48 protein-coding genes (2 of these 48 only partly in view) are annotated in these 57,117 nt (G+C 69.5%); 28 read left to right on the top strand and 20 right to left on the bottom strand.

All coding sequences use genetic code 11. The features are described 5' to 3' along the window. The 6 genes from ACZ5LB_RS06980 to ACZ5LB_RS06955 all read right to left on the bottom strand — a co-directional run. Positions 1-720: the 5' end (the start) of a TonB-dependent receptor gene (locus ACZ5LB_RS06980; protein ID WP_464605462.1), read on the bottom strand. It extends 2,310 nt beyond the left edge of the window; only the first 720 of its 3,030 coding nucleotides appear in the window; its start codon is at positions 718-720; its stop codon lies beyond the left edge, outside the window. A gap of 30 nt (positions 721-750) precedes the next feature. After that, a complete protein-coding gene (locus tag ACZ5LB_RS06975) occupies positions 751-1,398 on the bottom strand; it encodes a hypothetical protein (protein ID WP_464605461.1) in 648 nt (215 codons plus the stop codon). A gap of 472 nt (positions 1,399-1,870) precedes the next feature. Continuing rightward, on the bottom strand, positions 1,871-2,617 hold the full coding sequence (locus tag ACZ5LB_RS06970; RefSeq protein ID WP_464605460.1) for a LytR/AlgR family response regulator transcription factor: 747 nt from the start codon (positions 2,615-2,617) through the stop codon (positions 1,871-1,873). Further along, positions 2,614-3,675, bottom strand: coding sequence for a sensor histidine kinase (locus tag ACZ5LB_RS06965; RefSeq protein WP_464605459.1), 1,062 nt, complete (start codon positions 3,673-3,675; stop codon positions 2,614-2,616). Before ACZ5LB_RS06965 ends, ACZ5LB_RS06970 begins: the two co-directional genes overlap by 4 nt. Next, positions 3,672-4,319: a sensor histidine kinase gene (locus ACZ5LB_RS06960; protein WP_464605458.1), complete on the bottom strand. Its 648-nt coding sequence runs from the start codon at positions 4,317-4,319 to the stop codon at positions 3,672-3,674. Before ACZ5LB_RS06960 ends, ACZ5LB_RS06965 begins: the two co-directional genes overlap by 4 nt. Positions 4,320-4,364: 45 nt before the next feature. Next, the gene (locus tag ACZ5LB_RS06955) at positions 4,365-4,742 is read right to left on the bottom strand and encodes a hypothetical protein (RefSeq protein WP_464605457.1); all 378 of its coding nucleotides are present in this window, start codon (positions 4,740-4,742) and stop codon (positions 4,365-4,367) included. A 213-nt stretch (positions 4,743-4,955) separates the two neighbouring features. Here ACZ5LB_RS06955 and ACZ5LB_RS06950 point away from each other — a divergent pair, with 213 nt between their 5' ends. The 10 genes from ACZ5LB_RS06950 to ltrA all read left to right on the top strand — a co-directional run bounded on the left by ACZ5LB_RS06950 (position 4,956) and on the right by ltrA (position 17,586). Further along, the gene (locus ACZ5LB_RS06950) at positions 4,956-5,888 is read left to right on the top strand and encodes a class I SAM-dependent methyltransferase (RefSeq protein WP_464605456.1); all 933 of its coding nucleotides are present in this window, start codon (positions 4,956-4,958) and stop codon (positions 5,886-5,888) included. A gap of 4 nt (positions 5,889-5,892) precedes the next feature. Beyond that, on the top strand, positions 5,893-7,236 hold the full coding sequence (locus ACZ5LB_RS06945; protein WP_464605455.1) for an APC family permease: 1,344 nt from the start codon (positions 5,893-5,895) through the stop codon (positions 7,234-7,236). A 400-nt stretch (positions 7,237-7,636) separates the two neighbouring features. Continuing rightward, complete coding sequence (locus tag ACZ5LB_RS06940; protein ID WP_464605454.1) at positions 7,637-8,101, top strand: division/cell wall cluster transcriptional repressor MraZ; 465 nt, start codon at positions 7,637-7,639, stop codon at positions 8,099-8,101. A 2-nt stretch (positions 8,102-8,103) separates the two neighbouring features. Then, the gene (gene rsmH, locus ACZ5LB_RS06935; RefSeq protein ID WP_464605453.1) at positions 8,104-9,087 is read left to right on the top strand and encodes a 16S rRNA (cytosine(1402)-N(4))-methyltransferase RsmH; all 984 of its coding nucleotides are present in this window, start codon (positions 8,104-8,106) and stop codon (positions 9,085-9,087) included. Beyond that, positions 9,084-9,461: a hypothetical protein gene (locus ACZ5LB_RS06930; RefSeq protein WP_464605452.1), complete on the top strand. Its 378-nt coding sequence runs from the start codon at positions 9,084-9,086 to the stop codon at positions 9,459-9,461. The genes rsmH and ACZ5LB_RS06930 overlap by 4 nt, the downstream gene beginning before the upstream one ends. Before the next feature lie 41 nt (positions 9,462-9,502). Next, complete coding sequence (locus ACZ5LB_RS06925) at positions 9,503-11,650, top strand: penicillin-binding transpeptidase domain-containing protein (RefSeq protein ID WP_464605451.1); 2,148 nt, start codon at positions 9,503-9,505, stop codon at positions 11,648-11,650. Further along, positions 11,647-13,125 carry a UDP-N-acetylmuramoyl-L-alanyl-D-glutamate--2,6-diaminopimelate ligase gene (locus ACZ5LB_RS06920; protein ID WP_464605450.1) on the top strand — a complete coding sequence of 493 codons (1,479 nt, stop codon included), beginning with the start codon at positions 11,647-11,649 and terminating at the stop codon, positions 13,123-13,125. Before ACZ5LB_RS06925 ends, ACZ5LB_RS06920 begins: the two co-directional genes overlap by 4 nt. Next, a complete protein-coding gene (locus ACZ5LB_RS06915; protein WP_464605449.1) occupies positions 13,122-14,489 on the top strand; it encodes a UDP-N-acetylmuramoyl-tripeptide--D-alanyl-D-alanine ligase in 1,368 nt (455 codons plus the stop codon). Before ACZ5LB_RS06920 ends, ACZ5LB_RS06915 begins: the two co-directional genes overlap by 4 nt. Further along, positions 14,486-15,574, top strand: coding sequence for a phospho-N-acetylmuramoyl-pentapeptide-transferase (gene mraY, locus ACZ5LB_RS06910; RefSeq protein WP_464605448.1), 1,089 nt, complete (start codon positions 14,486-14,488; stop codon positions 15,572-15,574). Before ACZ5LB_RS06915 ends, mraY begins: the two co-directional genes overlap by 4 nt. Positions 15,575-16,335: 761 nt before the next feature. Beyond that, positions 16,336-17,586, top strand: a complete 1,251-nt coding sequence (gene ltrA / locus ACZ5LB_RS06905; RefSeq protein WP_464602178.1) for a group II intron reverse transcriptase/maturase — start codon at positions 16,336-16,338, stop codon at positions 17,584-17,586. Positions 17,587-18,318: 732 nt separating this feature from the next. Here the strand turns inward: ltrA and ACZ5LB_RS06900 are convergent. Further along, entirely contained in the window at positions 18,319-19,050 is a 732-nt protein-coding gene (locus ACZ5LB_RS06900) for an EAL domain-containing protein (protein WP_464605447.1), read from the bottom strand. A 73-nt stretch (positions 19,051-19,123) separates the two neighbouring features. On the opposite strand from ACZ5LB_RS06900, the gene murD reads away from it, so the two are divergent. Both murD and ACZ5LB_RS06890 read left to right on the top strand, forming a co-directional pair. After that, a complete protein-coding gene (gene murD / locus ACZ5LB_RS06895) occupies positions 19,124-20,476 on the top strand; it encodes a UDP-N-acetylmuramoyl-L-alanine--D-glutamate ligase (protein WP_464605446.1) in 1,353 nt (450 codons plus the stop codon). A 1-nt stretch (position 20,477) separates the two neighbouring features. Then, positions 20,478-22,385, top strand: coding sequence for a glutamate ligase domain-containing protein (locus tag ACZ5LB_RS06890; protein WP_464605445.1), 1,908 nt, complete (start codon positions 20,478-20,480; stop codon positions 22,383-22,385). On the opposite strand, the gene ACZ5LB_RS06885 is transcribed toward ACZ5LB_RS06890, so the two are convergent. After that, positions 22,342-24,960, bottom strand: a complete 2,619-nt coding sequence (locus tag ACZ5LB_RS06885; RefSeq protein WP_464605444.1) for a PAS domain-containing hybrid sensor histidine kinase/response regulator — start codon at positions 24,958-24,960, stop codon at positions 22,342-22,344. The genes ACZ5LB_RS06890 and ACZ5LB_RS06885 overlap by 44 nt on opposite strands. 147 nt (positions 24,961-25,107) lie before the next feature. On the opposite strand from ACZ5LB_RS06885, the gene ACZ5LB_RS06880 reads away from it, so the two are divergent. Then, entirely contained in the window at positions 25,108-25,374 is a 267-nt protein-coding gene (locus ACZ5LB_RS06880; protein ID WP_464605443.1) for a hypothetical protein, read from the top strand. Positions 25,375-25,723: 349 nt separating this feature from the next. On the opposite strand, the gene ACZ5LB_RS06875 is transcribed toward ACZ5LB_RS06880, so the two are convergent. Beyond that, positions 25,724-26,599 carry an EamA family transporter gene (locus ACZ5LB_RS06875; protein WP_464605442.1) on the bottom strand — a complete coding sequence of 292 codons (876 nt, stop codon included), beginning with the start codon at positions 26,597-26,599 and terminating at the stop codon, positions 25,724-25,726. Next, the gene (gene kdsB / locus ACZ5LB_RS06870; RefSeq protein ID WP_464605441.1) at positions 26,596-27,375 is read right to left on the bottom strand and encodes a 3-deoxy-manno-octulosonate cytidylyltransferase; all 780 of its coding nucleotides are present in this window, start codon (positions 27,373-27,375) and stop codon (positions 26,596-26,598) included. Before kdsB ends, ACZ5LB_RS06875 begins: the two co-directional genes overlap by 4 nt. A 159-nt stretch (positions 27,376-27,534) precedes the next feature. Here kdsB and ACZ5LB_RS06865 point away from each other — a divergent pair, with 159 nt between their 5' ends. Genes ACZ5LB_RS06865 through ACZ5LB_RS06850 form a run of 4 tightly spaced genes read left to right on the top strand, consistent with a single transcriptional unit; the run spans position 27,535 to position 32,558 of the window. Beyond that, the gene (locus ACZ5LB_RS06865) at positions 27,535-28,536 is read left to right on the top strand and encodes a beta-ketoacyl-ACP synthase III (protein WP_464605440.1); all 1,002 of its coding nucleotides are present in this window, start codon (positions 27,535-27,537) and stop codon (positions 28,534-28,536) included. After that, on the top strand, positions 28,533-29,063 hold the full coding sequence (locus tag ACZ5LB_RS06860) for an RsmD family RNA methyltransferase (protein ID WP_464605439.1): 531 nt from the start codon (positions 28,533-28,535) through the stop codon (positions 29,061-29,063). The genes ACZ5LB_RS06865 and ACZ5LB_RS06860 overlap by 4 nt, the downstream gene beginning before the upstream one ends. A 19-nt stretch (positions 29,064-29,082) precedes the next feature. Next, the gene (locus tag ACZ5LB_RS06855; RefSeq protein ID WP_464605438.1) at positions 29,083-30,753 is read left to right on the top strand and encodes an ATP-binding protein; all 1,671 of its coding nucleotides are present in this window, start codon (positions 29,083-29,085) and stop codon (positions 30,751-30,753) included. Further along, complete coding sequence (locus tag ACZ5LB_RS06850; RefSeq protein WP_464605437.1) at positions 30,750-32,558, top strand: response regulator; 1,809 nt, start codon at positions 30,750-30,752, stop codon at positions 32,556-32,558. Before ACZ5LB_RS06855 ends, ACZ5LB_RS06850 begins: the two co-directional genes overlap by 4 nt. A 48-nt stretch (positions 32,559-32,606) precedes the next feature. On the opposite strand, the gene ACZ5LB_RS06845 is transcribed toward ACZ5LB_RS06850, so the two are convergent. After that, complete coding sequence (locus ACZ5LB_RS06845; protein WP_464605436.1) at positions 32,607-33,626, bottom strand: carboxypeptidase regulatory-like domain-containing protein; 1,020 nt, start codon at positions 33,624-33,626, stop codon at positions 32,607-32,609. A gap of 185 nt (positions 33,627-33,811) precedes the next feature. Here ACZ5LB_RS06845 and ACZ5LB_RS06840 point away from each other — a divergent pair, with 185 nt between their 5' ends. The 3 genes from ACZ5LB_RS06840 to ACZ5LB_RS06830 all read left to right on the top strand — a co-directional run bounded on the left by ACZ5LB_RS06840 (position 33,812) and on the right by ACZ5LB_RS06830 (position 37,285). Further along, positions 33,812-35,656: a hypothetical protein gene (locus ACZ5LB_RS06840; RefSeq protein ID WP_464605435.1), complete on the top strand. Its 1,845-nt coding sequence runs from the start codon at positions 33,812-33,814 to the stop codon at positions 35,654-35,656. Between the two features lie 4 nt (positions 35,657-35,660). Then, positions 35,661-36,821, top strand: coding sequence for a DUF4388 domain-containing protein (locus tag ACZ5LB_RS06835; protein ID WP_464605434.1), 1,161 nt, complete (start codon positions 35,661-35,663; stop codon positions 36,819-36,821). A 77-nt stretch (positions 36,822-36,898) separates the two neighbouring features. Beyond that, positions 36,899-37,285, top strand: a complete 387-nt coding sequence (locus ACZ5LB_RS06830; protein WP_464605433.1) for a hypothetical protein — start codon at positions 36,899-36,901, stop codon at positions 37,283-37,285. A 90-nt stretch (positions 37,286-37,375) separates the two neighbouring features. Here ACZ5LB_RS06830 and tatC read toward each other — a convergent pair whose 3' ends face one another. The 3 genes from tatC to ACZ5LB_RS06815 form a co-directional block, all read right to left on the bottom strand. Further along, entirely contained in the window at positions 37,376-38,218 is an 843-nt protein-coding gene (tatC, locus tag ACZ5LB_RS06825) for a twin-arginine translocase subunit TatC (protein WP_464605432.1), read from the bottom strand. Positions 38,219-38,224: 6 nt separating this feature from the next. Next, entirely contained in the window at positions 38,225-38,413 is a 189-nt protein-coding gene (tatA, locus tag ACZ5LB_RS06820) for a twin-arginine translocase TatA/TatE family subunit (protein WP_306601189.1), read from the bottom strand. Between the two features lie 95 nt (positions 38,414-38,508). After that, on the bottom strand, positions 38,509-39,864 hold the full coding sequence (locus tag ACZ5LB_RS06815; RefSeq protein WP_464605431.1) for a UDP-glucose dehydrogenase family protein: 1,356 nt from the start codon (positions 39,862-39,864) through the stop codon (positions 38,509-38,511). Between the two features lie 109 nt (positions 39,865-39,973). On the opposite strand from ACZ5LB_RS06815, the gene ACZ5LB_RS06810 reads away from it, so the two are divergent. From ACZ5LB_RS06810 to ACZ5LB_RS06780, 7 genes are all read left to right on the top strand, one after another. Further along, complete coding sequence (locus ACZ5LB_RS06810; RefSeq protein ID WP_464605429.1) at positions 39,974-40,675, top strand: MotA/TolQ/ExbB proton channel family protein; 702 nt, start codon at positions 39,974-39,976, stop codon at positions 40,673-40,675. Continuing rightward, complete coding sequence (locus ACZ5LB_RS06805) at positions 40,675-41,451, top strand: DUF309 domain-containing protein (RefSeq protein WP_464605428.1); 777 nt, start codon at positions 40,675-40,677, stop codon at positions 41,449-41,451. The genes ACZ5LB_RS06810 and ACZ5LB_RS06805 overlap by 1 nt, the downstream gene beginning before the upstream one ends. Beyond that, a complete protein-coding gene (gene nadB, locus ACZ5LB_RS06800; RefSeq protein ID WP_464605427.1) occupies positions 41,448-43,016 on the top strand; it encodes an L-aspartate oxidase in 1,569 nt (522 codons plus the stop codon). Before ACZ5LB_RS06805 ends, nadB begins: the two co-directional genes overlap by 4 nt. Positions 43,017-43,091: 75 nt before the next feature. After that, the gene (gene ileS / locus ACZ5LB_RS06795; RefSeq protein ID WP_464605426.1) at positions 43,092-45,878 is read left to right on the top strand and encodes an isoleucine--tRNA ligase; all 2,787 of its coding nucleotides are present in this window, start codon (positions 43,092-43,094) and stop codon (positions 45,876-45,878) included. Next, positions 45,875-46,375 (top strand): signal peptidase II, encoded by a 501-nt coding sequence (gene lspA, locus ACZ5LB_RS06790; RefSeq protein WP_464605425.1) that lies wholly within the window; start codon positions 45,875-45,877, stop codon positions 46,373-46,375. Before ileS ends, lspA begins: the two co-directional genes overlap by 4 nt. A gap of 91 nt (positions 46,376-46,466) precedes the next feature. Continuing rightward, positions 46,467-48,545 (top strand): S46 family peptidase, encoded by a 2,079-nt coding sequence (locus ACZ5LB_RS06785; RefSeq protein ID WP_464605424.1) that lies wholly within the window; start codon positions 46,467-46,469, stop codon positions 48,543-48,545. A gap of 70 nt (positions 48,546-48,615) precedes the next feature. Next, positions 48,616-51,357, top strand: a complete 2,742-nt coding sequence (locus tag ACZ5LB_RS06780; RefSeq protein WP_464605423.1) for a M16 family metallopeptidase — start codon at positions 48,616-48,618, stop codon at positions 51,355-51,357. Positions 51,358-51,411: 54 nt separating this feature from the next. On the opposite strand, the gene ACZ5LB_RS06775 is transcribed toward ACZ5LB_RS06780, so the two are convergent. The 3 genes from ACZ5LB_RS06775 to aroF form a co-directional block, all read right to left on the bottom strand. After that, complete coding sequence (locus tag ACZ5LB_RS06775; RefSeq protein ID WP_464605422.1) at positions 51,412-51,909, bottom strand: hypothetical protein; 498 nt, start codon at positions 51,907-51,909, stop codon at positions 51,412-51,414. 59 nt (positions 51,910-51,968) lie between these two features. Further along, the gene (locus tag ACZ5LB_RS06770; protein ID WP_464605421.1) at positions 51,969-52,931 is read right to left on the bottom strand and encodes a TolB family protein; all 963 of its coding nucleotides are present in this window, start codon (positions 52,929-52,931) and stop codon (positions 51,969-51,971) included. An 80-nt stretch (positions 52,932-53,011) separates the two neighbouring features. Further along, positions 53,012-54,046, bottom strand: coding sequence for a 3-deoxy-7-phosphoheptulonate synthase (gene aroF / locus ACZ5LB_RS06765; protein WP_464605420.1), 1,035 nt, complete (start codon positions 54,044-54,046; stop codon positions 53,012-53,014). A gap of 91 nt (positions 54,047-54,137) precedes the next feature. Here aroF and ACZ5LB_RS06760 point away from each other — a divergent pair, with 91 nt between their 5' ends. Next, a complete protein-coding gene (locus tag ACZ5LB_RS06760) occupies positions 54,138-54,863 on the top strand; it encodes a TFIIB-type zinc ribbon-containing protein (protein WP_464605419.1) in 726 nt (241 codons plus the stop codon). Here ACZ5LB_RS06760 and tpiA read toward each other — a convergent pair. The 3 genes in view from tpiA to ACZ5LB_RS06745 are tightly spaced (at most 28 nt apart) and all read right to left on the bottom strand, a layout consistent with a single transcriptional unit that may run on beyond the window. Beyond that, the gene (gene tpiA / locus ACZ5LB_RS06755) at positions 54,858-55,595 is read right to left on the bottom strand and encodes a triose-phosphate isomerase (RefSeq protein WP_464605418.1); all 738 of its coding nucleotides are present in this window, start codon (positions 55,593-55,595) and stop codon (positions 54,858-54,860) included. The two genes, ACZ5LB_RS06760 and tpiA, sit on opposite strands and share 6 nt — an antisense overlap. Positions 55,596-55,608: 13 nt before the next feature. Further along, complete coding sequence (locus ACZ5LB_RS06750) at positions 55,609-56,802, bottom strand: phosphoglycerate kinase (protein WP_464605417.1); 1,194 nt, start codon at positions 56,800-56,802, stop codon at positions 55,609-55,611. Positions 56,803-56,830: 28 nt separating this feature from the next. After that, positions 56,831-57,117, bottom strand: partial view of a methyltransferase domain-containing protein gene (locus tag ACZ5LB_RS06745; protein ID WP_464605416.1) — the final stretch only. It continues 469 nt past the right edge of the window; 287 of the gene's 756 nt are visible here — the last part of the coding sequence; the start codon falls outside the window, past its right edge — the gene reads right to left on this strand; the stop codon is at positions 56,831-56,833.

The following is a 57,117-nucleotide window of genomic DNA, read 5'->3' as shown; positions in this document are numbered from 1 at the left end:
GCCCGTCTTGGTGATCGCGTTGATGATGCCGCCGGTGAAGTTCCCGTAGCGGGCGTTCACGGGGCTCTGGATCACCTGCGTCTCGGCGATGGAATCGTCCACGTAGAAGAAGCGCCCGGTGGTGTCGCCGAACATGTTGTCCGCGATGTCGGTGCCGTTGAGCAGGAACCGGTTTCCCGTGGTCTGCCCGCCCCGGATGGTGATGCGCATCCCGGCGGCGTTGTTGACCGTCACCCCGGGGGTGAGCAGGGCGATGGTATCCATGCCCCGGGTGGTCCTGGGCAGGACATCCAGCATCTCGGAGGTGAGGTTGGAGCTGGATTTCACATCCGTCTTGTCCACGGAGGCCGCGGTGGCCACGACTTCCACCGTGGTTCCCGCCTCGGCGACCCTGCCGAGGACGATGTCCTGGCGGATGACCGCGCCCAGCCCCACCTCCGTGGTCACGGTGTTGGTGTGGAAGCCGTCCTTGACGGCGTCGACGCGGTAGAGGCCCGGGGGCAGGAGGGGGGCCCGGAAGGCGCCCTTGGCTTCGGTGACCACGGTGCGGACGCCCTGCATGGCGGGTGAACTGAACCGGATCTTGACGCCGGCGATGCCTTCGCCGGTCCGGGTCCGGACGACGCCGACGACCTGGCCGGTGGACTCCTGCGAGGCCAGGGGCGAAGCGATCGTGGTGAGGGCTATGAGTGAGAGCTGGCGAATCTGGAAACGTGTCATGGCGTGCTCCAAAGGGTCCAGGACAAGGGGTCAGAAGCGGATGCCGAACCGCAGTTCGGAAGCCGCGCTCGTGGTGGTCAGGCCGCGGGGATCGCCGAGGCGGAGGGTGAAGACGTTGGCCTCCACGCTGAAGATGTCGGTGATGCGGTACCCCAGGCCCGCCACGGCGCCGATGGAGGTGGTCTTCTTGTCCAGGTCGTCCATGATCGTGACGATGGCGGAAGGCGACCCGCCGGTGTAGGTGATGCGCGAACCGGTGTCCCGGACGTTGACCTTGTAGAGGCCCAGCCGCAGGCCTCCCTGGACGAACAGCGTCCCGGTCAGGTCGTGCCGGTACAGGGCGGTGAGTTCGGGCCCCTTGGCGTCCGGCTTGCGGATGCGGGCCTCGTAGGTGCCGTCGGCCCGCGGGGTGGGGATGGAGGAGACGGTTGCGAGATCGCCGGGGATGAACCGCATGCCCAGGCCCAGCACCAGGGTCTGGCGCTTGCCGTAGCGGTAGGCGAACTCCACTTCCGCACCGAAGGAGTCGCCGGCGTCGCCCATGAGGGTCTTGGCGGGCCCCGTGGTGGGCCCCCCTCCGAGCTTCAGGGAACCTGCCCAGCCTTCCTGTGCCTTGAGTCCTGTGCACGCCGTGACTGCGATCAGGGCGAGCCTTGAAATTGAGGCGAGTGTGGACACCGGTCTGACCTCCGCGGACGCGCCGCAATGAATGGATTGGGGGTTGATGGATCCCGCAAAGGATCACCCGCCGGGCCCCCCTGGGGTTCCTCGCTCCGGCCAGCGGCGGGATCCTCCGGCGGAAAGGGCCCGCGCCCGCAGGGAGGGAACGGTTCCGGCCAGGGAAGGGCCTCCGGGCCGTTCCCTGTGTCTTACCCTCCCTCTCCGCCGCGACGGGACCGCCGTTGGCTGGAGCGCGCTCCCAGGGCCGGCCCGGGTCGTCACGCTGGACCCGGAGAACCGGGATCAGGCCCGTGGGCGTGGAGGGGAGGCCATGAGCGTCATGGAATGGAATCTGCGAAGGCTGGTGGAGGAGAACCGCAATCCGCCCACGAACCCCCGAAGGAAGCTGGAGCGATTCCGGCGCCTGCAGCGCGAAATGGCGGCCCTGGAAGCCAGTGGCGCCTTCGATCTTCTCGCCGGCCGCGGGGCGTCACATGCCCAGCAGGTCCTTCAGCCTGGGCGTGGCGGTGCGGCTCACTTCGAGGTCGATGCCCTCCGCCACGCGAACCTCGGCGCGGCCGCCGAAGACGGCGCGCAGGGCGAGCACCGCCTCCGGGCGCAGCAGGATGTGGCGCTGGATCCGGATGAAGCTTGAGCCGGGGAAGGCGTTCTCCACCTCCGCCAGGCTTCGCCAGGAGGTGCGGTAGCGCTTGCCCTGGGCCCAGGCCCAGGCCACTTCGGTGACCACCTCGAAATGGCTCACGCGCTTGAGGTCCAGGAACACGTGGCCATCGCCGGCCCTGGCGGGAAAGCGGTTGGGGATGGCCCCGGGCCCGGGCGCCTCGGCTCTCTGGGCGCGGGCGCCGCCCCGCTTCAGCCGCTGGAGGGTCCTGGCGAGCCGTTCGGGCTCCACGGGCTTGAGCAGGTAGTCCACGGCCGCCACGTCGAAGGCGCGAAGGGAGTGCTCGGGGTGGGCGGTCACGAAGACCAGGGGCGGCAGGTTCACCAGGCTGCCCAGTTCCCCGATCACTTCGAAGCTTGTGGCGCCGGGCATGTAGATGTCCAGGAAGAGCGCGTCCACGTCCGGCTCCGTACGGAGCCAGTCCAGGAGCGCGGGGCCATCGGCCAGTTCGGCCACGACCTCGCAGCCGGCTTCCTGGAGCATCCTGGCCAGGCGCTTGCGGGCCAGGGGCTCGTCTTCCGCCTGGGCGACGCGCAGGTGTCCGTGGTTTTTCATACCGCCTCCTGGAGAACGGGGAACAGCAACTCCGCGCACGTGCGGGCCTCGTCATGGCTGAGCCGGAAGGTGCCCTCGTCGCCGAAGGCCAGCCGCATGCGGGCCTCCAGGTCGTCCAGGCTGCGGCCCTGTCCGCGGGGCGGGGCGGGGGGGGCCGCCGAATTCTCGACCCGCAGCGCCACCCGTCCCTCGCCGAGCCGGCCCGTGATCCGCAGGTCGCCCCCCACGGGAGGCAGCGCAAGGGCGTGCCGGATGGCATTCTCCACCAGGGGCTGGAGGAGGAAGGGCGGCACCCATACCTCGTCCAGCCCGGGCGCCCAGTCCCAGGAGACGCGCAGCTTGTCGCCCAGGAAGACCCCCTGCAGCTCCAGGTAGCGTTCCACCAAGGAACGTTCCACGCCCAGGGGAACGAGATGGCTTCGGGCGTGGTCCATGATGCGCCGGAACAGATCGCTGAGGCGCATGGAAGCGCGCTCGGCCACTCCGGGGTCCCGGCGGATCAGGTCCACCAGATGGTCCATGGCATCCAGGAAGAACCCGGGGCTCATCTGGCCCCGGAGCAGGACCCAGCGGGCTGCCTGGGCCTGTCGCTCAGCCTCCTCCCGGGCGGCGTCCTCCTTCTGGAAGGCGACGATCCCGAAGCCCAGCAGGCAGGACATCGTGACGAAGGTGATGCCGTAGAAGCGCAGGAGGAACCAGCCATAGGCCCCGGAACCCGGGAGCAGCATCGCGTGGACGCCGATGCGGAGCAGGAGGACCGGGACGAGGCAGGCGGAACCGAAGAGGAGGGCCTGGATCAGGCCCCGGGGAAACGATGGGTAGGTCCCGTTCCGGCCCGTCCACTGCCACGGCCAGGGCCCCAGCCAGATGCCGCTGCCGTTGCCCAGGATCGTCGCCAGCAGGTAGGCGCCGTAGTACCACAGGGGCCGGGACCGCCCGGCGGGGGATGCCAGCACGTCGGAAAGAAAGTTCGTGAGCCCCAGCGCCAGCACGATGGACCACGCCCAGGGTTTCCGCCCCTGTGCGCGGCTGAAGGCGAGGATCTCCGGAAGCGTCACGGCTGCTCCCGGGTGGCGGGGTGGCGGGAAGGGAATTCCAGGAAGGCCTGGGTCCACCCCCCGGCGGTTTCAATGCGGAAGGCCGCCTGCCCCTCGAAAGCAAGCCTCAGGCGGGCTTCCAGGTTGTCCAGGCCGCTTCCGCCGCTCTGCCGGCGCGCCAGGGGCCGCCCCGTGTTCTCGACCCGCACCCGCACGCGGCCCCGGTGGAGGTCCCCGCATATGCGCAGCTCTCCGCCCGCAGGGTGGGGTGCGAGGCCGTGCTTGATGGCGTTCTCCACCAACGGCTGGATCAGGAGGGGCGGCGCGACGACGTCGTCCAGGCCGCCGGCCCACGCCCAGGAGACCCTGAGCCGCGGACCCAGGCGCAGGGCCTCGATGCCGAGGTAGTGCTCCAGGAGAAGCCGTTCCTCCCGCAGCGGAGCCCAGCGGGCCTGGCCCAACGCCGTGAGGCGCCGGAAGAGGTCCTTCAGGTCCAGGGCGGCCCGCTCCGCGGCGGCGGGGTCCTCCGCGATCAGTTCCGTGAGGTTGTTCATGGCGTTGAAGAACACGTGGGGGTTCATGTGGCCCCGCAGCAGGATGCGCTGGGCCTCGTCGGCCCGTTTCTGCGCGCTGTAGCGCGCCTCCAGCACTCGCTCGCGGGCCACGATCCCGAACCCGAGAAGCGAGAACAGGCAGACGTAGAAGAAGACTTACCGCAGGTAGGCCAGGGTCGTCATGGAGCCGCCCACCCCGTTCAGGGACTTGCCCGCCGCCAGCACCAGGGCAGCCGGGAGGAAGGCCAGGATGGCCGCTCCGAGGCTCTGGACCAGCCCCCGCGCAGGGTCCGGGAAGGTGCCCGCCCGGCCCGTCCAGAGCCACGGCCACGGGCTGAAGAGGACCACGCTCCCGTTCACCAGCAGGATGACCAGGAAATAGGCGCCCAGTCGCCCAAGCGACTGGAAGGGGCCCGGGAAGAGCAGCGAACCGGTGCCGAGGTAGTCCGAAACCCCGAGCGCGACCACGATCGCCCACACCAGCGGCTTCCGGCAGTGGGCCCGGTGGAAGGAGTGAATCTCGCCAAAGGTCACGTGAAATCCATGGGGGAGTGGGAGTTTGGGTCATTATACGTCCCGCCGTCCGTCCCCTGGGCCTCCGATCCCTGGCGCCCGGCCCGGGTGCCGCTCCCTGGAGGAGAACCTCCGTTCGCCGGCCGGATCCATCCATTCGCTGGAACCGGGACACGGCTCCCGGGAACGGGGGGATCCTTGCACCTGCGGGCGCGACCCGCCGAGCGAGGGCCCATGAGACTGCACGTTCTGAACCTCCTTCTCTGCTCCGGTCTCCTGGGCTACGCCGCCGAACCGGCGCCGCCCGCCATCGCCACGCTCCATTCGCGCATGGAGGAGGCCCGGAAGGCCGGCGACCCGGTCAAGCTGATGGCGGTGGCCGAAGCGCTCAACGAGCAGGTGGAGCCCATCCACCTGGAGGCCTTGTTCAACCTGTCGGCCGCCTACGCGAAGCTGGGCAACCGGCCCGAGGCCTACGCATGGCTGCAGCGGGCCGTGGATGCGGGGTACTGGGACGTGGACGCCATCCGCGAGGGCGAGGCCTTCAAGGACCTGCGCGGGGAGCCGCGCTTCAAGGCCCTGGCCCGGCTGGCCTGGACCAAGGGCTACCTGGCCATGCTGGAGCGCAAGGAGCGGGCCGCCTTCCAGAAGCCGGACCAGATCATGGCCTCCCTGGCCTTCAAGCCCGGGGAGCGGGTGGCGGACGTGGGCGCGGGCTCCGGCTACTTCACCATCCCCATCGCCAAGGCGGTGGGTCCGGCGGGCTCCGTGCTGGCGGTGGACATCAACCCCGACATGCTCGACTACGTGGACAAGCGCGCCCAGGCGGAGAAACTGGCCAACATCAAGCTGCTGCGCAGCCGGCCCGAGGATCCCATGCTGCCTCCGGGCGGCGCCGACACCATCCTGCTGGTGGACGTCCTGCACTACGTGAAGGCTCGGACGCCCTTCGCCGCCAAGCTCAAGGCCGGCCTGGCCCCCGGCGGCCGCATCGTGGTCATCGACTACATCCCCAAGCCCATGTCCGAACGTCCCTGGGGCCCTTCGGTGGACCAGCAGTTCTCCCGGGCCACCATGGACCAGGAGATGGCGGCGGCGGGCCTGAAGCCGGTGCGGGTCTTCGACTACCTCACCGAGCAGTGGTTCGCCGTCTACGGCGCCGAATAGCTTCATGGCGGCCTCCGGCCCGCGGCGCGAACTCGGCCTCCTGGACGCCACGTGCCTGATCGTCGGCATCATCGTGGGCACCGGCATCTACCAGGTCGCGCCAGACGTCGCCCGGGGCGCGGGCGGGCCCTTGGGCCTCCTGGGGATCTGGGCCCTGGGCGGGGCCCTCTCCCTTTGCGGCGCCCTCGGGTACGCCGAACTGGCTTCGGCCTACCCGCAGGAGGGGGGCGACTACGTGTACCTCACCCGCGCCTACGGCCCGGCTGCCGGATTCCTGTTCGGCTGGCTCCAGTTGGTGGTGGCGCGGCCCGGCGATATCGCGATCATGGCCTTCGCCTTCGCCACCTACGCCCGCGCCATCTGGAATCCCTGGCCCGCGCACCGCTTCACGCTGCAGGCCTACGCCCTGGCCGCCGTGGCCGTGCTCACGGCCATCCACATGGCCGGCGTGCGCGCCAGCCGCTGGACGCAGAACCTGCTGACGGTCGTGAAGTTCCTGGGCCTGCTGGGCATCGCCCTGGCGGCCTGTGCCACGGGCGGCGCGCCTCCTTCCGGCGTCGCCCAGGCGCCGCTCCCCTTCAGCGTGGCCCTGATCCTGGTGCTGTTCGCCTTCGGCGGCTGGAACGAGATGGCGTTCGTGGCCGCGGAGGTGCGGCACCCGGGCCGGAACCTCATCCGCGCCATGGTCCTGGGGACCGGTGCCGTGACCGGGCTGTACCTCGCCGTGACGTTCGCCTTCCTGCGCGTGCTGGGCTTCCATGGGCTGTCGGCCTCGGGGGCCGCGGCGGCCGAAGCCTTCGGCAGCGTCCTGCCGGCGCCGGCGGGCAAGGTCTTCAGCGCGCTGATCTGCGTTTCGGCCCTGGGCGCCCTGGGGGGCATCGTCTTCACCGGCGCCCGCATCTCGTACGCGGTGGGGCGGGACCATCGCGCCTTCCGCCCCCTGGCGGCCTGGAACGACCGGATCGGCGCGCCCCGCAAGGCCCTCCTGTTCCAGGGCCTGGTGGCCGCCTGCCTCATCGTTTCGCTGGGCGCCTTCGTGGACACCCTCATCTACACGGCCGCGGCCGTCTACGCCTTCTACCTGGCCACGAGCGTCGCCGTGCTCGTCCTCCGGCGGCGGGAGCCCTCGGTGCCGCGTCCGTACAAGGTCACGGCCTATCCCGTTCCCACCCTGGTCTTCTGCGCCGTCTGCCTCTTCCTGATCCAGGGCGCTGTGGCCTACCGGCCCCGGACCGCGGCAGTCGCCTTCGGGCTGATGGCGCTGGGACTGCCCGTGCATGCCTTCGAGCGCCACCTGGGCCGGAACCGCGGGCGGATGAACCGGGCCGCCCAGCCGGGCCCATACTGAGGGCGTTCATTCCCCTGCGGCCTCCGCGTTGAATCTCCTTCCGGGCGCACGCCGCCTGGGGGTTCCGGAGGCCAGGGCTGAGCCTGGGCGGTAAGCCGCTTCGCGTCGGGTGTGCCGGCCCCCCGGGGGACATGAATCCGGGCGGGGCCAGGGCGACTCGCGAAAATTTCGCCGGCGGAGCCGGCCGGTCGAGCCATAACGCACACAGAAACAAGGGAAAACGTTCGAATCCACCGGGAAGTCGCCCCGGTGGATTCGCTTTACTTCCGGCTTGTTCGATAACAAACCATTCCTAAACTTGGGAGTGGAATAAAACGGAACAAAATGGGTCGAAGTGGTAATTAGTGGCATTTCCTCCCTACCCCCTGCAATCTTTGAATGTTGTTGAAAGGCGACACCGGTGCTGCGACTTCGCGGAAATGCACCGGCCACCGTGGACGAAAAGGGCCGCCTCAAGCTGCCCACCACCTTCAAGGCCGACCTGGATGTCTTCGTCAAGGGCGAAGGCCAGCCCGGTCTGCGCGCGTACCTCACCTCCCTGGACGGCAAGGGGGCCCGGCTCTACCCCCTGCCCGTGTGGGAGGCCATCGAGGCCCGGCTGGCCTCGGTTCCCGGCACCAACCCCGCCAAGCGCCGGTTCCTGGAAGTGACGGCCTACTACGGCTCCGAGGTGGAACCCGACGCCCAGGGGCGCTTCGTCATTCCGCCCACCCTCCGCGAGGCCGCCGGCCTCGTGGGCGAGGTGGCCATCCTCGGCCAGATGGACCACCTGGCCATCTGGAACAAGGAGGCCTTCGCGGGCCGGCTCGTGGCCGACCCCCTGACCACCGAGGACCTCGCGGCCCTCGCGGACCTGGGGATCTGACCATGGAACCCGTCGTCCACGTTCCCGTCCTGCTCGCCGAAGTGCTGGAGAACCTCCCGGTGCCCCCCGGCGGCCGCGTCCTGGACCTCACGCTGGGCCTGGGCGGCCACGCCGAGGCCATCCTGGCCCGGTGCGACGCCGACACCCGCTACCTGGGCGTGGACCGCGATCCGGAAGCCCGGGAGCGGGCCAGGGCCCGCCTGGGCTCCGACGCCCGGCTCACCATCCTCGCCGACACCCACGAGGACGTGTGGGACCACCCCGCCTTCCAGGCCTGGCAGCACCTCCAGGCCCCCGGCGGCCTCGACGCCATCCTCCTGGACCTGGGCGTCTCCACCCTCCAGCTGCGTGACCCCAAGCGGGGCTTCAGCTTCATGGAAGAAGGCCCCCTGGACATGCGCATGGACACGGAATCCGGGGAGACCGCCCTCCAGTGGCTCGCGGACCAGACCGACGAATCCCTGGCGGACGCGCTCTACGCCTACGGCGAGGAACGGGCCTCCCGGCCCATCGCCCGGAACATCCTGCGGGCCTTCCACGACGGCCGGCTCCACTCGACCTTCGACCTGGCCCAGGCCATCTACAAGGTCCTGCCCCGGGACGCCGCCCGCAAGAAGAAGCAGGTCGACCCCGCCACCCGCACCTTCCAGGCCATCCGCATCGCCGTCAACGGGGAGCTGGCGCGCCTGTCGGCGACCCTGGAGAAGGCCGTCTCCTGCCTCAAGCCCGGCGGCCGCATCGGCGTCATCTCCTTCCACAGCCTCGAGGACCGCATCGCCAAGCAGACCCTGCGGCGCCTCGCCGGCGTCTACGACGGCCCCGGGCGCACCTCGCCCGTGGCGCTTCCCAGGATCATCAAGCTCGTGCATCCCGGCGGCCTCAAGCCCCAGGACGCCGAATGCGCCGCCAATCCCCCTTCCCGCTCCGCGCGCCTGCGGATCGGGGAGCGGCTTCCCGATTCCGACCTCATGAGGAACCCGCGATGAACGGAAAACGGTTCGACACCCGCCAGACCCTTTCCCATGCCCCCCGCCAGGTGGAGGGCGAAGGCGTGCTCCGCATGCTCCTCCTGGTGTTCGCCCTGGCCATGCCCCTGGCCTCCATGGCCTACCTGAAGATCCAGCACACCCGCATGAGCTACGAGATGAGCGAGATCCGGGAGAAGATCCACCACGAGGAGGAGGCCCGGCGCACCCTGCTCCTGGAGCGCTCCCGCTTCCAGCGGGACGAGGAGGTCCAGGCCTTCGCCGCGAAGACGGGCCTCGTGCCCCACAAGCAGAGCCACCTGATCCCCACGGTCTTCACCAAGGAGGACCAGAAGCTGGCCAAGCTGCTGCCACCCGGGCAGGTTGGACTCTAGTAAGATCGTTAAGGCCCTTTGGGGCGTGAAAGTGGTTCTCATTGGCGATCGGCGGCATCCTCAGCGGTTCTCCCTCGCCCCGGCGCCTCCTGGGGAGGCCCGAGGCCTCGGAACTCGTGGACGCCAGGCTGCCCTGGATCCTGGGGGGCTCCCTGTTCTGGATCCTGCTGATCACCCTGCGGCTCCTGTGGCTCCAGGGCGTCCAGCACAGCTACTACCGCCTCCGGGCCGAACGCCAGCACACCACGGTGGTGCCCATCGCCCCCATCCGGGGCGAGCTGCGGGACCGCCGGGGCGGGTCCCTGGCCATCTCCCTCAAGGTGGAGAGCCTCTTCGCCAACCCGCCCGCCTTCTACCCCGACTTCCGGGCCGGGAAGGGGGACACGGAGCGCAACTGGGGTGAGCCGGACCGCCAGAGCGCCCAGAAGGTGGCCGCCCAGCTGGCGCCCATCCTGGAAATGCCGCGCTCGGCCGTCCTGGAGCGGCTGCTGCGCAAGAAGCCCTTCGTGTGGATCGAGCGCCAGCTGCCCGCCAGCAAGGTCGCAGCCATCCGGGCCCTGAAGATCGAAGGGGTGGACTTCCTCCCCGAGAGCAAGCGCCACTACCCCCGGGGCAGCCTGGCCTGCCAGATCGTGGGGTTCATCAACATCGACGGCGTGGGCCAGCTGGGCATCGAGCGCACCTTCGACGAGCAGCTCGCGGGCAAGCCCGGCGAGCTCATCGCCCCCCGGGACGCCAAGGGCCGGCTCCTCATCATGCGGGAGAACTACGCCAAGATCCCGGTGAACGGCTCCACCCTCCAGCTCACCATCGATTCGACCATCCAGCACATCGTGGAGGAGGCCCTGGAGGAGGGCGTCAAGCGCAGCCACCCCGCCACCGCCTACGCCGTGGTGGTGGACCCCCAGACCGGCGAGATCCTGGCCATGGCCGGCACGCCCACCTTCGACCCGAACCACATCATGCCCAAGCGGTTCCTGAACCGCTCGGAATCCGAGTGGAGCGCTTCGGAGAAGGAGGAATACCGCCGCGAGATGGAGCGCCAGAAGGCCGCGCGCAAGGTGCATCCGGTGGAGGACAGCTACGAGCCCGGCTCCACCATGAAGATCTTCACGGCGGCCATGGCCCTGGAGGAGCACAAGGTGCACCTGGGCGAGATGATCGCCTGCGAGGCCGGAAGGTGGAAGTACGCCGACAAGGTGGTCACCGACACCCACAGCCACGGCACCATCCCTTTCGAGGCGGTGCTCTGGCAGAGCTCCAACATCGGCGCCGCCAAGATCGGCCTCCGCCTGGACCCCACCGTCCACTTCCAGTACCTGCGCAAGTTCGGTTTCGGCGAGACCACCGGCCTGAACTTCCCGGGAGAGACCGCAGGGCGCCTCCAGGCGCCGGACCGGTGGAGCCGCACCACCCAGCTCACCATGAGCTACGGCTACGGGCTGTCGGCCTCGCCCCTCCAGGTGCTCATGGCCGGGTGCGTGCTGGCCAACGGCGGCCGGCTCATGCAGCCCTACCTCATCCAGAAGATCTTCAACGACCAGGGCAACCTCCTCCAGGAGTTCAAGCCCAAGGTCAAAGAGCAGGTGATCAGCGAAGAGACCTCGGCGATGATGCGCGAGGCCCTCAAGGGCGTCATCACCAACGGCACCGCCAAGCTGGCCCGCCTCGACGGGAACGTCGAGGCCTTCGGCAAGACCGGCACTTCCCGCAAGCTCATCAACGGCCAGTACGACATGCGCCGGCACTTCGCCTCCTTCCTGGGGTTCTTCCCGGCCGACAAGCCGCAGTACGGCATGCTCTTCATGCTGGACGACCCCGCCGGGGACTCCACCGGTGGCGACGTGGCCGCGCCGCTCTTCAAGAAGATCGGCGACGCCGTGATGCGCTACCGCCTCTCCCTTCCGGATTCGGGGCAGGAGGCCGACCTGAAGCTGGGCCTTCGCGACTGGCCCGTGAGCGAGAACGACGAGGCCGTGGTCCACGTGGAGATCGGCAAGGTGCCCGACCTCACGGGGCTCACGCTCAAGTCCGCCATCCACCGGGTGGTCATGGCCGGCGGCGTGCCCCGGCTGGACGGCCTGGGCGACGGGGGCGGCAGGGCCCTCCGCGTCGAAAGCCAGGACCCCGCCGCGGGTTCCGCCCTGGCCCCGAACGGCACCGTCAAGATCAAGCTGAGGACCCCATGAAGTTCAGCGATTGGATCCGGGACCAGGACGTGCACGCGGGCCCTCCCCTCGACGCCGAGGTCAGGGACGTCACCTGCGACAGCCGCGAGGCGGGCCCGGGCTGGGCCTTCGTGGCCCTGAAGGGCGAAGTGCGCGACGGGGCCGGCTTCGTGCCCGCGGCGCTCGCCCGGGGCGCCTGCGCGATCCTCGCGGACCGGGACCTGGACGTCCCCGTGCCCTTCGCGCGCCTTGGCGGCGGGCGGCGCACCATGGCCCACCTGGCCCGGCGCCTCTACGGCCAGCCCGACCTGGCCCTGGCCCTCATCGGCGTCACCGGCACCAACGGCAAGACCACCACCACGACCCTCATCCGCCAGCTGCTCCGGGGCTCCGGCCTGGGCTGCGGCCTGGTGGGCACCGTGCTCAACGCCGCCGGCGACCTGGAGGAGGAGGCCACCCGCACCACCCCGGAGAGCCCGGCCTTCTACCGGTGGCTGCGGCGCTCCGTGGAGGCCGGCGACGCGGCCTCGGCCGTGGAGGTGTCGAGCCACAGCCTCGTGCTGGGCCGGGTGGAGGGCGCGCGCTTCAAGGTGGGGCTCTTCACGAACCTTACCCAGGACCACCTGGACTTCCACGGGGACATGGAGACCTACTTCGAAGCCAAGGCCCGGCTCTTCGACCAGTGCGCCGTGGGCCTCGCCAACGCCGACGACCCCTACGGCCGGCGGCTCCTGGAGCGCCCCGGTGTCCTGGCCTACGCCATCGAGGGCCCCGGCGCCTACCGCGCCGAGGACCTCGTCCTCTCCCCCACGGGAACGTCCTTCCGCCTTGTCACCCCCCGGGGCGCCTTCGAGGTGCGCAGCCCGCTCCTGGGGCGGTTCAACGCCTACAACCTCCTGGCGGCCCTGGCGGCGCTGGGGGAGGCGGGCTTCGGCCTGGAGGCCCTGCTGCCCGCGGTGGCCGGGCTCACCGGGGCCCCCGGGCGCCTGGACCGGGTGGACTGCGGCCAGCCTTTCGGGGTCATGGTGGACTACGCCCACACCCCCGACGCCCTGGAGAAGCTGCTGGCCGAAGGGCGCCGGCTCCTGCCCGCGGGGGGGCGCCTGCACGTGCTCTTCGGCTGCGGCGGGGACCGGGACCGCACCAAGCGCCCCATCATGGCCGCGGCCGTGGCGGGCCGCGCGGACGTGGTGTGGCACACCTCGGACAACACCCGCGGGGAGGACCCCGAGCGGATCCTCGACGACGCGGCCCAGGGCATCCCTCCCGCCCTGCGCGCGGATCCGGAGCGGTACCACCGCGTGGCGGACCGGGCCCTGGCGGTGGCCCAGGCCATCCGCGCCTGCGGGCCCGGCGACCTCCTGCTCCTGGCCGGCAAGGGCCACGAGCCCTACCAGGACATCCAGGGAACCAAGCATCCCTACAGCGATCGCGGTGCCGCCGAGGCCGCCCTCCAGGGCAGGCCGGTGCCCCGCCCCTGGGCGGTGGCGGAATGAGCGCCCTCTGGAGTCTTGCGCAAGCCGCCGCCCACGTGGGCGGGACGGTCGTGGGCGACGGAGAGGCCACGCCCGCGGCCCTTTCCATGGACACCCGAACCCTCGCGCCCGGCAACTGCTTCGTGGCCATCCGGGGCCAGCGGGACGGGCACGATTTCGCCCCGCAGGCCGTGGCCGCCGGGGCGGGCTCGGTGATGGCCGACCACGAGCTCGCCGTGGACGTGCCCCAGCTCCTGGTCCCGGACACCCTGGCCGCCCTGCAGCGCTGGGGCCAGGCCCGCCTCGAGGCCTTCCGGCCGCCCCACGTGTTCGGCGTCACCGGCTCCGTGGGCAAGACGGGCACCAAGGAGCTGCTGGCCGCGGCCACCGGCGCCTGGAAGACCCCCGGCAACCGCAACAACACCCTGGGCCTGCCCGAGGCCCTGGCCACGCTGCCCGCGCACACGGCGGCCGTGGTGCTGGAAATGGGCATGAGCACGCCCGGCGAGATCCGCCGCCTCACCGAGATCGCACCCCCCGACCTGGGGCTGGTCACCAACATCGGCCAGGTGCACATGGAGAACTTCGTGGACGGGCAGGAGGGCATCGCCCGCGCCAAGGGCGAGCTGGTGGCGGGGCTCAGGCCCGGCGGCCAGTGGGTGCACCTGGCTTCCGACAGCTGGTGCCGCTGGGTGGCGATGCAGCCCTGGGCCCGGGCCCGGGCCGTGCCCGTGGGCGCGGGAAGCGCCTTCGGATGGGAGGGCGAGGAATCCCTGGGGCTCCAGGGCGAGCGGTTCGAGCTGCGCTTTCCCCAGGGCTCCGTGCCGGTGCGCCTGCGCCTGCGGGGCGCCCATCACGTGCGCAACGCCGCCCTGGCGGGGTCCCTGGCGATCCTGGCCGGGTACGCGCCCGAGGTCGTGGCCAAGGCCATGGGCGAGGTGGACGCGGGCCCCGGCCGGGGACGGCTCCACGCCCTCAAGGGCGGCGGCTGGCTCCTGGACGAGAGCTACAACGCCATCCAGGAATCCATCCTGGCCTGCGGCGAGGCCCTCCTGACCCTGGAAGGGGGGGACGCCGTCGCGGTGCTGGGGTGCATGCGCGAACTGGGTCCGGCGGCGGCGGCCGTGCACCGGGACACCGGCGAGGGCCTGCGGGCCCTGGGGTTCAACCAGGTGCTCGTCTACGGGGACCACGCCGCGTCCCTGGCCGAGGGCTTCGGCCCCGGCGCCCGGGCCTTCCCCGACTTCGAATCCCTGCGCGACGCCGCCGGAGGCCTCGCCTCCATCCCGGCCGGGGCGCGCATCCTTGTCAAAGGCAGCCGGTTCTGGCGTTCGGAACGGGCCGCCGAGTGGCTTCTCCAAACCTTCTCTTCCGGAAAACCATGATCCACTGGCTCCTCTTCCCCTTCCGCGAGGCCGTTCCCGGCTTCTCCGTCTTCCGCTACATCACGTTCCGGGCCGCCATGGCCGCGGCCACGGCCATGATGCTCTCCATCATCTTCGGCCCCTACGTGATCCGCACCCTCACCCGGCTGAAGATGGGCCAGCACATCCTCCAGGACAGCCCCGAGACGCACCAGGCCAAGGCCGGCACGCCCACCATGGGCGGCCTCCTCATCGTAGGCGCCATCCTGGTCTCGACCCTCCTGTGGTGCGAGCTGCACAGCGGCGTCATCTGGGTCGCCCTGGTGTCGCTGGTGGGCTTCTGCGGGGTCGGGGCCTTCGACGACACCAAGAAGCTCCTGCGCAAGCAGAACCTGGGCCTGCGCAGCTGGCAGAAGATGCTGCTGCTGGTGGCCATCACCCTGGTCGTGTCCTGGCTGATCCTGCACTTCAACCTGCGCGGCACCTCCACCAGCCACCTCTCCGTGCCCTTCTTCAAGAAGTTCCGCCCCGACGTGGGCGTGTTCCTGGTGCCCTGGATCTGCCTGGTGGTGGTGGGCACCAGCAACGCCGTGAACCTCACGGACGGCCTGGACGGCCTGGCCATCGGCGGCACCCTCATCGTGGCCGCCACCTTCGCCATCCTGGCCTACGTGGCCGGCAACGCGAAAATGGCGCAGTACCTCTTCGTCCCCTTCGTCCCCGGAGGCGGCGAGCTGGCCGTGTTCCTGGGGGCCATGTGCGGCGCCTCCCTGGGCTTCCTGTGGTTCAACGCGCACCCGGCCGAGGTCTTCATGGGCGACACCGGCTCCCTGGCCCTGGGCGGCGCGCTGGGCACCGTGGCGATCATGATCAAGCAGGAGCTGCTCCTGGTCATCGCCGGCGGCCTCTTCGTGCTGGAGGCCATGAGCGTGATCCTCCAGGTGGGCAGCTTCAAACTGCGCGGCGGCAAGCGCATCTTCCGCATGGCCCCTTTCCACCACCACATGGAACTGGGCGGGCTGAAGGAGACCAAGGTGGTGATCCGGCTGTGGATCACCGCCATCGTCTGCTGCATGCTGGCCCTGAGTTCGCTCAAGCTCCGGTAGCTGGTGTGGGCCGAATGGATTGGTGGAATCCATTCGCGCGAATATATTGTTGAGGAATCTTCAGGTAAAGGACATGTACGGTGCGCCAGGCAAAGCTTGGGCGAGGAGGACGGATGACCTAATCACCTGAAACCTCGCAATGGGACCCGATGGGTAGCCAACCCCATCTGGCAAAGCTGGCCAGCAGCCAGAAGCGAGTCTTGCGTGGTGGTGGGGTGACCCACCCTTCGAAGCGTAGACAGCGAGCGTATAGGCCGTGTGATCGAGCCTCGAAAGTCTTATTACCGTGGGAGCCGACGTTTTCGTACGAACGGAAGGCCGCACCTGAGAGCCGCAACGGCCTGGCTCAAAGGTCCCGCCGGGGTCGCAGAGCAGGGCATGTCCGCAGGGGGTCCCCCAGGAACCTGGGAGGCCCTGTCGTTTCCGCCTGGACCCGTGGTTGGGGACGCCACGATCCAAACAACCCTGGCCTGGACGGGGGGCACCGACCCGATCAGGAGCGAACAACCGGATGCGAAGGCGGTACCGCCAGCCGGAACCAAATGACGGCGGCGGGAAGGGCGGCAGGGAGTCGGAGCAGCTCGTAGTAGCGATGAAGGTGGGGAACCGTTCCGAGGGACCCGCTGGAGCCAAGGGGCTGCCAGATCACGGAATCGTTGGAGGGAAAGACCATGGGAATATCGACTCCCAGCTCGGTCTGCACGAAACAACAACGGATAGCGGAACTGTCCCGGCAAATGCCGGAGGCGGCAATTCGCAGCTTGTCCCACCACATGGACATCGAATGGCTTCAGGAAGCCTACCGGCAAACCCGTAAGGACGGGGCAGTAGGGGTGGATGGCCAAACAGCCCAGGAATACGCGGAGAATCTGGAGGCAAATCTCCAATCCCTGCTGAACCGAGCCAAAGCCGGCGACCCCTACAAGGCCCCTCCGGTGCGAAGGGTATACATCCCCAAAGCGGATGGAACCCAGCGTCCTCTGGGCATCCCCACCTTCGAGGACAAGGTCCTCCAGAGGGCGGTGGTCATGCTCCTGGAACCCCTCTATGAGCAGGACTTTCTGGACTGCTCGTATGGATTCCGGCCCGGGAGGTCGGCGCACCAGGCACTGCAGGCGATCTGGCAGCAGACGATGAACCTGAGCGGTGGGTGGCTGCTAGACGTGGATATCCGGCAGTATTTCGACACGCTGGACCACGGCTGCCTGCGGGAAATCCTGGACAAGCGGATGCGGGACGGAGTGGTAAAGCGTCTGATCGGCAAATGGCTGAAGGCGGGGGTTCTCGACCAAGGATGCATCACGCACCCGGAAACGGGCACTCCCCAGGGGGGTGTGATCTCCCCGACCCTGGCCAACATCTACCTCCACGAAGTGCTGGACGTATGGTTCGAGCGGGAAGTGAAGCCCCGTCTGCGGGGTCAAGCCTTTCTGGTCCGCTACGCGGACGACTTCGTGATGGGCTTTGCCCTTGAGGAAGATGCCCGGCGAGTCCTGGAGGTGCTGCCGAAGCGCTTCGAAAGGTTCGGACTGAGGATCCACCCGGACAAGACCCGGCTGGTGGAGTTCCGGAAACCGAAGGAACCGCGGGACCCCGGAGGGGGACCCGGCAACTTCGACTTCCTGGGATTCACCCATTACTGGGGCAAGTCCCTCAAGGGGGCTTGGGTGGTGAAGCGGAAGACCTCGAAGAAACGGTTCAGCCGCGCCATCAAGGCCACAGGGGACTGGCTGAAGAAGAACCGGCATAACCGGCTCTCGGACCAGCACAAGACCCTGCGCCAGAAGCTAATCGGACACTACAACTACTACGGGATTACGGGGAACTTCAGATCCATCAGGAACTTCGCTCGGGAGGTGAGTCACCTCTGGAAGAAGTGGCTGGGCCGAAGATCCCAAAGGGCAGTCCTGACCTGGGAGGCCATGGAGAAGGTGTTGAAGCGGTTCCCGCTCCCGCCCCCAAGGCTGAAGCGGACAGTGACGCTCATGCCCGCAGCTACTCACGTGATCTGAGGAGCCGGATGCCTTAATCGGGCACGTCCGGATCTGAGGGGGGCCTGGGGCGGCAACGCCCCGGGCCTACCCGACCCGAGCACGCCGAGGCGCAGAGTTACGCCGAGGTGGCTTCGCAACTCCCTGCGCCGACCCATGCCGCCCAGGCCCTGCCCGCTATCGCGGGCCGCGCCGCTGCCGCGACGCGCGGCAGGGGGCGCTGGTCCTTCCGCATGCGAGCCTGTGGAAGGACCAGCGCCCCCTGCCTTGGACGGGCCTGGGCTCGACGCGTCGGATGCCGGAACCATGGATAAGGCGTTGAATGCCGCCGTCCAAGGGGCAAGACCAGAAGTTGAGACGCACCCCCACCTCCTTCCGACAAGGTGCTTCGGCCCCCAGGAAAGGTCCCCGGCCTGACTTCAGAACCGATCGCTGCGCCCAGGCCCATCCAAGGCAGGGTGCGCAGGTCCTTCCTCAGGCTTGCATGAGGAAGGACCTGCGCGCACTGCCGCGCGTCGCGGCAGCGACGCGGCCCGCGATAGCGGGCAGGGCCTGGGCGGCATGGGTCGGCGCAGGGAGTTGCGAAGCCACCTCGGCGCAACTCTGCGCCTCGGCGTGCTCGGCGTACGAGTCCTTTACCCGAAGCCACCGAATCCTAAAATCCAGCAGACCACGTTCCACTAATCCCTGGTTTTAATGGAAAGCAATGCATCGGGTTCGATAGTGGTCGTTGGAGCCGGCCAGGTATTCGGCCTAGAAGACCAGCGGCTCCGGCTCGCCGAAGATGAAGCCCTGGCCCCACGGCACGTCCGCGTCGATGACGGCCTGGAGCTCCTCGGTGGTCTCGATGCCTTCGACGATGTAGCCCACCCGCATGCGTTCGGCGAACACGGACAGGGCGTTCAGAAGCGCGGCCTGGTAGGGGCGGCGGTGGATGCCGCGCACGAGGCTCTTGTCCACCTTGAAGAAGTCCGGGGAGAGGCGGGCCATGTGGGCCAGGGAGGCGATGCCCGATCCCAGGTCGTCCACGGCGATGCGCACCCCCAGGGCCCGCAGCCGCTTGGAGAAGAATTCCAGCTGGTCGAGGCTGTGCCGGGAGTAGCTCTCGGTGATCTCGAAGACGATGCGGTGGGGCGGGATGGAGAGGTTCCAGAGCCAGGGCTCGATCTGGTACCAGAACTCGGGATGCTCCAGGGTCAGGGGATCCAGGTTCACGAACAGGAGATGGTCGGTGATGGGGTGCATCTCGAGGGTGGTGAAGATGGCCCCCAGGCAAAGCAGGTCCAGGCGCACCCGGGATTCGGCGGAGAGGGACACGTCCACCAGCAGGTCGCCCACGGTCCGCATCACGCCGGGCTGGGTTTCGAAGCGGGTGAGCACTTCCCGCGCCACCGTCGTCCCGTCCTTGAGGTTGATGATGGAATGCGTGTAGGTGACCGCCGGCCGGCGGAAATCCAGAATGCTTTCGAGAAGGTCTTGGTTCATCCGGCTCCGCCTTGCCAACCTCTTATTTTCACTTCTTTTGCCTCCGGTGCCAAACTGGAGGAAAGGAGCGGGCATGGGCAGGGTCGTGGTGGTGGGTGCGGGACGTTCGGGAATCGGTGCGGCTGAGCACCTCGCCAAAGAGGGCCGGGACGTCGTGGTGACCGAAGGGAAGCCCGGGCCCGACGCCGCAGCGGCTGCTCGCCTGTCCGAAAAGGGCATTCCGGCGGTGTGGGGCTCCCACCCCATGACCCTGCTGGAGGAATGCGAGGAACTGGTGCTGAGCCCCGGGGTGAGCCCGGCCATCCCCTTCGCGGCGGAGGCCGCCCGCCGCGGGATTCCGGTCATCGGCGAGCTGGAGCTGGCCCACCGCGCCCTGCGGGCCCGCAGGGACGACGCCATGATCCTGGCCATCACCGGCACCAACGGCAAGAGCACCACCACCGATCTCACGGCCCACCTCCTGAAGCAGGCCGGCCTTCCGGCCCGGGCCTGCGGCAACCTGGGCACGCCCCTGGTGGAGGCCATGGAGGGCGCCGAGGAGGGCACCCGCTACGCCCTGGAGTGCTCCAGCTACCAGTTGGAGACGGTGCGGGACTTCCACGCCGAAGCCGCGGCCGCCCTGAACCTCACCCCGGACCACCTGGCGCGTCACGGCACCATGGAAGCCTACCGCGCGGCCAAGGTGAAGATCTTCTCCCACCAGACCGCGGGGGACCTGCGCCTGACGCCCCTTTCGGATCCGGCCTTCGAGGCCGCGGCCCCGGGCCAGGGGCAAAGCGCCCGGTTCGGCTGGGTGGCCCCGGAGGGCCCCGGCGCCTGGTGCGACGACCACGGCACCCTCTGGCTCATCGACGACCACGGCGAGCATGCCCTGGTGCACCGTTCCCGCCTGTTGATCCCCGGCGACCACAACGTGGAGAACGCCCTGGCCGCGGCCGTGCTGGCCGGCCACGGCGGCGCGGACCTGGACGCCATCCGGGAAGGTCTGCGCACCTACCCGGGCCTGGCCCACCGCATCGCCCTTTGCGGGGAGCACAACGGCATCAAGGCCTACAACGACTCCAAGGGCACCAACGTGGACGCCACCCTCATCGCGGTGCGGGCCCTGCCGGGGCCCCTGGTGCTGCTCCTGGGCGGCCAGGACAAGGGCACCAGCTACGCGCCCCTGCGGGAGGCCCTCCAGGGCAAGCTCCGCGGCCTGGTGTTCCTGGGCGAGGCCATTCCCCAGCTGGAGCGCGACCTGGGGGATCTGCCCCACGTGGCCGTCCAGCCCTTCGACGACGCCGTCGCCGCGGCCCTGGGCATGGCCCGGGAGGGCGACCAGGTCCTCATGAGCCCGGCCTGCGCCAGCTTCGACCAGTTCCGGAATTTCGAGGAGCGGGGAGAGCACTTCGAGGCGCTCATCCGGGAATGGGCCAGGGGCTAGCGTGGATCCCGTCTCCGCCATCCGGTACCTCTCCCTGGCCGGGTCCGGCCCGCATGCCGGGCGCGTCCTGGTGGTGGACGCCGGAAGGCAGCGCCTCGGGCTCCTGGAGGACGGCCGGCTCCTGGTGGAGTACGCCGTCTCCACGGCATCGGCGGGCATCGGCGGGGAGGAGGGCTCGTTCCGGACCCCTCCGGGCTGGCACCGCATCCACGCCCGCATCGGGGCGGGGGCCGCGGCCGGCGCCGTGTTCAGGTCCCGCGTGCCCACGGGCGAGGTGTGGGAAGGCGAGGCCTGCGAGGACGACCTCATCCTGGGCCGCATCCTCACCCTGGAAGGCCTGGAACCGGGGGTGAACGCGGGCCCCGGGAGGGATTCCCTGGAGCGCTTCATCTACATCCACGGCACCAGCCAGCCCGGCCTCCTGGGCACGAAGGCCTCCCACGGGTGCGTGCGCATGGCCTGCGCGGACGTCCTGGACCTCTTCGACCGGGTGCGGGAGGGTGACCGGGTGCTGATCGCCACGGGCCCCATGGGGCGCCTCCACTTCACCGGGGCCGGGGGCAGCGGCATGAGCGCCCTGGCGCAGTTCGCCGCCGGGGATGGGCCCGTGAGCGGCAGCGACCGGGGCTTCGACCAGGGCCGCAACCCCGGGGGCCGGGCCCTGCTGGAAAAGGCCGGCGTGCGCGTGGTGCCCCAGGACGGCGCAGGGGTCGCGGGCGCGGCCGCGGTGGTCTACTCCACGGCCGTGGAGGACGACGTGCCCGACATCCGGGAGGCGCGGCGCCTGGGCATCCCCCTTCTCCACCGGTCCGAGCTGCTGGCCCACTACGTGGGCGAGAAGAGGACCCTGGCCTTCACCGGCACGAGCGGGAAGTCCACCTCGGTGGCCATGGCCTTCGAGATCCTGCGCGGGGCGGGCCGCGACCCCTCGGTCCTCACCGGCGGCGAGCTGCGCGCCCTGCAGACCCAGGGCCTCTGGGGCAACGCCTGGGCCGGCGGCTCGGACATCCTGGTGATCGAGGCCGACGAGAGCGACGGCTCCCTGGTGCGCTACAGTCCCGCCGTGGGCGTCGTCCTGAACCTCCAGAAGGACCACAAGGCCATGGAGGAGGTGGCGGCGATGTTCGCCACCTTCCGGTCCCGGGTCCGCGAGGCCTTCTGCGTGGGCGACGCGCCCAACCTCGCGGACCTCGCCGAGGGCGCCCTGGTGTTCGGCGCGGGCCCCGGGGCGGCGCTGCGGTGCGAGGACGTGGCGGAAGACCGGGACGGCTGCGCCTTCACGGTGCGGGGCGTGCGATTCAGGCTGCCCGTGCCGGGGCTCCACAACGTGGAGAACGCCCTGGCCGCCATGGCCGGATGCCTCTCCCTGGGGGTGCCCCTGGAGGCCATGGCGGCGCCCCTGGCGGCCTATTCTGGCGTGGCCCGCAGGTTCCAGAGCCTGGGATCGGCGGGGGGCGTGGAGGTGGTGGACGACTTCGGCCACAATCCGGCCAAGGTCGCCGCCTCGCTGCGCACCGCCAGGACCCGGGCCGGAAGGGTGCTGGCCGTGTTCCAGCCCCACGGCTTCGGCCCCCTGCGCTTCCTGCGCGAGGAGTTCATCGCGGCCTTCGCGGAGGGCCTCCGGCCTGGCGACCTGTTCTGGATGCTGGACGTCTTCTACGCCGGCGGCACCGTCACGCGCGACATCTCCTCGGCCGAGGTGGCGGCGGCCATCGCCGCCCGGGGCGCGCAGGCCTTCCATGCGCCCTCGCGGGAATGGCTGGTGGAGAAGCTGGCCGCCACCGCGAAACCCGGGGACCTGGTGCTGGTGATGGGCGCCCGGGATCCCTCGCTCACGGACCTGGCCAAGGCCATCCTGGCGCGTCTCAGCCCCGCAGCACCTCGGCCAGGAGCTTCTTCAGCTCCTTGAGCCGGTACGGCTTCTGGACGAAGGCCGCGGGCTTGACGCCCTCCAGCGCCTGCCGGTCGTAGCCCGAGCTGAGGATGACCGGCACCTCGGGCCTCAGGGCCTGCATCTTCGCGAAGGCGGTCGCTCCGTCCATGCGGGGCATGGTCAGGTCCATGAGCACCAGGTCGGGCCTGGCCGCCTCGAAGCGCTCCAGCGCCTCCACTCCGTCCCGGGCCTGGATCACCTCGAAGCCCAGGGTCTCCAGGGCCAGGCCGATGGAGTCGAGGATGATCACTTCGTCGTCCACCAGGAGGAGCCGGCCCGAGAACTCGCTCACGGGCTCGGCCGCGGCCTGGGGCCGGGGCACGGCGGTGCCGCGGGAGGCGGGGAAGAACACCTGGAACGAGGAGCCCTCGCCTTCGCGGCTCTGGATGAGGATCCCGGCCTTGTGGCCCTTGAGGATCCCCAGCATGGCCGAGAGGCCCAGGCCGCGGCCCTTGACCTTGGTGGTGAAGAAGGGGTCGAAGATCCGCGCGAGCACGCCGGGGCTCATGCCGCAGCCGGTGTCCTCCACCTCCAGCACCACGAAGGGGCCCGGCTCCAGGTCCTGGGCGGGGAAGGCGGCGCGGATCCGGGCCTCGTCCAGGTCCTCCTCCCGGGTGGCCACGCGGATGACGCCCTCCTTGTCGCCCAGGGCGTCCGCGGCATTGGTGACCAGGTTCATGACCACCTGCTGGATCTGGGCGGCGTCCCCTTCGACGGCGGGAAGGTTCCCGGCCAGGTGGATGGAGAGGGACGCCCCCTTGGGGACGCTCACCTTGAGGAGATGGACTATTCCGTTCACCACGGCGTCCAGGTCCTGGGGCTTGACCGAGAAGCGGCCCTTGCCCGAGTAGGCCAGCATCTGCCGGGTGAGCTCCGAGGCCTTGAGGACGGTGTTCTCCACGGCCTCCAGGTGGCCCAGGGCGGGGGAGCCCTCCGGCAGCTTGAGCTGGGCGAGGTTCAGGTTGCCCATGATGGCGGTGAGGAGGTTGTTGAAGTCATGGGCGATGCCCCCGGCCAGGACCCCCAGGCTCTCCAGCTTCTGGGAAAGGCGCAGGGCCTCCTCCATGTGGCGCTTCTGGGTGATGTCCCGGGCGCTGCCGACGATGCGGTGGATACGGCCCGTGTCGTCCTGGATGGGCACGAGGGTGGTGGAGAGGTATCGGGATCCATCGGGGCCGGGGATTTCCTCCTCGAAGGTCAGGGGCTTGCGGGCGGCGATGCATTCCAGGTCGTGGGCGACGAAGGCGGCGGCGAGCTGGGGCGCGCAGAAGGCCTCGAAGGGAAGGCCTGCCACGTCCTGGGCCTTGCGCCCCAGGATGGATTCGGCGGCGGGATTCATGCCCTCCAGCAGCAGCTCCCCCTGGGTACCGACGCGGATCCAGAAGAGCGCGTCGGGCGTGTGGCTCTGCAGGGCCTGGAAGCGGTCTTCGCTTTCGCGCAGGCGCGCCTCCTGGCGGCGGCGTTCGGTCTCGTCCATGGCGATCAGCACCGCGCCGACCACCTGGCCCTTTTCGATCATGGGCCCCATGATGCTGCGGTACCACCGGGGACTGCGGTCCGGGCCCCAGCCGAAGCCTTCGTAGACTTCCTGGGAGGATCCCGCCAGGATGCGCGCCAGGGCCTGGGCGCCCAGGGGCTTGGCCTCGTCGGTGAGTCCGTCCAGGAAGTCCATGCCGATGACGTCGGCCATGGCGAAGCCCGGGGCGACCTTGTTCAGGAACAGCATGTGCCCCCTCCGGTCCAGGAGGGAGATGAAGGCCGGCACATGGGCGGTGATGGCGGCGATGAGGTCGGTGAGGTTGCCCAGGGCCTGCTGGGCGTCCTCCTGGACGGTGACGTCGCGGGTGATGGTCAGGAGGCAGGGGAGACCGTCCAGGGAGACCAGGCGCCCCGACATCAGGCCCTTGATGAGGGTGCCGTCCTTGCACCGGAACGTGAACAGGGTGGCGTCGAACTCGCCCTTCTCCTTGAGCAGGGTGGTCATCTTCTGCCGTTCCGCGGGGTCCGCCCAGAGGCCGAGCTCCACGGAGGTGCGCCCCAGGACCTCGTCGCGCTTCCAGCCCGTGAGGCGCTCGAAGCCGGTGCTCACCTCCAGGTAGGTGCCGTCGTCCAGGCGCGTGATGTTGATCGCGTCGGGACTCGCGTTGAAGGCCAGGGCGAACCGGGCCTCGCTGCGGCGCAGGGCGGCTTCCGCCGCCTTGCGGGAGGTGATGTCCCGGATGTAGAGGAAGAGGAGTTCAGTCCCCTGGTGGGAGACCCGGGCCCGGGTCATCTCCGCGTGGATCCGGCCGCCGTGGCGGTCCACCAGCACCGTCTCCAGGGCCCCGGTCCCGCCGGGGCCCGGGAACGCGTCCGGGGCGATGGCCGTCAGGTCCAGGTCCTGGAAATCCTCCGGGGCGTACCCCAGCAGCGCGCAGGCCGAAGCGTTGGCATAGCGGATCCGGCCGTCGGGAGCCACCCCCAGCACCGCGTCCGGGGCGCGGTCGAGGATCTCGCCGAGGAGAGCGGCGGACAGGGGTTCCCGGGTCAGGGGAGCGTCGGGGGGGGGCATGCCGGGTTCTTTCAGCACGATTCGGGGGGAGGGTCGATCGGTTGATGGTAATGGATATCAGGGGATCCGGGGCAAAACGAATTGGCCTAGGCGCCTGGATTCTCCCGGCCAGTCTTGCGCGAAGAAATAATTAATTTATTTTTTGCCATGATCCTCGCGTTCTGTCTGCCCGCCCTCCTCGCCCTGTCCCCCCCCGCCGGAGAGGTCCGCCGCAGCCTGGTGGATTTCCGCGTGGAGCGCGCCCCCGAGCCCCGGACGCCACCGGGGTGGACCATGCCAGAGCCGCCGGACCCGCCCCTGGTCAAGGGCCGGGGCCGAGACGGGGCTGGGGACGTGTGGGACTATGCGCCGGAGGCGCGGGGGATTACATCCGGCAGGCATTCCGGGAGCCGGGATTTCGCCGTTCGCCGCTGAAAGGGAAACGGGGCCCTCTGGAAGGCCTGGTCACCGGTGCCGATCGAAAGGCTGAAACGAAGTATATAATGATTTTATATCCCTTTCATCCCCGTCCATCCCCGTCCATCCCCGGCCCGTTCTTTTGGCCGGTGTGGGTCGGGGGGCTGGGGTACGGCTTCGCACCCATTGCTCGGCAGCATTAAATGATTGACTTTGCCGGGGATAAAGGGGATGAACGGGGATAAAAAAAGATGATTTAAGTACCGCTACGTTTTGCTTCGAACGTCTCGTTTCGGCACGGTGAAGGGGAGGGCGGTCCGGATCCGGGGCGGCAGCTTCAAAGCCTGAATCCCGGCTGATGCCAGGTTCAGGTCCGGTCCGCCAGCGAGAGCACCAGCACCGCTGCAATGACCAGGGCCCCCCCGGCGAGCTGGAGCGCCTGGAGCCGTTCGCCCAGGAGCAGCGCGCCCATCACGGCCGTGGCCACGGGCTCCACGGTGCATGCGATGGAGGCCTGGGTGGCGCTGATGCGCGATAGGCCCTCCATGACCAGCACCGTGGGCAGGACGGTGCCCAGCACCGCAAGGCCGGCCACGCTCGCCCAGGCTCCGGGGGCCATCCCGGGGTGGATCCCGCCGAGGAAGGGCGTCAGGGCGAGGAAGACCAGGGCCGCGAAGGTGCTGATCCAGAGTGTGGCCACCAGGGCGGGCACCCCCCGCTGCATGCGGGCGCCCAGGAAAATGTAGACCGCGTAGCCCAGGGAGCTGGCCAGGCCCAGGGCGACCCCCGCGGGGTCCAGGCGCTGGGCGGGAAAGCCGATGGCGAGGGTGATCCCGGCCAGGGCGAGGGCCAGGGCCAGGACGCCTCCCCGGCCCGGGCGCTCCCCCCGGAAGACCCAGGACAGGATCATGACGTGCGCGGGATAAAGGTAGAGGAGCAGGGCGGTCAGGGCCACGGGGATCCTGCGGCTGGAGACGAAGAAGAGCCCCGCCTCCACCACGAACAGGGCGCCCATGAGCGCCAGGCCCGCCAGCCGGGCGCGGGGAAGCCGGACGCGGTGGCGCCGGGGCACCAGGGCCCAGAGGAGGAGGGCCGCCAGGAGGAAGCGCAGCGCCAGGGCGGTGGGCACGCCCACGCCCCGGGCCGCGGCCAGCCGGTTGAAGATGCCGATGGTGGCGAAGCTGCACCCGGCCAGGACGACCAGGAGGATGCCGCCGGTGCGCTTGTCTGCCGAGGCCGTCACCGGCGGCGCATGACCAGGAGGGCCTCGACGGCGGGGATGTCGGCCGGCACGTCCACCCCCAGGCTGAGGTGCGGGGTGCGGGCCACGCCGATGGCCATGCCCGCGGCCAGGGCCCGCAGCTGTTCGAGCATCTCGAGCTTTTCCAGGGGGTGGGCGGGAAGGGCGGTGAAGGCGCGCAGGGCCTCGGGCCGGTAGGCGTAGATGCCCAGGTGGCGCAGGTAGACCTCCAGGTGCTGGGGACTCAGCCAGGGGCGGAAGTCGGCCAGGAAGAGGGTGCTGTTGCGGAGGTAGGGGATGGGGCTGCGGCTGAAGTACAGCGCGCGGCTGGCATCGTCCAGCACCACCTTGACATTGTTGGGGTTGAAGAGTTCCTCGGCGCTGGTGAAGGGGCATGCCGCCGTGGCCATGGGGAGGCCCGGGTTGCGCTCCAGGAGGCTCACGACCCCGGCGATGGTGGCCGGGTGCATCGCGGGTTCGTCGCCCTGGATGTTGAGCACCGCATCGAAGGGCTCCCCCAGCGCGGCATAGGCCGCGGCGACCCGGTCCGTGCCCGAGGGGAGGTCCGGGTCCGTCATGACCACCCGGCCCCCGAATCCCTCCACGGTGGAGGCGATGCGCGCGTCGTCGGTGGCCACCACCACCTCGTCCACCCCCGGGGCGTCCCGGGCCGCCTCCCAGACCCACTGGATCATGGGCCGTCCGGAAATGGGCGCCAGGGGCTTGCCCGGGAACCGGGAGGCCTGGAACCGGGACGGGAGGACGGCGAGGGTGCGCATGGGATGGCCTTTCGTTGACGGTTTGATCATAGCAAGGCCGAGGCCCCATGGGCCTCCCGGGGGAAGGGCCCCGGGCCCATGAACTCCTGCGTGGAAATATGCCGGCCGATCACGCACAATCAAGGGTTTGGCTTTGAGGATTCAACACCGGAGGTTCCATTGACACGAAGGTTCGCCATTCCCGTGGGCATCACTGCGACCGGTCAGCACTACCCGGACCGCCTCGTCACCAACGATGAGCTGTCCCGGATGGTCGACACCAGCGACGAATGGATCCTTTCCCGCACGGGCATCCGGCACCGGCGCTGGGTGGAGCCCGGCACCGGCTCCTCCGACCTGGGCGTGGGCGCCCTGCGCATGGCCCTGGAACGCCGCGGCATGGGCGCCGACGAACTGGACGCCATCATCTGCTGCACCGTGACGCCCGACATGTTCTTCCCCTGCACCGCCGCTCTCATCCAGGACAAGATCGGGGCCTCCAACTGCTTCGGTTTCGACATGAACGCGGCCTGCTCCAGCTTCCTGTTCGGCATGACCACCGGCGCGAGCCTCATCGCCGCCGGCACCGTGAAGAAGGTCGCCGTGGTGGGCTGCGACGTGATGACCTCCATCATGGACCCCACGGACCGCAACACCGCCGTCCTCTTCGGGGACGGCGCCGGTGCGGTGATCCTGGAGCAGGTGGAGGAGGGCTACGGCATCCTGGACTACGAGCACAAGATCGCCGGCTTTGGCGCCCCCTTCCTCTGCATGAAGGCCGGCGGGTCCATGCGCCCGGCCACGGCCGAGACGGTGGCCAACCGCGAGCACTTCATCTACCAGAACGGCAAGGAAGTCTACAAGAACGCCGTGCGCGAGATGGCCGAGGTGAGCCGCCTCATGCTGGACCGCAACCGGATAAACCCCTCGGATCTGGCCCTGTTCGTTCCCCACCAGGCCAACCTCCGCATCATGGACGCCGCCGCCAAGCGCCTGGAGCTGCCCTACGAGCGCATGGCCAACAACATCGCCGAGTATGCCAACACCACCTCGGCCACCCTGCCCACCGCGCTGCACCAGTCCCTGGAGGCCGGGAAGGTCAAGAAGGGCGACCTGATCGTCTTCGCCGCCTTCGGCGCCGGGTTCACCTGGGGCGGATCCCTCATGCGCTGGGCCGTGTGAGGATCATCGCCGGCACCCTCAAGGGCCGCCGCCTTGCGGCCCCGGAGGGGTCCAGGGCGGTTCGCCCGACCGCCGACCGGGCCCGGGAGGCCCTCTTCTCCATCCTGCAGAGGTGGCCCGCGGGCCCCTTCCTGGACCTTTACGCCGGCACCGGCGCGGTGGGGCTGGAGGCCCTCTCCCGGGGCTACGGCCCCGTGACCCTGGTGGAGAAGGCCCCCGAGGCCCTGGCGTGCCTGCGCGCCAACGCCAGGGGGGCCGAGGTGCGGATCCTGGCCCAGGACGCGCGGCGGCTGGCCGCGGACGCCTTCCGGGACCTGGCGGTGGCCTTCGCGGACCCGCCCTACGAGACCTCCCTGGAAGCCTGGGCCCAGCTGGGGCCCCGGTTCGCGGAGTGGCTGGGCCAGGACGGCATCCTGGTCTTCGAGGTTGCGGCCGGAACCGCCCTCCCCCCGGTGGCGGGCCTGGAAGAACTGGAGACCCGCCGGTACGGGGCCGCGGAGTTCCATATCTTGCGCCCCGCGCGTTGAGGCCGGGTTAAACTTCTGCATGCCGCGGCTTTCCATCAAGACCAAGCTGAGCGCCGTCATCAGCATCCTGGTGCTGGCCTTCGGACTGTTCAACCTCGTCTTCTTTCCCCTGACGGTGAAGCGCCAGTTCCAGGCCCAGGCGCGTTCCAGCATGCACCAGGTGGCCGAGACCGCCAGCTATGCCCTGGCCACGGCCATGGGGGAACGGGACCGCCGGGAGGTGGCCCGGATCCTTGAGGGCGTCAAGAACATCCCTTCTTTCAGCTTTTCGGTGGTCTTCGACGAGAAGGGGAAGGTGGTGGACGAGTCCCCGGCAGCGCCCAGTTGGGCCGGCGCCTATGGGCACACCGACGGCAGGACCCTCACCTTCCTGCGGGCCTCCGACGGGATCCTGGTGGCCACGGCGCCCATCTTCTTCCGCAACCCCGAAGGCGTCCACGTGGGGACCCTCGTGCTGGGGTTCACCACCGACGAGATCCGGCAGGCGCTGCTCGTGAACACCCGGCAGGCCCTGTGGGTGGGCGGCGCCGCGGTGGCGCTGGCCCTCCTCCTGGGCTTCTACCTGGCCAGGCTCTACATCCGTCCCCTGGTGACCCTCACCCAGGCGGTGCAGCAGGTGGCCAGCGGCAACCTCCAGGGCATGGCGGTGGGAGCGACCTCCCACGACGAGCTGGGCGTCCTGGCCCGCAGCTTCGAGGTCATGACCAACAAGCTGCGGGTCTCCCGGGACGAGATCGAGCTTCAGACCAAGCTGCTGGAGTCCCGGGTCCACGAACGCACCGGACAGCTGCTGGAGACCATCTGGGAGCTGGAGGAGATCCGGGCCAACCTGGAGAAACTCGTCCAGGAGCGCACCCGGGGCCTCGAGCAGTCCCAGGCCGAGCTCAAGGCCTGGGCCGGCACCCTCGAGGAGAAGGTGCAGGAGAAGACCCAGGAGCTCACGGAGGTCAACGACAGCCTGCTGATGAGCCTCCAGCGCCTGCAGGAGCTCGACCGCACCAAGAGCGAATTCCTGGCCAACATGAGCCACGAGCTGCGCACGCCGCTGAACGCCGTCATCGGCTTCTCGGGCCTGCTCATGCAGGAACGGGAGGGAAGGGTCCCCTCGGACGTGAAGATGGACCTGTCCATCATCCACCAGAACGGCCGCACCCTCCTGGGCATGATCGACTCCATCCTGGACCTCTCCAAGATCGAGGCGGGCCGGTTCGAGCTGGACCTGGTGCCCATGGACCCCGGGCCCGCCCTGGAGGAGGTGGCCGCCATGGCCGCGGGCCTCATCGCGAACCGCCCCATCCGCTTCACCCACGAGGTCCTGGGCGGACCGTGCCGCATCCTCGGGGATCCGGCGCGCTTCAGGCAGGTGGTCACCAACCTCGTGGGCAACGCCATCAAGTTCACCGAACAGGGCTCCGTGACGGTGCGCATGGAGCGCGCCGGGGACCGCCTGCGCATCGCCGTCCGGGACACCGGCATCGGCATGAGCGAGGACGAGATGCAGAGGCTCTTCAAACCGTTCCAGCAGGTCGACGGCAGCATCACGCGCCGCTTCGGCGGCACGGGCCTGGGCCTGGCCATCTCCCAGCGCCTGGCGATGGCCATGGACGGAAGGATCACCGTTGAAAGCGAGAAGGGCAGGGGGAGCACCTTCACGGTGGACCTCCCCCTCCTGCCGGAGGCACAGCCATGACCGCTCCGAAGATCCTCTGCATCGAGGACAATTTCGTGAACTGGAGGCTCGTGCAGCGCCTCCTGTCCCAGGCCGGCTACGACATGCACTGGGCGGAGGAGGGCATCAAGGGCTACGAGATGGCGCTCCAGCTCAAGCCGGCCCTGGTGCTCCTGGACATCAACCTTCCGGGCCTTTCGGGCTTCGAGGTGGCCACCAAGTTCAAGCACGACCCCGAGCTCAAGGCCACGCCCCTGGTGGCCCTGACCGCCAAGACCCAGAAGTCCGAGCGCGACACGGCCCTGGTGGCCGGCTGCGACGGCTTCATCCCCAAGCCCCTGGACCCCTTCACCTTCGTGGACCAGGTGGGGGCCTTCCTCCAGGGCCGCCGGGAGGAGCTGGAAAAGGCCCTGGAGGCTCCGGCCCTCCGCCAGTTCAACGTCCAGATGCTCGAGCACCTGGAGCTCCAGCTCAAGGAGGCCCGCGAGGCCAACCGCAAGCTCACCGAGGCCCAGGCCGCCCTGGAGCAGCGCAGCGCCAGCCTGGCACGGCTCCTGGCCCTGAGCCGGGAGATCCTCACCGAGCACGACCCCAGGACGCTCCTCATGCGCATCCTTTCGGAGGTGCGGCTGGAGGTGGGCGCCACCGGGCTCGCCGCCTACCGCATCCATGGCAGCGGAAGCTACTACGACGGCCTGCGCTGGAACGGGGCCTCCTTCGACGCCATGCCGGTCCTGCCCCTGGGCCACAGCTTCGTGACCCGGGCCTGGGCCATGGGCGCCCAGGGTGTCCTCCACGGGGAGGCCCTCCGGAGCAGCCGCCTCTGGGAGGAGGGGCTGGACCTGGGCCTCTGGCCGCCCATGGGCAACGTTGCCGTGGTGGTCCTTCGCACCCACCAGGAGGGCCAGGAGATCGCCGGCTTCTGGATCCTCAGCCGCCCCGCGGAACGGCCCTTCCTGGCCCAGGAACTGGAGATGGCCACCCTCCACGCCAGCATCGCCCTGGTCAGCCTGGAGAACGCCGAGCTCATCGAGGACCTCAACAACAGCACCCGGGCGCTGGCTTCGAGCTACGAGCGCATCGAGGGCGCCTACCAGGACCTCCAGAACGCCCGGGCGGATCTGAACCGCCGGGACCGCCAGGCGCTCCTGGGCGACCTGTTCACCAAGATCGCCCAGCGCCTGGAGGCCCCCGTGCAGAGCCTCCACCAGCAGAGCCAGGTGCTGGACCACATGCCGGCACCGGACGGCAACGGGCTGCCCGAGGCCCACCCCAGGGCCCTGGCGGAGATCCGCGAGGCCGTCTCGAAGATCGACGGGCTCCTCAAGGCCCTGTTGCGGCGGGTGGGCCGGGAGACGCCCAGCAAACCGGAATGGCTGGACCTCCACGACCTCATCCAGCAGGAGCTGGAACTGCTCCAGGCCGAGGGCGTCATTCCCCCTGAGGTGGCGGTCTCCCAGGAGCTCAAGGCCCGGGTGCCTCTCATCTACGGGGTGTACGGGGACTTCGCCACGACCCTGCTCAATGTGGTGCACCACGCCCTGGGCGGGCCCACGCCCTCGCCCGTGCTGGTCATCCGGTCCACCCGCACGGAGGAGGCCTTCCTCCTCCAGGTCACCGACGAGGGCGGGGCCATCCCGCCCGTGGAACTGGACACGGCCTTCGAACCCTTTTCCGGCCTGCACCAGCAGGTGGTGATGGGCGTGCGGAGCCCCGGGGAGGGCCTGGCCGCGTGCAGGCAGCTCATGGCGGCCTACGAAGGCGAGGTGGACCTGGTCAACCTGGGCGACGGCACCTCCCTCACCCTGAAGGTCCCGCTCAGGTAGGGAACGGCCCCGGTTCCCCGAAGGGAAGGCCGGGGCCGGGGGTGGAAGCTACTTGAGTTCCTTGAGGAATTCCTTGACCTCGCCGGACTTCTTGCCCTTGGGGGCGATTTCCATGTACTTCTTGAAGGCTTCCTTGGCGGCTTTGGGGTTCTCCAGGCTGAACTCCACCACGCCCAGGAGCCAGTAGCTGTCCTCGAACTTGGGGTTCACGGAGATGGCCTTGGTGACGAAGACCTTGGCTTCCTTGAACTTGCCGGCGTTGAAGGCGGCCACGCCGTCGTTGTAGGCCAGTTCGGGGCGGGGGCCCATGGCGACGTCGATGGCGGCCTGGTAGGTCTTGATGCCCTCGGCGTCGTTCTTGGCCTTGGCGATCTCCAGCAGGGCCACCAGCACGCGCTGGTCCTTGGGGGTGCGCTTGAAGGCGCCCACCAGGTAGGGCTCGGCCTTCAGCATCTGTTCCTTGTTGGCGGGATCGGCCTTGCCGGCCTCGAAGAGGGTGATGCCCAGCACCCGCTCCACGGTGGGCATGTTCTTCTCGATGCCGGCGCGGGATTCGCCCTCCTTGAGGGTGGCCAGGGCCTCGGTGAAGTCGGCGTGGGCCGAGGTGATCAGGGGCAGGGCCTCGGCGAACTTCTGGGCGTTGTAGAATTCCACGGCGGCGTTGAAGGAGGCGGAGGCGGTCATGGCCTTGCCCTCGCCCGGGGGCAGGTTGGCGAGGTTGGCCTTGAGGGCCTCTTCGGAGGCCTGCTGCGGGGTGAGCATGACGACGTTGACCGTCGTGATGTCGGCCAGCTTGACCTTCACGTTCTGCTTGTAGGTCTGGTAGCCGGGGGCGGTGACGGAGATGGCGAAGTCCTTGGGCTCGAGGCCCACCTGGAGGTAGCTGCCCTTTTCGTCGGCCTTGATCTCCTTGGTCCAGTTGATGTCCGACCGGCTCATGGTGATGACGGCCCCGGCCACGGGCTTGCCTTCCTTGTTGGTGACCTTGCCGCCGATCCGGCCGGTGCTCTGGGCCGCCAGCGTCATGCAGACCGCAGGGATCATGATGGCCGTGATGATGTTTCGCATAGTGCCTCCGAATAGCTCCATGGTCCCATTTATGCAAGGGTTTGAGAAGTGGCGCGGAGGTGAACTGTGATACGCTGCCTTCAACCCACGGAGTGACCATGATTGCAACGGTTACACGGTCGTCCATCCCCGCGTTGGAATCCGTGACCGCCAGATTCGTCCATGCAGTGATAAATACTTCAAAAATGAAGTTTAGGCTTCTGCTTGGGGCGATCCTCCTGGCGCTTGCCGGGAGTCTGGGCGCGGCGCAGCCCGATTCCGCGTCCCGCACCCACCAGGACCTGCTGCCGGCCGTGGCCCTGAGCCACTGCGCCGAACGCCTGAAGCCGGCCTTCCGCTCCGGCGATCCCGCCGCCATCCAGGCCGCGGTGCAGGACGTGGAATTGCTGCGCAGGACCTACGGCACCCTGGACGTGGTGCCCCTGGTGGAGGCCATGGCCATCTTCGCCAGGGACCTGGGCGCCCAGGGCGAACCGGCCCTTGGCCTGAAGGTGATCGACACCGTGGAGCGCTGGGCGCCCCGGTACCCGACGCTGCTGGGCACCCGCGTGATCCTCATGCGCCAGCAGGGGCCCCAGGGCTACCTGTGGAGCATCGCCGACGTGCTCGAACTCACCCGCCTCCGGCTCGCCAACCCCTATCACCGGTGGCTGTGGACCGTCCAGCACATGGCCTGGCTCCGCCTCATGGCCACCCTGCTCCTATGGGGGTTCGCGCTGACCCTCGGCATCCGCTACCGCCGGGTGTTCCGCAACATATGGGAGGAACCCCTGCGCCGCGGCGCCATGAACCCCCATGTGATGGCCCTGCTGGGGGCCTTCCTGATCACCCTGCCGGTGGTCTTCGGCCTGGACCCCGGCATCGTGGCCATGGTCTGGCTCTGGCTCCTGGCCCCCTTCCTCCTGCCCCTGGAGATCCGGGCGACCCTTTTCATCCTCCTCCTGCAGCTGGTGCATCCGGCGCTCTCCCTCCTGGAGCCCATGGCCGCCGTGAGGCCCAGCCCGAGCATCGTGACCCTCCAGATGCGCCCGCAGCCGTTCGCGGGGATGGAACGCTCCCTGGCCGCGCTGCCCCAGGGTGACCGCACCTTCCTGGAGGGCTGGCGCCAGCTCGAGTTCCAGGAGTGGACCAAGGCCCTCGGAACCTTCGAGTCCCTGCGCGGGAACCACCCCGACCGCGCCGAGGTGCTCAACAACCTGGGCGTGGCCCGGTACCAGCTCGGCGACCTCGCCGGGGCCCAGACCTGCTTCGACGAGGCCGCCCTCCTCGGCCCCGAGCGGGGCGAGATCCTGCTCAACCAGAGCGTGGTGGCCTTCCGCCAGATGGACGGCCCCCTGGGCTTCGCCAAGCAGGAGGACGCCAGGCGGGTCGCGCCGGAAACCTTCAACCGGATCCTCGCCGCCAACCAGGCGCGGAACGACCAGCGCACCTTCGCGCTGCCCCTCCCGGACAACCCCGAACGGGTGGCCGCGCTGGCCCGGGCCCAGGCAGCCCCCGCCGACCACGGCCCCGGCCGCGCCAAGAACATCCTCCTCGCCTTCAATTTCATCCTGCCGCTGGCCGCGGCGGTGGCCTTCTACTTCCGGCTGAAGAAGAGCATCAGCGAGGCGCACCCGTCCCAATGCACCCGCTGTGGAGATCCCTTCCACACCACCGACAGCCCCGACGCCTTCGTGTGCTCCAAGTGCCACCACCTCTTCGTGCTCAAGGACGGCCTCCACGGGGAGAGCCGGAAGAAGAAGGTGGAGGAGGTCGGGTCCTTCCAGTCCGCCCAGCGCTGGCTCCACCGGTGCCTCATCGTGGTGCTGCCCGGGGCCGACCTGGTGCTCATCGGGGAGACTCAGGAAGGCCTGGTGGAGTATTCCTTCTTCTGCTTCGCGCTGGGGATCGTGCTGGCCACGGGCCGCTCCGTGCGCTACTCCGGCGAGGTGCTGCCGGATCCGGCTTCCATCTGGATGCCCCTCGGGCTTATGCTGCTGGCGGTGCTGTTTCTTCGCTCCTGGTTGAAGCTCCTGCCGAGAAGGGGATAGGCGAATGGCTCTGGAAGGCTCCCTCCGCGATTTCGATCTCTTTTCCCTGTTCAACATGATCAAGACCCAGGGCAAGAGCGGAACCCTCGTGCTCTCCCGCGCCCAGGAATTCGTCAAGATCTTCTTCGACCAGGGCGAGATCGTGGGTTGCGATTCGAACCAGGTGCGCATGGAGGACCGCGTCGGCGCCATGCTGGTGCGCCTGGGCAGGCTTTCGGGCGAAGAGCTCATGGCCATGATCCACCGCCAGCGCCAGACCCTCAAGCGCATGGGAACCCTGCTCCTGGAATCCGGACGGGTGTCCCCCCAGGATCTCCAGGACGCACTGTTCAACCAGGCCATGTCGATCATCTACCGCACCTTCCGGTGGGTGGAGGGGGACTACCGCTTCGACTCCATCCTGCCCCAGGAACTGGACCGGGAGAACTTCCCGGCCATCCCCGTGGACACGGTCCTCATGGAGGCCGCGCGGATCATGGACGAGTGGCCCGAAGTCCAGCGGCGCCTCCCCGACAACGGCCTTCCGCTGCGCAAGACGCCCTACGGCGCGGCGCTGAACCTGGACATCGACAAGGACCTCTCGACGGTGCTGGACGGCGGCTCCATGAACGTGGAGGGCTCGGGCCTCTCCCACGAGCAGGAGACGGTCCTGACCTACTTCTCCAGCTCCACCAGCATCCAGAACGTGCTCCAGATCAGCCGCTACGACGAACTCGACACCTGCAAGCTCATCGCCGAACTCCTTGAGGCCGGCGTCCTGGAGGTCTCCACCGAAGCCGAGGTGCGCAAGCCCTCGGTCTGGGTCCTGCCCCCCGCCATGATGGGCAGGGAGGCCGCCCCCCCCCAGGGCCCCTCCTGGATCTTCTGGCCCGCCGTGGCGCTCTTCCTGGGCTTCCCCCTGGCCTTCTACGTGCCCCATTCCAGGGCCTCGGCCAACCAGGGCCTCGCCAGCCTCCAGCGCGCCGACGTGCAGGTCTCCACCGACCCCGCCACCATGACCCGGCAGGTGTGGGCCTTCCGCATGGCCTCCCCCGGCGACGGCGGACGGAACCTCGCGGATTCCCTGGGCGTCACCCTGGACCCCCATCTGGTCATCCCGGATTTCTCCCGGCAGCCCAACCCTCTGGTCCCCACGCCCCAGGACCGGTTGGCGGAACCGCAGTAGGCTTTCGGCTCTGGCCTTGACAAGAAATATAAAATAAACATATTTATGGCCGGACCCCATTGCAGGAGGACCCGGTCATGAGCTTCGCCGCGCGGATGATGTGCTGTTCCATTCTGTTCGTGGGAGCCGTTTCGGCCCAGCGTCCACCCGTAACGGAGTACGTCGGACGCATCGGATGGGCGCAGAAGGACTCAGCCACAACTACGAGATTCCATATCGCTCCGATCGATCCAAACGGAATGGACGTTCCATATGGGGGCGTCCTGGTGACGATCGATGCGGAAGAGCTTTCCAACTGGAGGTTTTACGTACGCCATCCGATGAACGGGGGTTGGGTTTCCGTGAACTACGGCTATGTCGAGAAGAATTTGGATTGTAATTATGCCAAATACCGCGTTCTCTTCAAAGATTACGTCGTGACCCGTGAGTTGTATCTGTCGACCGACCAGAACGCCTTCAGGTGAGACTGCGGGCCCACCCGGAACGGCCACCGCCCGTTCCTCATCGGGCGGTGCCGTGCACTCGCTGGGCTTGGCGTTCCGTGTGTCTGCCGGCTACTCGGGTTCCACGGGCTCCACGTCGATGAGCCTGGGCTTGCGGGGCCGCGCGGCCCACGCCACCAGCACGGAAGCGAAGTAGAGGGCCTCCAGCACGACGCCGAAGAAGATCGTGGTGACGATGACGTCGCCGGGGGTCAGGAACGCGCTGGCGGTGAAGATGGCCACCGTGGCGTGGCGCCAGTACTTGAGCAGCCAGGTGGCGGTGATCAGGCGGAAGCGGGCCAGGAAGAACACCAGGACCGGCAGTTCGAACATGAGGCCGGTGCCCACCACCGTGTAGATGAAGAGGTCCAGGTAGTCCTCCAGGTGGAGGTTGGTGCGCAGCCCGGCCTGCATGGCCTCCTTGAACAGGATGTCGCCCAGGAAGGCGAAGGCGTTCCAGTAGGCGAAGGCGGCCCCGCCCAGGAAGCAGCCCGTGGTCGCCAGCACGAAGGGGATCGCGAAGCGCCGCTCGCGGCTGTAGAGCCCGGGCTTGATGAAGCCCCAGAGCTGCCCGAAGAGGAAGGGCGCGGCCACGAAGATGGCGGCCCAGATGGAAAGCCGCATGAGCGAGAAGAAGGGCTCGGTGAGGCTCGTGTAGGCGAAGGGGTCGAAGACCGTGGGGATCGGCTGGTGGGCCGCGAGGGCCTGGGCCACGGCGTGCTTCTTGTACGTCTCCATGAAGGGCCGCTGGGCCCAGGCCATGAGCTGGAACCGGAAGAAGTACGTGAGCGCGAAGGCCCCCGCAACGATGAGGATGCTGCGGATGAGCCGCACCCGCAGTTCATGCAGGTGCTCCCAGAAGGACATCTGATTGGGCGGCGTGTCGAGGGTCGTCATGGAGGCGAGGTCGGGCACCCCGCCCTATTTCTTCTCGGACGTGTTGCTGTTGACGTCGTCCTTGACCGAGTCGGTGATCTCGCGGCTGGCCTTCTTGAATTCCTGGATGCCCTTGCCCAGCGCCTTCCCGAGTTCCGGGAGCTTGGAGGGTCCGAAGAAGATCAGCAGCAGGATGCCGATCAGCAGCATTTCAGTCAAACCGAGATTACCCATGCCTTCTTCTCCTTGAACGCGTCAGTCGTTTCACGGCCCGGGACGAACCCGGGGCTGGTTCCAGATTGGCACGAAATCCAGTGCCAGCGGTAAGCTTAAACCGGGTAGCTAGATACCCGGCCGATGGAATGGTAGGTCCAGCCGGCGGCCGCCATGGCCTCCGGGGTGAAGAGGTTGCGGCCGTCGAACATCACCTTCGCCTTGAGGAGCCCGGCCACCTTCGCCAGGTCCGCCGCGGCGTACTGGGGCCATTCCGTGGCGATGAGCAGGGCGTCGGCGCCGGCGCAGGCCTCCAGGGGGTCCTGGGCGTAGTCCACCCGGTCGCCCAGCTTGGCCTTGACGTTGGGCATGGCCTCGAAGTCGTGCACGACCACCCTTGCCCCCAGGGAGGTCAGGCTGTCGATGAGCTCCATGGACATGGCCTCCCGGATGTCGTCGGTGTGGGCCTTGAAGGCCAGTCCCCACAGGGCGAATTTCCGGCCCGCCAGGGGCGCGGGGCTGCCCGAGGCGCACCCGTAGTGGGCGCGGACCTTCATGGCCAGCACCTGCTTCTGGTGGCGGTTGGCCTCCACCGTGGCTTCCAGGGCGCGCAGGGGATGGGCGTTCTCGCGGCCCACCTTGAGCAGGGCCTGGAGGTCCTTGGGGAAGCAGCTGCCGCCGAATCCGGGGCCGGGGTTGAGGAAGTGCTTGCCGATGCGGTGGTCGCTGCCGATGCCCTGCCTGACGTAGTCCACGTTGGCGCCCACCTTCTCGCAAAGGCCGGCGATCTCGTTGATGAAACTGATGCGCAGGGCGAGCATGGCGTTGGCGGCGTACTTGGTGAGCTCGGCGCTGGGCGGGTCCATCCTGAGCCACTGGCCGCCGCTGGCCTCGAGGAACGGCCCGTAGAGCCCCTTCATGACCTCGGCGGCGTGGTCCGTCCTGCAGCCCACCACGACCCGGTCGGGGCGCACGAAATCGTCGATGGCGCAGCCCTCCCGCAGGAACTCGGGGTTGGACACCACCTCGAAGGCCCGGTCGGTGCGGGCGGCGATGGCCGCGTGCACCCGGGCGGCGGTGCCCACCGGAACGGTGCTCTTGTCCACCACCACCAGGGGCCGGGCGTCCTTGGGCCGCGCGGCCATGGCGGTTCCGATGGCGGAGCCCACGGCGAGGACGTACTGCAGGTCGGCGCTTCCGTCCTCGCCCTGGGGGGTGCCCACGCAGATGAACGCCGCGTCGGCGGTGGCGATCCCCTCCTTGAGGTCCAGGCCGAATTTGAGGGCCCCGGAGGCCTGGTGCCTGGCCAGGAGTTCGTCCAGGCCCGGCTCGTAGATGGGCGAGATGCCCTGGCGGACCTTCGCGATCTTCGCTTCGTCGGTGTCGATGCCCAGTACGCGGTGCCCGGCCTCGGCGAAGCCCGCCGCGGCCACGAGGCCCACATATCCAGTGCCGATGACCAGAACTTCCATCTTCTACCTCTCGTTTATGACGGTCCCGCGCGGGTGCGCGCCACTGCAAGTGTATCCGTTGCACTCCCCGAGGGCGAGCCTTGGTAGAATCACCCGTGAAGGAGCGATCATGATCCACATGGGCCTCATGGCAGGGCAGGGCGTCAACCTCTGGGAAGTGGTGCTCCACGCGGGCACCGTGGCCCGGGTGGTGCTGCTGATCCTCGGGGCTTTCTCCATCGTGAGCTGGGTGATCATCGTGCAGAAGGCGATCCTGCTCAGCCGCAGCAAGGGCGTCACCGAGCAGTTCCGGGCCATCTTCCGCAAGACGACGAACTGGGGCGAGCTCAAGGGCCGTGCGTCGGATTTCACCATGAGCCCCCTCGTCGGGCTCTTCACCGCCGGCTTCTCGGAGGTCAACTACCAGCTGCGCCCCGCCCCGGGCCCCGCCGGCCAGAAGCCCCAGATCAAGAGCATGGAGGCCGTGGAACGCTGCCTCCAGCGCGCCTCGGTCGTGGAGATGGGGCGCATGGAGAACTACCTGGGCATCCTGGCCACCATCGCCGCCGTGAGCCCCTTCGTGGGCCTGTTCGGGACGGTGTGGGGCATCATCGACGCCTTCCACGGCATCGGCACGGCGGGCAACGCCAGCCTCGCCACGGTGGCCCCGGGCATCTCGGAGGCCCTGGTGGCCACGGCCCTGGGCCTGGTGGCCGCCATCCCGGCCCTGATGGCCTACAACTTCTTCCAGGGCCAGCTCAAGCACTGGCAGACCGAGCTCGATGACTTCGCCCTCGAGTTCATCGGCGTCTCCGAACGCAACTTCACCTGATGGCCTGCGGTCCCCGAACCCCCGTCTTCTGGCAGCGGCAGCCCGGGCTGCCCAGGCCGGTGCTGACCTTCCTGCGCTCCCGCCTGGAGGCGGCCCTGGACGATCCCGGTGACCGGGCGCTCCTGGCCTGGCCCACCATCCTGGGGGCCCCCCGGGTGCGGGAGGAGTTCCCCGAAGGCCTGCCCGAGGCCGAGCTGCTGGCGAGGGCCCGCGCCATGCTCCCCCAGGCCGACCCCGAGCTGGCCTGGGAGGACGCCCTGGCGAGGTTTCCCGACACCGCCGACCGGGGACCCGGCGGGTGGGTCCCCCACCGCATCTGGGATCCGCTCTCGTCGCTGGTGAGCCTGCGCAGCGGCGTGACCCTCCTGGCCCTGCTGGGCCTGCCCGAGGGCGGGACCTACCGCCTGGCCGCGGGCGTCTCCCTTTTCAACGCGGCGCTCTTCCACGAGTGCCACGACGCCCTGGAGCCCCTCTGGCTGGAGGCCGAAGGCCCCCTCAAGATGGGGCTGCAGGGGCTCATCCTCATGGCGGGCGGGTTCCACCACCACCAGGTGCAGAACGCCCCCGGCATGGCGGGGCTCTTCGAGGACGCCGTGGAGGCCCTCGGCGAAGGCCGCGGGCTGGCCACCCCCTGGGGCACCGTGGGCTACGGTCCGGCCCTGGACCGGGTCCGGGAACGCCTTGAGGCCCTTGACGACGAATACGGGTTGCGTGCCGAGGTCCCCCCCTGGGAACGCCTCTGGAGCCTCGACCGGCCCGAATGGGAGCTGACGTGATCACCTGCGACGTACTCGTTCTCGGCGGCGGCATCGCGGGATGCACGGCGGCGCTGCGCGCCGCTGAGATGGGCGCCGACGTGGTGGTGGTGGCCAAGGACACCCTTGGGGAATCCAACACCGCCTATGCCCAGGGGGGCATCATCGGCCTGCCCCCGCCCGACGCCCACGACTCGCCGGAGCTCCTGGCCGCGGACGTGGACACCGCCGGGGCCGGGCTCTGCAAGCCCGAGGCCGTCGCCCTCCTCGCCGAACAGGGCCCCATCCTCTGCCGGGAGTTCCTCTGGAAGCAGGTGGGGGTCGACTTCGACCACACCGGCGCCCAGGAGCCCGAGCCCACCGCCGAGGCCGCCCACAGCGCCAGGCGCATCTGGCACGTGAAGGACGCCACGGGACGCGCCATCCAGGAGGCCCTCACCGCCAAGGTGCGCGCCAATCCGCGGATCCGGATCTTCGAGAGCCACTCCCTGGTGGACCTCCTGACGGTTCCCCACCACAGCCGCGATCCCCGGCGCGTCTACGATCCCATCCAGGTTTGGGGCGCCTACGGCCTGACCCCCGACGGGCAGGTGCGCATGTGCCTGGCCAAACGCACCATCCTGGCCACGGGCGGCCTGGGCTACCTCTACCTGCACACCAGCAATCCGCCCTCCTCGACCGGGGACGGCCTGGCCGCGGCGTACCGGGCCTCCGCCCGCATCGTAAACTGCGAGTACGTCCAGTTCCATCCCACCACCCTCTACGTCCCCGGCCGGCCCCGGACGCTCCTCACCGAGGCCCTGCGCGGCGAGGGCGCCCACCTGGTGAACGGCAGGGGCGAGCGTTTCATGGGCAAGTACGCTCCCGAGCGTCTGGAACTGGCCCCCCGGGACGTGGTGAGCCGGGCGATCTTCCAGGAGATGGCCGCCAACGGGGAGCCCTGCGCCTACCTGGATCTTGAGCCCCTCAAGGGGAGGCTGGACCTGGAAGCGCGGTTCCCCACCGTGCTGGCCGCGTGCCGCAAGGCCGGCCTGGAGCCCCAGACCCAGCCCATCCCCGTCGTGCCCGCGGCCCACTACTTCTGTGGCGGCGTGGCCGTGGACCTGGACGGACGCGCCAGCCTGCCGGGGCTCTTCGCCGTGGGCGAGGTGTCCTGCACCGGGGTTCACGGGGCCAACCGGCTCGCCTCCTCCTCGCTGCTGGAAGGCCTGGTGTGGGGCTACCGCGCCGGCGAGACCTGCGCGGTGGAAAGCCGCGGCATCGCGCTGCCGGATCCGGACTCCCTGGAGCCGTGGAAGCCCGTGCCCCCCGGGCCGGAGCCCGATCCGCTCCTCCTGGAGCAGGACTGGACCAGCATCCGCACCACCCTCTGGAACTACGCGGGCATCGTGCGCACCAAGGACCGCCTTCTCCGGGGCCGGGGCGACATGGGCTACCTCTACCACCGCCTCGAGGCCTTCTACCGCGCCGCGCCGCTGTCCCGCAGCCTCCTGGAATTGCGCAACGGCATCATCTGCGCCCGGCTCATCTTCAAGGCCGCGCTGCAGAATCCCGAATCCCGGGGCTGCCACTACCGGCTGGACTGAACCGGGGATCCTTGGTTAACTGGAGGATCAACCCCGGGGGTCCTTGTGCGGATCCCCCCAGCGCACGAGGGCGCCATGGCCGACCCGACCCGGAAACGGTACACCGTCTTTCTCCCCCGCACCGATTTCCCCATGAAGGCCGACCTGCCCCAGCGGGAGCCCAAGCGCCTCGACCGGTGGAAGGCCGAAGGCCTCTACGCCCGGGTCGAGGCCCGCAAGAAGGCCGACAACGCCGCGGGCCTGGGCAGCGGACGCAGGATCCTCCATGACGGCCCCCCGTACGCCAACGGGGCCATCCACATCGGCCACGCCCTGAACAAGATCCTGAAGGACATGGTGGTCAAGTCGCTCTGGCTGGACGGGTACGAGTCGCCGTACATCCCCGGCTGGGACTGCCACGGCCTCCCCATCGAACACGCCGTGGAGCGCGACCTGGGCCCCAAGCGCCGCGAGATGAGCCGCAGCGACTTCCTGGCCCGGTGCCGGGCCTACGCCCAGAAGTGGATCGACTCGCAGCGGGCCGGTTTCCAGCGCCTGGGCGTCCTGGGCGCCTGGGAGGATCCCTACGTCACCATGCAGCCCCGCTACGAGGCCGACGTGGTCAGGCTCCTGGCCCGGCTCTTCGAGTGCGGCGCCGTCACCCGCAAGCTCAAGGTCGTGCACTGGAGCTACGGCGCCCGCACCGCCCTGGCCGAGGCCGAGGTGGAGTACGCCGACAGGACCAGCCCCGCGATCACCGTGGCCTTCCCGGTGCCCGAGTCCGAGGCGGTGCGCATGCACCTGCCCACGCCGCTCTATCTTCCCATCTGGACCACCACCCCCTGGACCCTGCCCAGCAACCTCGCCATCGCCATGCACCCCGACATGGAATACGCGGTGGTGCAGGCCGGTGACAGGCACTACCTGGTGGCCGTGGCCCTGCAGGAGGACTTCCAGCGGCGCCTGGGCGTGCCCTTCCACGTGAAGGAGATCCGCAAGGGCAAGGCCTTCCAGAGCCTCAAGGCCCGCCATGCCTGGCTGGACCGGGAGAGCCCGGTGCTCCTGGCCGACTACGTCACCGCCGACACCGGCACGGGCCTGGTGCACACCGCCCCCGACCACGGCGTGGACGACTTCAACCTCGCCCACCACCTGGGCCTCCTGCAGCTGGTGGGTCCCGACGGGCGCTTCACGGCCGACGTGAACGACCCCGAGCTGGAAGGCAAGAACATCTTCGACACCAACGTCCTGGTGGTGGAGCGCCTGCGGGCCTCCGGGGCCCTGCTCCACGACGAGATGCTCACCCACAGCTACCCGCACTGCTGGCGCACCAAGACGCCCATCTTCTTCCGGGCCACGGAGCAGTGGTTCATCACCATGGACGACGAGCTCAACGGCAAGGGCAGGAGCCTGCGGGAGCTGGGCCTGGGCGGCGTGGACAGCACACGCTGGGTCCCGGCCCAGGGCCGCAACCGCATCCACGCCATGATCGCGGGCCGCCCGGACTGGTGCATCTCCCGGCAGCGCGCCTGGGGCACGCCCCTCACGGTGCTGCGCTGCACCGAGTGCGGCGAGCCCCTGGCCACCGCCGACATCTTCGCCAAGGCCGCCGCCGCCATCGAGGCCGGCGGCGTGGAGGCCTGGGCCGAGCTCCCCCTGGAGCAGCTCAAGCCCGCCGGCGCGGTGTGCGCCAAGTGCGGGGCCGACGCCTTCGCCAAGGAGACCGACATCCTGGACGTGTGGATCGACTCGGGTGTCAGCGCCGCCGTGGTGTGCGACACCCATCCCGAGCTGAGCCGCGCGGACTACGGCAAGTTCATCTACCTGGAGGGCTCCGACCAGCACCGCGGGTGGTTCCACTCCTCGCTGCTGTTCAACCTCGCGGCCACCGGGGACAAGCCCTACGACACCGTCGTCACCCACGGCTTCGTGCTGGACGGCAAGGGCCAGAAGATGAGCAAGAGCCTGGGCAACGTGGTCACCCCCGAGGAGATCATGAAGACCCTGGGCGCCGACATCCTCCGGTGGTGGACGGCTTCCGTGGACTACAACGAGGACGTGCGCATCTCCAAGGAGATCCTGGAGCGTTCCGCGGACGCCTACCGGAAGATCCGCAACACCCTGCGCTTCCTCCTGGGCGCCCTGGCCGACTTCGACCCCGCCACCGACGTGGTGCCCGAGGCCGAGTTCTCGCCCCTGGACGCGTGGGTGTGGGGGGCCTTCGGCGACATGGCCAACCAGGTCACCGTGGCCTACCGGAACTTCCAGTTCATGGAGGCCGCCCAGGCCCTGCACTCCTTCTGCCAGCTGGAGCTTTCCGGGCAGTATTTCGAGATCATCAAGGACCGCCTCTACTGCGACGAGCCGGGCTCGGCCCGGCGCCGGAGCTGCCGCACCCTGTGCTGGAAGCTCGCCCAGGGCCTCTCGGCCCTCCTGGCGCCCATCCTCACCTTCACGGCCGACGAGGTGTGGGAGAACATCCCCGGCACCGCGGACTCCGTCTTCGAGCAGCGCTTCCCCGTGGGCGCCCCCCACCCGGCCTCCGCCGAATGGAACCGCTTCTGGGAGATCCGCCAGGCCGTCCAGGCCGCCATGGAGCCCCACCGGGCCGCCAAGACCATCGGCACCAGCCTGGACGCCCAGGTCACCCTGCTGCTCCCCGACGCCGACCTGGCCCTCCTGGGGCGCCTGGGCGAGGATCCCCAGGACCTGCTGGTGGTCAGCGGCCTTGAGCTGCAGGCCGCCCCGGCCCTGGACGTGGCCGTGGCCGCCCATGCGGGCGTGAAGTGCCCCCGCTGCTGGAACCACAAGGGCGGCGCGGGCCAGGGCGAGGACGCCGACCTGTGTCCCCGGTGCTGGGACGTGGTGCGGAACCAGGCATGATCCGCCGCCTGCCCTGGCTCCTCCTTCCCGCCGCGGCCCTGGCCGTGGACTTCGCCTCCAAGGCCTGGATCGTGGGCCTGCTGGCCCAGCGGGGCACCCACGTGGTCATCCCCGGCTTCTTCAGCCTGACCCTGGGCTACAACCCCGGCGCCATCTTCGGCACCCTGGGCGGGGCTCCGCCCCGGGTGCGCACCGCGGTCTTCATCGTCTCCGGCATCGCCGCCGTGGCCTACTTCGGCTGGGAGTTCCTGCGGGAGACGACCCCCACCATCCAGCGCGTGGCCCTGGGCCTCATCCTGGGGGGCGCCCTGGGCAACGGCCTGGACCGTCTGCGCCACGGCGCCGTGGTGGACTTCCTGGACTTCGAGTTCTGGGGTTGGCACTACTGGACCTTCAACCTCGCCGACAGCTTCATCGTCTGCGGGGGCATCCTCCTCGGCCTGGCCCTGTTCCTGGGGGCCATGAAGCACCGCAGGGCGGCCGGGGACCTCGAGTAGGCTTCCCGCCGGCAGGATGGTGGAGCCCCGCCACTCCCGGCGGGGCTTTCGTGTAGCATATTGCGAGGTATATCCCCCACCTGGAGTCCCCATGCGCCTGCGTTCCTCCGCCCTCACCGCCCTTGCCGTGCTGCTGGCCGCCCCGGCCCTGCGTTCCGACGAGGGCATGTGGACCTTCGACAACGTGCCCGCCGCCCGCATGAAGGCCGCCTACGGGTTCGCCCCGGACGCCGCCTGGCTCAAGCGCCTCCAGCTGTCCACGGTGCGCTTTCCCGGGGGCACCGGCGCCTTCGTGAGCGTCGACGGCCTGGTGATCACCAACCACCACGTGGGCCGCAGCTCCATCCAGCAGGTGGCCACCGCCGAAAAGGACTTCATCCGGGGCGGCTTCACCGCGGCCGACCGCGCCCATGAGCTGAAGGTCCCCGGCCTGGAGCTGATGATGCTCGTCTCCACCCAGGACGTGACGGCCCGGGTGCGGGAGGCCGCCAAGGGCCTGCCTGAGGCCGAGGCCCTCAAGGCCCGGCGCAACGCCATCTCCGCCCTGGTCAAGGCCGAGGAGGCCCGGACCGGGCTGACCTGGCAGGCCGTGAACCTCTACCATGGCGGGGAGCACTGGCTCTACGGCTACCGGAAGTTCACCGACGTGCGCCTGGTGACGGCCCCCGAGCTGCAGCTGGCCTCCTTCGGCGGGGACCCGGACAACTACACCTTCCCGCGGCACAACCTGGACTTCGCCCTCTTCAGGGTGTACGAGAACGGCGCGCCCTACCACCCCGAGGCCTTCCTGCCCTGGGCGTCCACGCCCCTGAAGAACGGCGACCTCACGCTGGTGTCGGGCCACCCGGGCACCACGTACCGCCAGGAGACCTTCGCCCAGATGAGCTACGCCCGGGACATCTCCATCCCGGCCCGCATCGCCGCCCAGCTGCGCCGGCGCGCCGCGCTGGCGGCCTTCGCCGCCACGGGCGACGAGCCCCGGCGCATCACCGCCGACGCCATCTACGGCATCGACAACGGCGTCAAGCGCATGGAAGGCATGCTGATGGGCCTGCGCAAGCCCGGCAACCTCGAGAAGGTGGAAAAGGCCGAGCTGGAACTCAAGGCCCAGGTGGAGCGGGACCCCGCGCTGAAGGCCTCCGTGGCCCAGAGCTGGGACCGCATCGCCCAGGCGGTGAAGCGCCAGAAGGAGCTGCTCGGCGAGACGTCCCTGCTGGCGGTGCGGGACGTGCTGGGCTCCGACTTCCTCCTCAAGGCCCTCACCCTGGTCCGCATGCCGGCGGAGGCCGCGCTGCCCACGGACAAGCGCCTGGCTGAATTCACCGATGGGGCCCTGAAGGCCACCCGGGACAAGCTCCTCAACCCCGCGCCCGTGCACCTGGACCTGGAGAAGGTGCGCATCGCCGAAGGCCTGCGCGAGGCCCTCCGGCAGCTGGGTGCGGACCACCCCGCCGTGAGGGCGCTCCTGGCCGGCCGCAGCCCCGAGGAGGCGGCCCGGGCCGCCGTCGACGGCACCACCCTGGCCGATCCCGCCGCCCGCAGGGCGCTCATGGACGGCGGCGCGCCGGCCCTGGCCGCGTGCAAGGACCCGCTCGTGGCCTTCGCGCGGGTGCTGGACCCCATCGTGCGCGCCGCCCAGGCCCGGCAGCAGGAGGAGGTGCAGAGCGTCCTGGACGAGCACGGCGGCCGCATCGCCGGGGCGCACTTCAAGGTCTACGGGAAGGCCATCTACCCCGACGCCACCTTCACCCTGCGCCTCACGTACGGACCCGTGGCCACCTACGCCGCCAACGGCACCCTCATCCAGCCCTTCACCACCTTCCACGGTCTCTTCGACCGCGCCATCGGCTGGGGCCCCGAGGCCGAGCACGGCGTCTGGTCCCTGCCCAGGCGCTGGTGGGACCTCAAGGACAAGCTGGACCTGGCCACCCCCTTCAACTTCGCCTACGCCTGCGACACCGTGGGCGGCAACTCGGGCTCCCCGGTGGTGAACGCCAAGGGTGAGCTGGTGGGCCTCAATTTCGACAGCAACATCGAGGCCCAGGCCGGCTACTACGTGTACGACGGCACCAGCAAGCGCTCCATCGCCGTGGACGCCCGGGCCATCCGGGAGGCCCTGGTCAAGGTCATGGACGCCGGGTGGGTGGCCAAGGAGCTCACCGGCAGGTAGAACGAGGAAGCAATCTGGATCCGGCCCGGCTAACATCGTCAATATCCCATCCAACCTCCTTGGAGAAGCCATGACGTACGCTCTTCGCGCCCTGGGCCGGTTCCCGGTCCTCCTTGCCGCCGGCGCCCTGGTGGCGCAGGTGCCCCAGCTGCCCCGGATCCCCTACGAGACCTTCACCCTGGCCAACGGCCTCCGGGTGGTGGTGCACGAGGATCACAAGGCCCCCATCGTCGCCGTGAACATCTGGTACCACGTGGGCTCGAAGAACGAGAAGCCCGGCAAGACCGGCTTCGCCCACCTGTTCGAGCACCTCATGTTCAACGGCAGCGAGCACCAGAACGCCGACTACTTCAAGGTGCTGGAAAAGCTCGGGGCCACCGACCTGAACGGCACCACCAACTCCGACCGCACGAACTACTTCCAGAACGTGCCCACCAGCGCCCTGGACACGGTGCTCTGGATGGAATCGGACCGCATGGGCCACCTCCTGGGAGCCATCGACAAGGCCCGCCTGGACGAGCAGCGGGGCGTGGTTCAGAACGAGAAGCGCCAGGGGGAGAACCAGCCCTATGGCCGGACCTACGAGGCGCTCACCAAGGGCACCTATCCCGTGGGCCACCCCTACAGCTGGACGGTCATCGGTTCCATGGACGACCTCAACGCCGCCAGCCTGGACGACGTGAAGGCCTGGTTCCAGTCCTACTACGGACCCAACAACGCGGTGCTGGCACTGGCGGGGGACATCGACCTGAAGACCGCCAAGGAAAAGGCCGAGCTGTACTTCGGCTCCTTCAAGGCCAACCCGCCCATCGACCGCCCCAAGGTCTGGGTTCCCCGCATGACCGGCGAACGGCGCCAGGTGATGCAGGATCGCGTGCCCCAGGGGATGCTGGCCATGGTCTGGAACACCCCTGAGCTGGGCAATGTGGAGGCCGAGCAGCTGAGCCTCCTGGCCGGGGTGCTGGGCGGAGGGCGCACCTCCCGCCTCCACCGGCGGCTGGTGGAGAAGGAGCAGCTGGCCACCAACGCCTTCGCCTACGCAATGGCCCAGGAGATCTGCGGGCAGTTCTCCGTGCGCGTCATGGCCCGGCCCGGGGCCGACCTGGGGAAGATCGAGCGCATCGCCAAGGAGGAACTGGCGCGCCTGGTGGCCGAAGGTCCCACCGCCGACGAACTGGCCCGGCTGCGGGCGCGGCAGCAGTCCAGCTACATCCAGAGCCTTGAGCGCATCGGCGGGTTCGGCGGCAAGTCCGACATGCTGGCCTCCGGCCTGACCCTGGCCGGCGACCCCGAGCTGCGCCACACGTCCGCCACGCGCATGCTGGGCTACTCCGCCGCGGAGATCCAGACCGCGGGCCGGAAGTGGCTCGGCGACGGCTCCTTCATCCTGGAAGTGCACCCCTACGTCGAACCCAAGGCCGCGGCCAAGGACGCCGACCGGTCCAAGGTCCCCGTGCCCGGGGCCGTGCCGGCCCTGAAGCTCCCCGCCTTCCAGCGGGCCACCCTCTCCAACGGCCTCAAGGTCGTGCTCGCCGAGCGCCACGAGGCGCCGGTGGTGCAGTTCGAGCTGATGCTCGAGGGCGGCTCCGCGGCCGACGCCCAGCTCCCCAGCGGGGCCGGCACGGTGACGGCGGCCCTGGCCATGCTGGACGAGGGCACGAAGACGCGCACCGTGAAGGAGATCCGCGAGCAGTTCGAGCTCCAGGGCGCCAACTACGGGGCGGGGGCGTCCATCAACCAGAGCTTCGTGTTCCTGGGCGCGCTCAAGGCCAACCTGGACGCGTCGCTCTCCCTGTGGTCCGACGTGGTGCTGAACCCCGTGTTCCCCGCGGCCACGCTGGAGCGCGTGAAGAAGGAGAGGCTCGCCGCCATCGCGCAGCAGAAGAACAGCACGGAGGGTCTGCGTTCCCGGCTCATGGGCCCGGTCCTCTACGGCCCCCGGCACCCCTACGGAAACTTCTCCTCCGGCACCGAGGCGCGGGTGGCCGCCCTGAAGGCCGAGGACCTCAAGGCCTTCCACCAGGCCTGGTTCAAGCCTGGCGGCGCCACGCTCCTGGTGGGCGGGGACATCACCATGGCCGAACTCCTGCCCCGGCTCGAAAAGAACCTGGGCGCCTGGGCCAAGGGCGCCGCGCCCAAGGTCGTCGTGCCCCCGGCGCCCAACCCCGCGGCCACCACCCTGTACCTGGTGCACAAGCCCGGCGCCATCCAGTCCGGCATCAGCCTGGTGGCCACCGCCGCGCCCCGCAGCGAGGCCGACGAACCCGCCGTGGCCGCCATGCAGGCCGTGCTGGGCGGCATGTTCACCTCCCGCGTCAACCTGAACCTGCGCGAGGACAAGCACTGGACGTACGGGGCCTTCGCTGCCCTCATGGACACACGGGCCGTGCGCACCTTCTACGCGGGCGCCTCGGTGCAGACCGACAAGACCGCCGAGTCCGTGGCGGAACTGGAAAAGGAGATGAAGGGCATCCTGGGCGCCGTGCCGGTCACCGAGACCGAGCTGGCCCTGGCCAAGGACAACCTCACCCTGAGCCTGCCCGGCCAGTACGAGACGGTGCGGGCCCTGGTGGGCGGCATGGGGGAGATCGTCACCTGGAACCTGAAGGACGATTACTTCCAGTCCTACGTGGGCCGGGTGAACCAGCTCAAGGCCGAGGACCTGATGAAGGCCGCCCGCAAGATCATCCCCGCCCAGGGCCGCACCTACATCATCGTCGGCGACCGCGCCAAGGTGGAGCAGCCACTGCGGGACCTCAAGCTCGGTGAGGTGAAGGTGCTGGACGCCGACGGCAACCCCGAAGCGAAGTAGCCTGAGCCCATGCCCTCCGCCGTCCCCCCGGGCGGCGGAGGCCATGGGAGGCGGTCACCCCAGCAGGGACACCGCGCTGGCGTCCTGGGCGCTGGCATCGCCGCCAAGGTAATCGAGGAGCGACTCGTGCCGGGCGCCCATGAGGGCGGTGAGGATGGAGGACGTGTCGGCGCCCCCCGCCTTCGCCTTGGCCAGGGCCGCCATGAGGGCCGAACTGGACGTCAGGCCCGACGAGCCGTAGGTGCCGGTGCCGCCCTGGAGGGCCCCCAGGAGGGTGGCGAGGCTGCCGGGGTTGTCCTTGAAGTAGCCTTTGAGGGTCGTCATGTCCCCGGCCACGTCCTTCTGCGCGCCGAAGAGGTCGCCCATGGCCTGGGTGACCTCCGCCGGGGCCTTGGCCAGGCTGAGGGAGGTGGAGGACAGGTTCAGGAGGTCGGAAAGGGAGCCCGTGGCGTTCGCCGCACCCTGGCCGCCGGAACCCGCCGCCGCCAGGGACTGGAGGATGATGCTGCCGAGGCTCTGGGAATCGCTGGAACCGACCGAGTTGATGGACATGGGAACTCCTGGGCAAACCCTGCCTTCGGGTTTGGCGGAGCAAAGGCCATGCCGGGATCCTAGTTGGCGCGCCGGATCCAGGCCGGTCCCTGGTCCGCCCCGGCCCGCAGGAGCCGTCGCAGGGGGGGGCCGTCGGGGCCGGTGAGGTAGATGTCGTATTCCTCGTCCACGAGGCCGCTGAAGGCGAGCCATTTTCCGTCCGGGGACCAGGCGGGTGAGTACGCCCTCCCTTCGAATTCCAGGAAGCGGGGGAGCCCACCCGCGACGTTGAGGACGCCTATGCGCGCGAAATCCATGTTAAGGCGCTGGAAGGCGATCTGGGTGCCGTCCGGGGACCAGGTGGGGAAGTAGTCCCCGTGGAGGGTGCTGGAGGCCGTAAGCTGCCGGACCTGGCCGCCGTCGGCGTCCATCACCCAGAGGGCGGGGGTCCCGCCGCGGTAGGAGGTGAAGGCGATGCGGGTGCCGTCCGGCGACCAGGCCGGGGTGACCTCCCCGGACATCATGGGGTCCCCGGGCTGGCGGGGGGTGAGGTTGCGCGGGTCCTGCAGGGCCTTGTCCGCCACCCGGGCCGTGAAGATGTCCCCGGCGGGGTCCTCGGACCGGGAATGGAACGCGATGCGGGTGCCGTCCGGGGACCACACCGCCTCCCGCTCGGTGACCGTGCCGTCCATGGAGAGGGGGACCGCAGGTCCCGACAGGTTCTCCACCAGCATGACCTGGGCCGGCAGTTCATCGGTGGGAAGGCTGCTGTAGACGATGGCCTTCCCATCCGCCCGGGCATGGGGGCGGGTGCCCGCGTACCCCGCGCCCAGCACCTGCGGCGCCCCGCCGTCCAGGCCCACCCGGTAGAGGAGGCGCGTCCCGTCCGGGTTCTGGCCGTCGAAGAGGAGGTCGTAGGCCACCGGCCCGGGCTGGGTGGACGCCTGTCCCGAACCTCCGCCGCAGGCCGCCAGGAGGGCCAGCCCGCCCACAGCCGCCGCCAGCCGGAGTTTGGCTGAATAGAGGATGTTTATATCGTGCATTACAGGCCTCCCGTGCCGGAAAATCACCAGGTCGCCTGTCTACGAAAAGGGAATACGGAAGGTTTATTGAAAAAGTTGCCCTAGAAACAGAACGTGGCCCCCGCCGTGTCCTTCACCAGCAGCTCCCGGATCGCCGTGACCTGGGTGGCCATCTGGAGGAAATCCAGGGGCAGCAACGCCTGGGGGCCGTCGCTGAGGGCCTGGGAGGGCTGGCAATGGGTCTCCACGATGATGCCGTCGGCGCCGGCGGCCACGGCGGCCCGGGCGCAGGGGATCACCAGGTCCCGGCGGCCCGTGGCGTGGCTGGGGTCGGCGATGACCGGGAGGTGGGTGAGGGCCTTGGCGGCGGGGATGACCGAGACGTCCAGGGTGTTGCGGGCGTGGGCGCTCCAGGTGCGGATGCCGCGCTCGCAGAGGATGACGTTGCGGTTGCCTTCGCTGAGGACGTACTCGGCGGCGAAGAGCCACTCCTCCAGCGTCGCGGCGGGGCCGCGCTTGAGGAGCACGGGCTTTCCGGACTGGCCGGCGCGCTTGAGGAGGGCGAAGTTCTGCATGTTGCGGGCGCCGATCTGCACCAGGTCGGCCACGCGCTCCACGCTGTCGAAGGTCTCCACCTCGGTGGCCTCGGTGACGATGCCCAGGTCGAATTCCCGCCGGGCCTCGGCCAGCAGGTCCAGGCCCTCCTGGCCCAGGCCCTGGAAGGCGTAGGGGCTGGTGCGGGGCTTGTGGGCTCCGGCGCGCAGGAGCTTCGTGCCGCTCTCGGCCACGTAGCGCGCCACCGTGAACAGCTGCTCCCGGCTTTCCACCCCGCAGGGGCCGGCCATGAGGGCCAGGCCGCGCCCGCCCACCTTGACCCCCCTCACGTCCACGATGGTGCGGCCCGGGGCGGCGTCGGCGGAAGCCAGCTTGAAGGGGCTGGTGATGGGCACCACCCGGCTCACCCCCTCCAGGGGCTCGATGCGGTCGGTCTTGAGGACGCGCGACGCGTTGGGGGCCAGGATGCTCGTGGCCGCGGGCGACTCCTGGACGAAGGCCCGCACCCCGGCCCCCTCCAGGACGGCCATGACGGTTCCCACCTGTTCCGCCGTCGCCCCGGGCTCCATGAGAATGAGCATCGTCGCCTCCGGTCCCATCTTACCGGGTCGCCCATAACCTGTCTTGATGCCCGCGGCGCCCTGACGCATCCTGGAACCACGAGGATGGACCATGGAAGCAGCGACCCTGAACTGCCGATCCTGCGGCGCCGCCGTGGGGGAGGATGACGTGCGGTGCCCCTACTGCCGGAGCCAGCTGGCCACGGTGGCCTGCCCCCGGTGCCTGGCCATGGTGTCGGTGCACGCCGCCCACTGCTCCCATTGCGGGGCCGAGGTCATGCGCAACGAGGGCGTCGCCACGGAGCTGGCCTGCCCCTCCTGCAAGGCCGCGCTGGTGCACACCTCCGTGGGCGAGGCGCACCTGGACTCCTGCAATGCCTGCGGAGGCGTGTGGGTCGCCCAGAAGGAGTTCGAACGCATCGCCGGGGGCCGGGAGGAGCGGGGCGGGGTGCTGGGCGCGCTGCCCGGGGAGGGTCCCCGGGGCCCCATCCAGGCCGAAGCGATCCGCTACCGCCCCTGCGCCCAGTGCGGCAAGTTCATGAACCGGGTCAACTACGCCCGCAATTCCGGCGTGATCCTGGACGTTTGCAAGGACCACGGCCTCTGGTTCGACCGGGACGAGCTGCGCCGGGTGCTGGCCTTCATCGAGGGCGGCGGCCTGGACAAGAACCGCGATCGCGAGATCCGGGAACTGGACGAGAAGCGCCGGAACGCCGTCCCCGACGCCCCCCAGAGCATCCTGATGGCCGACGCCGGCCAGGCCCAGGGGTTGGGCCTGGGCAACTCGGGGATGGAGATGGTCGTGCGGGGCCTCTTCGGCCTCTCCCGCTGGCTATAGGCCGGCGATTTCCAGGAGCTTGAGGAACTTGGCCGGGTCCAGGCTGGCGCCGCCCACCAGGCCGCCGGCGACGTGGGGCACCTTCAGGATCTCCGCGAAGTTCTCGGGCGTGACGCTTCCGCCGTAGAGGATGGGAACCTGCGCTCCGGGGGCGCCCATGAGGGTTGCCAGTTCCTTGCGGATGAAGGCATGCACCTCGGCGATCTGCTCCACCGTCGCCACCCGGCCGGTGCCGATGGCCCACACGGGCTCGTAGGCCACGGCGATGGGGCTTACGGGGGCCTGGGCGAGGATGGCCAGTTGCCCCCGCAGGACCTCCAGGGTCTCGTTCGCGTCCCGCTGGGCGAGGGTCTCGCCCACGCAGAGCATGGGCATGAGGCCCTGGGCCGCGGCGGCCTTGACCTTGGGCAGCAGGGTGGCCTCGGTCTCGCCGTTGTACTGCCGGCGCTCGCTGTGGCCCAGGAGCACGCCGGTGCAGCCGGCGTCCATGGCCATGGCCATGGACACCTCGCCGGTGTAGGCGCCCTTGGCCTCGGCATGGGCGTTCTGGGCGTAGACCCGCACGCCGCTGCCGGCCACGAGCCGGCTCACCACGGGGATGAGGGGGAAGGGCGGGGCGATGGCGGCGACGACGCCCTCCACGGGCCGGTAGGAGGCCAGGAGCGTGGCGCAGAAGGCCTCGGCGTCCCGGCGCAGGTGGTTCATCTTCCAGTTGGCTACGACCATTCTCATTGTCGGTTCCGATCTAGTGAAGGGCGGCGACGCCCGGGAGTTCCATGCCGCTGAGGAATTCGAGGCTCGCGCCCCCGCCGGTGGAAACGTGGCTCATGCGCTTCGTGACGCCGGCCTTGTTGGCGGCGGAGACGCTGTCCCCGCCTCCCACCACCACGAAGGCGCCCTTGCCGGCGGCGTCGGCCATCTCCTCGGCGATGGTGAGGGTGCCGCTGGCGAAGGCGTCGATCTCGAACACGCCCATGGGGCCGTTCCAGAGGAGGGTGCGGGCCTTGCGGATCTCCTCGGCGTAGGTGGCGACGGTCTCGGGACCGATGTCCAGGCCCATCTTCCCGTCGGGGACGCCCGCGTCCTGGGTGATGTCGCATTCCGCCTCGGCGGAGATGGCGTCGGCCACCACGTGGTCCGAGGGGAGCAGGAGCCGGGTGCCGGCGGCCGCGGCCTCGGCCAGGAGGGTCCTGGCCAGGTCCAGCTTGTCGTCCTCGCACAGGCTCTTTCCGATGGGGATGCCCTGGGCCTTGAGGAAGGTGAAGGTCATGGCGCCGCCGATGAGGATGGCGTCGGCCTTGCCGAAGAAGTGCCGGATGATGTCGATCTTGTCGGAGACCTTGCTGCCGCCCATGACGGCCAGGAGGGGCTTCTCGGGATCGGTCATGACCTTGCCCAGGGCCTTGAGCTCCTTCTCCATGAGGAAGCCCGCCACGGCGCGGCCCGCGGGCATGAAGGGCACCATGCCGCTCACGGAGGCGTGGGCGCGGTGGGAGGCCCCGAAGGCGTCGTCCACGTAGGTGTTGGCCAGCTTCGCCAGGGCCTGGGCGAATTCGGGCTTGTTCTTGGTCTCGCCCTTGTCGAAGCGCAGGTTCTCCAGGAGCAGCACCTGGCCGGCCTTCAGGGCCGCGGCCTCGGCCTCCACGGCCTCGCCCACGACGCCGCTGGCCAGGCGCACGTCCAGGCCCAGGCCCTTGAGGTGGGCGGCCACGGGCGCCATGCTGAATTCCTTCTCGAACCCCGTGCCGGCGGGGCGGCCCAGGTGGGAGCAGAGCACCACGCTCGCGCCGCCGTCCAGGAGGAAGCGGAGGGTGGCCAGGGTCTCGGTGATGCGGGTGGCGTCCTTGATCACGCCCTCCTTGATGGGCACGTTCAGGTCCGCGCGAAGGAAGACCCTGTGGCCCTTGACATCGATGTCCCTGACGGTTCTGAACGACATGGCAGTCTCCCGGATCGGCGTTATGGCTTCATTCTACCCCAATCCGCCCCAGGAAGCCGATCCAGCGCGGCGATGCGGCGGCGTCGAAGGGCGCGCCGTGGTAGTCCCCGGCCTCGCCGATCCGTTCCAGCCCGCAGGCCCGGGCCATGTCCACCAGCTCGCCGGGTTCGTAGAGGCGGACCGATTCCGTGACACGGCGGGTGGCGCCCGTGTCCACGCGGGTGAGGTCCATGCGCTTGACGATGCGGCCGCTTTCCAGGGACCGGCGGCTCACCACCCGCAGACCGTGGTGGACCGCCTCGTCCTCCTTCACCA

It is taken from the genome of Mesoterricola sp. MK458 (genome assembly GCF_055384935.1).
Note: the sequence above shows the minus strand (reverse complement) of the source record. Positions and strands in the feature narration are given on the sequence as shown.

Coding starts and splice junctions, on each gene's coding strand:
- ACZ5LB_RS06970 (WP_464605460.1), bottom strand. CDS start 2,617: ATGAAAAACCACGGACACCTGCGCGTCGCCCAGGCGGAAGACGAGCCC.
- ACZ5LB_RS06950 (WP_464605456.1), top strand. CDS start 4,956: ATGAGACTGCACGTTCTGAACCTCCTTCTCTGCTCCGGTCTCCTGGGC.
- ACZ5LB_RS06945 (WP_464605455.1), top strand. CDS start 5,893: ATGGCGGCCTCCGGCCCGCGGCGCGAACTCGGCCTCCTGGACGCCACG.
- rsmH (WP_464605453.1), top strand. CDS start 8,104: ATGGAACCCGTCGTCCACGTTCCCGTCCTGCTCGCCGAAGTGCTGGAG.
- ACZ5LB_RS06930 (WP_464605452.1), top strand. CDS start 9,084: ATGAACGGAAAACGGTTCGACACCCGCCAGACCCTTTCCCATGCCCCC.
- ACZ5LB_RS06920 (WP_464605450.1), top strand. CDS start 11,647: ATGAAGTTCAGCGATTGGATCCGGGACCAGGACGTGCACGCGGGCCCT.
- ACZ5LB_RS06915 (WP_464605449.1), top strand. CDS start 13,122: ATGAGCGCCCTCTGGAGTCTTGCGCAAGCCGCCGCCCACGTGGGCGGG.
- mraY (WP_464605448.1), top strand. CDS start 14,486: ATGATCCACTGGCTCCTCTTCCCCTTCCGCGAGGCCGTTCCCGGCTTC.
- ACZ5LB_RS06900 (WP_464605447.1), bottom strand. CDS start 19,050: ATGAACCAAGACCTTCTCGAAAGCATTCTGGATTTCCGCCGGCCGGCG.
- murD (WP_464605446.1), top strand. CDS start 19,124: ATGGGCAGGGTCGTGGTGGTGGGTGCGGGACGTTCGGGAATCGGTGCG.
- ACZ5LB_RS06885 (WP_464605444.1), bottom strand. CDS start 24,960: ATGCCCCCCCCCGACGCTCCCCTGACCCGGGAACCCCTGTCCGCCGCT.
- ACZ5LB_RS06880 (WP_464605443.1), top strand. CDS start 25,108: ATGATCCTCGCGTTCTGTCTGCCCGCCCTCCTCGCCCTGTCCCCCCCC.
- kdsB (WP_464605441.1), bottom strand. CDS start 27,375: ATGCGCACCCTCGCCGTCCTCCCGTCCCGGTTCCAGGCCTCCCGGTTC.
- ACZ5LB_RS06855 (WP_464605438.1), top strand. CDS start 29,083: ATGCCGCGGCTTTCCATCAAGACCAAGCTGAGCGCCGTCATCAGCATC.
- ACZ5LB_RS06850 (WP_464605437.1), top strand. CDS start 30,750: ATGACCGCTCCGAAGATCCTCTGCATCGAGGACAATTTCGTGAACTGG.
- ACZ5LB_RS06845 (WP_464605436.1), bottom strand. CDS start 33,626: ATGCGAAACATCATCACGGCCATCATGATCCCTGCGGTCTGCATGACG.
- ACZ5LB_RS06840 (WP_464605435.1), top strand. CDS start 33,812: ATGAAGTTTAGGCTTCTGCTTGGGGCGATCCTCCTGGCGCTTGCCGGG.
- ACZ5LB_RS06835 (WP_464605434.1), top strand. CDS start 35,661: ATGGCTCTGGAAGGCTCCCTCCGCGATTTCGATCTCTTTTCCCTGTTC.
- ACZ5LB_RS06830 (WP_464605433.1), top strand. CDS start 36,899: ATGAGCTTCGCCGCGCGGATGATGTGCTGTTCCATTCTGTTCGTGGGA.
- tatA (WP_306601189.1), bottom strand. CDS start 38,413: ATGGGTAATCTCGGTTTGACTGAAATGCTGCTGATCGGCATCCTGCTG.
- ACZ5LB_RS06815 (WP_464605431.1), bottom strand. CDS start 39,864: ATGGAAGTTCTGGTCATCGGCACTGGATATGTGGGCCTCGTGGCCGCG.
- ACZ5LB_RS06810 (WP_464605429.1), top strand. CDS start 39,974: ATGATCCACATGGGCCTCATGGCAGGGCAGGGCGTCAACCTCTGGGAA.
- ACZ5LB_RS06805 (WP_464605428.1), top strand. CDS start 40,675: ATGGCCTGCGGTCCCCGAACCCCCGTCTTCTGGCAGCGGCAGCCCGGG.
- ileS (WP_464605426.1), top strand. CDS start 43,092: ATGGCCGACCCGACCCGGAAACGGTACACCGTCTTTCTCCCCCGCACC.
- lspA (WP_464605425.1), top strand. CDS start 45,875: ATGATCCGCCGCCTGCCCTGGCTCCTCCTTCCCGCCGCGGCCCTGGCC.
- ACZ5LB_RS06785 (WP_464605424.1), top strand. CDS start 46,467: ATGCGCCTGCGTTCCTCCGCCCTCACCGCCCTTGCCGTGCTGCTGGCC.
- ACZ5LB_RS06780 (WP_464605423.1), top strand. CDS start 48,616: ATGACGTACGCTCTTCGCGCCCTGGGCCGGTTCCCGGTCCTCCTTGCC.
- ACZ5LB_RS06775 (WP_464605422.1), bottom strand. CDS start 51,909: ATGTCCATCAACTCGGTCGGTTCCAGCGATTCCCAGAGCCTCGGCAGC.
- ACZ5LB_RS06770 (WP_464605421.1), bottom strand. CDS start 52,931: ATGCACGATATAAACATCCTCTATTCAGCCAAACTCCGGCTGGCGGCG.
- aroF (WP_464605420.1), bottom strand. CDS start 54,046: ATGCTCATTCTCATGGAGCCCGGGGCGACGGCGGAACAGGTGGGAACC.
- ACZ5LB_RS06760 (WP_464605419.1), top strand. CDS start 54,138: ATGGAAGCAGCGACCCTGAACTGCCGATCCTGCGGCGCCGCCGTGGGG.
- tpiA (WP_464605418.1), bottom strand. CDS start 55,595: ATGAGAATGGTCGTAGCCAACTGGAAGATGAACCACCTGCGCCGGGAC.
- ACZ5LB_RS06750 (WP_464605417.1), bottom strand. CDS start 56,802: ATGTCGTTCAGAACCGTCAGGGACATCGATGTCAAGGGCCACAGGGTC.